Genomic DNA, 57,094 nt, shown 5'->3' on the forward strand with positions numbered 1-57,094 from the left:
ATCCATGCCTCCCATCTGGATGTCGGAGATCACCATGTCGAAACGCTGGCGCGACAGGGCCAGCAGGGCCCGCTCACCGCTGTCCACCTCGCGGCACTCATAGCCACCGAGCAGCAGGGTGTCCACCAGGGCCTCGCGCAGGCCGTTGTCATCTTCCACCACCAGAATACGAGCCTGGGTCATGCTACACCTCCGAGCTGCACCGCTTGCTGATGCAGGGGGAACGACAGGGTAAAGCAGGTGCCCTCACCGGGGACAGAGGCCACGCTGACCTCCCCCTGGTGGGCACGCACCACGGATTGCACCACGGCGAGCCCAAGGCCTGTGCCCTGGGAGCGGGTGGTGAAGAAGGGTTCGAAGATCTGGCCGAGCAAGGCCGCAGGCATCCCCTTGCCGTTGTCGAGCACGCGCATCTCCACCCGGTTGCCGCTGCGCACCGCGCTCACCAGCAGCGAATCGGCGCCGGCCTGGCGCGCGTTGGCGATGAGGTTGTTGATGGCGCCCGCCAGGGCGCTGCTGTTGGCGAGCAGGCAGAGATCCGGCTCCGGCACCTCAAGGTGCAGGGCACAGCCCTGCTGCTGGCAGAAGGCCTCGGCACCGGCCTGCACCTCCGCCAGCAGCCCCTGGACCGAGATGGGGGCCACCACCTGGTTGTCACCGTTGCGGGCAAACAGCAGGATGTCGTTGATCTGCTTCTCGAGATCCTGCAGGCGCGCCATCAGTTTTTGCTGGAACTGGCTGCGGGACTCGGGCTTCAGGGTGCGGTTCGCCAGGTTGGCCGCGTAGAGCATGGCGGCGGAGAGAGGGGTGCGGATCTGGTGCGCCAGGGAGGCGGCCATGTTGCCAAGGGCGGACAGCCGCTTCATGTGGTTGACCCTGTCCTGCAACTGGCGGGTCTCGGTCAGATCGGTGATGAACACCAGCTGGCCGGGCTGATCCGGCAGCGGCTGGGTCGAGAGCTGGACCCGACGCCCGTCTCGCAGGGAGATCTCGTGGCCGTCGTCTTCCCTGGGCTGGAAGCAGCGGGCGATAATATGGCGCCAGAAGAGGCCCTCCAGCGGTTCCCCGAGCAAGGCCTGGGCCGCCGGGTTGGCGCGGGTGATCAGCCCCTCGCCGTCGAGCAGCAGCACGCCGGTCGGCAGTGCCGTGAAGATGGCGTAGAGCTGGCTCACTTCGTGTGACTGGAGGGGGTTGTCCTGCTGCGAGATTGTCATAAAGCTGACCTCAAACTGGCGATTGGGTCAGCTTATTCAATTTCCATGCCAGTGATATATTGCTTCAATATCAATGTGTTGACAGCCAAGCGTCAAAGCATTGACCTCAGTTGTCCTTGCTCATGCCGTACTTCTTCATCTTCTCCACTAGCGTGGTGCGGCGCATGCTGAGCAGGTCGGCGGCGCGGGCCACCACCCCATCCTGGGACTCCAGGGCCTGGCGGATCAGCTCCACTTCGAGGTCGGCCAGCATCTCCTTGAGGTTGACCCCCTCCTGGGGCAGCTGCATGGGCAGGGGCATGGCGATGCTCGGATCCAGCACGGGCGGGGACTGGAACACGGCGGCCAGGGCATCCCGCTCGTCCATCTCGGTGAGACGCTCATCCCTGGGTTCGCTCGGCAACAGCCGGTAGCGGCCGGGCAGGTCCGCCACATCGACGATCTGGTTCGGGTAGAGGATCAGCAGGCGCTCGATGAGATTGGACAGCTCGCGCACGTTGCCGGGCCAGGGGTACTGCATCAGGGATTCCATGGCGCGCTGGGTCAGGCGGATGATGCCCCTGTGCTGCTCGGCATGGCGATTGAGCAGCTCCTGCAACAGCAGGGGAATATCGTCGCAGCGCTCGCGCAGGGGCGGCGTCTCGATGGGGAAGACGTTGAGCCGGTAGTAGAGATCCTCGCGAAACGCCTGGGTGCGGATCATCGCCTCCAGATCCCGGTGGGTCGCGGCGATGACGCGCACGTCCGCCTGCACCGCCTTGCCCCCGCCGACCCGGTCGAACTGGCGCTCCTGCAACACCCGCAGCAGCTTGACCTGCATGGGCAGCGGCATGTCGCCGATCTCGTCGAGGAAGAGGGTCCCCCCCTGGGCCAGCTCGAAGCGGCCGCGACGGGCGGCAATGGCACCGGTGAAGGCCCCCTTCTCGTGACCGAACAGCTCGCTCTCGAGCAGCTCCGCCGGAATGGCGCCGCAGTTGATGGGCACGAAGGGGCCCGCGCTTCGGGCGGACAGCTCGTGGATGGCGCGAGCCACCACCTCCTTGCCGGTCCCGGACTCACCGAGGATCAGTACGTTGGCGTCGGTCTCGGCCACCTGGCCGATGAGACGGCGCACCTCCTGGATGCCCCTCCCCTTGCCCACCAGCAGGCGCAGCAGGGTCTGACCCTTGTCGTGGGTCTGATGACGGGGATGCAGGGAGATGAAGGCTTGGCAGAAGTGCAGATGACGGGTGAGGGACTCATAGGTAAAGGGCGCCTCGGCCACCCCGATGAAGTTGCTGCAGCCATGGCTCGCCGGCATCAGGGAGAGAAAGGGCAGACGAGGATGGGCGGCAAGCAGCTCACTCAGGGCGCGCTCGCGCAGTTCCCCGGCCAGAATCCCCTGCAAGGGCCCGGCAGTCTCGATGGCCACATCGAGATCGCTCTCCACCACCTCCTGCCAGGGGATCCCCATGAAGGAGAGCACAGTCCCCAGTTGTTGGCGCCGCACATCATCGGCATCAACAAGCAGCACACCCATAGCCATCCTATCCATATTTTCACACCTGACGCCAAGTTATTGTTTTTTAAGTGCTTATTAAAACCAATTTCGCACTGTGTCATAAGGGGGACAAAGTGCCAAAATTCTGGCGGATTGTCAAAACTTGTCGCATCCTCCCGGACCCTGGCGGGACGGGGATCACGCTTCCAGCCAGATTGAGTATCGGATGAAAACCAGCGAAGGGGAAAGAATGACGCCGACAGGGTGCGGCGTCAGAGGAGGGATCAGTGTTTCACGCTCTCCTGGGGAGCGGCATAGCGGCACTCGGGAAACCGGCTGCAGGCGAGGAACAGGCGACCGGCATGGGGACCCTTTCGTGCTTCCCGTGCCACCAGGGGCGCGGCACAGCGGGGGCAATGAGGGGTCGTCTCCCGGGGCTCCTCCTCATCCGGATCGAGGAAGGGATTCTCCTCCATCAACGCGGGCATTGCCTCTTCGGCCTGGGGGGGCGGCACCTGGGGCTCCCTGGCAGCCCCCGGGTGTGACATACCCAGATCGACACCATCGAGCAGCAGCGGGCTGAAGGTCGGTTCGCGGCGCTCGCCGGGCAGCAGGTCATCCACCGGCGCCATCGTTCTCGCCAGCAGGGGCAGCAGTTGCTCCCGCAACTCGTCGACCTGGTAGTGGCTGCTGGCCGGGATCTGCAACAGCGGCAGGCCGGCGCCATCGCAGGCCGCCTTCAGGAAGAGATCCCGCACCTTGCGCTTCTGGTGGCGGTGCCCCTCGTCATCCAGCTCCACGGCACACAGGAAAGAGAGATCCGCCGGGTGGCAGAGCAGAAAATCGAAGTGCTTCTCCCCTATCTTGCCGAGCGCCTGCTGGCGCTTGCCCTTGCCAAGGTGCGCGTCGGGCGTCAGTACATAGGAGGCTCGTACCTTGGCAAACACACGGGCCTTGTCCCCCACCGCCTGATCAAGCACCCCGAAGAAGGTGCGCTCGGCTGGGCTCATCAAGGTTTCCTGCAGATCATAGGGCTCGGCCTTGCCCCCTTTCTCCCTGCGCCAGACGATCACCAGCAGGAGCAACCCCAGCAACACAGCTCCCGATACGACAAGGCTATTCATACACGCACATCCCGTTTACAAGACAAATTCAGTTCACACCAGAGGAAGGGGCACACTCTACCACGGGGAAAGCGACTCAGGCAGCGCAGAAATCAAGCCCGTCCCGGCATTCGCGTTTTTTCACTGAATTTGCGCAAGGCGGGCTTCATATGGCCTGTCACAGCAGGCACAATGCTAGAGCCCATGGACGTTCTGGCGCGCACCCCGTCGCCGCCAGGTGTCAACGGACCCCACGCAGCCCCATTCAAGGAGAGCAGGATGCAAAAGCAATTGGTCGTCACCGTGATCGGCGCAGACAAACCCGGGATCGTCGAGAGCCTGGCCGATACCATCACCCGGCAGCAGGGCAACTGGCTGGCCAGCTCCATGAGCGAGCTGGCGGGGCAATTTGCCGGCATTTTGCACGTCGCCGTGCCTGACGAGCATTACCGCAGCCTGTGCGAGGCCCTGGTGATGCTGCCTGGCCTCACCGTGAGCTTCGCCGAAGGGCAGCTGAGCCCGCAACCGGCCCATCAGGTGATGCTGAGCGTCACCGGCAACGACAGACCGGGCATCGTCCACGAAGTGGCCAGCATCCTGCGACAGCTCAACATCAACGTCGCCGACCTCACCACAGGTTGCGAACCTGCGCCCCACTCAGGCGCCCCCCTCTTCTATGCCCACGCCCTGGTGGCCCTGCCGCCGCAGCTCGAACTGGACGATCTCGTCACGGCCCTGGAGTCCCTCTCCGACGACCTCGTCGTCGACATCGATCAGGATCTGAGCGAATAGTGTCGCCTGTCATAAATTTGTCATGGTTTGACGCCATAACTTCCGCGCAGACGCAACCAGAGCAAAGAGGCACCAGATGAGCACCGACAAGCAGTATGAAGAGAAAGAGCTTAGCTGGCTCTCATTCAATGAACGGGTGTTGCAAGAGGCGATGGACAAGACGGTACCCCTCATCGAGCGGGTCCGCTTCCTCGGGATTTTCTCCTCCAATCAGGACGAGTTCTTCAAGGTTCGGGTGTCGGACGTCAAGCGCCGCATCCTCATCAACGAAGTCCACGGCGGCGACGACGAGGCCAAGGTGCTGCTGCGCGCCATCCAGCAGAAGGTGATGGCGCTCGGCGAGGCGTTCGACAACACCTACAAGGAGCTGCTGATCGCGCTGGCCCGCCACAACATTTTCCTGGTGAACGAAAGCCAGCTCTCCGAGTCCATCCAGCAGTGGCTGCGGATCTTCTTTCGGGAAAAGGTGCTGCGCCACATCATCCCCATCCTCCTCAACAAGGAGGTCAACCCGGTCAAGTTCCTGAAAGACGAGCACACCTATCTCGCCATCGAGATGAAGAAGAACGGCCAGGTGATCCAGTACGCCCTGGTGGAAGTGCCCACCGACGATCTGCCCCGCTTCTTCCAGCTACCGCCGGAGGGCACCCGTCGCAAGAAGCAGATCATCATCCTGGACAACGTCATCCGCTTCTGTCTGGACGAGATCTTCAAGGGCTTCTTCGACTACGACGAGATTGCCGCCTACGCGGTCAAGCTGACCCGGGATGCCGAATATGACCTCTCCGACCAGCTGGACTTGAGCCTGGTGGACAAGATGAGTGACGGCTTGAAACAGCGCCTCACCGCCATGCCGGTGCGCTTCGTCTACGAGCGGGAAATGCCGGCGGCCATGATAAGCTTCTTGAAGCTCAAGCTGCAGATCAGCTCCTACGACGCCATCATGCCCGGTGGGCGCTATCACAACTTCAAGGATTTCATCGGCTTCCCCAATGTGGGCCGGGATTATCTGGAAAACCCCAAGCTGCCAGCCCTGGACTGCCGCGACTTTGACGGCTTCGTCAACGCCTTCGACGCCATCGCCAAGCAGGACATCCTGCTCTACTACCCGTACCACAAGTTCCACCACTTCACCGAGCTGGTGCGCCAGGCGGCCTTCGACCCGGCGGTCAGCGCCATTCGCATCAACATCTACCGGGTGGCCAAGAAGTCGCGGATCATCCACTCCCTCATCGACGCCGCCAACAACGGCAAGAAGGTGACCGTGGTGGTGGAGCTGCGCGCCCGCTTCGACGAGGCAGCCAACATCGACTGGGCCAACATCCTGACCGACGCAGGCGTCAAGGTGGTGTTCGGGGTGCCCAGCCTCAAGATCCACTCCAAGCTCTGCCTCATCACCCGCCACGAGAACGGCGAGGCGGTGCGCTACGCCCATATCGGGACCGGCAACTTCAACGAGAAGACCGCCAAGATCTACACCGACTTCTCCCTGCTGACCCGCCATCCGGACATCACCGCCGAGGTGGAGAGCGTGTTCGAGTACATCGAGTACCCGTACCGGCGCTACAAGTTCAACCACCTGCTGGTCTCCCCCATCAACAGCCGCCGCCAGCTCTATCGCCTCATCGACAACGAGCTGACCAATGCCAAGGCGGGGCAACCCAGCGGTATCACCCTCAAGATCAACAACCTGGTAGACAGAGACCTAATCAACCGGCTCTATGCCGCCGGCCAGGCCGGGGTGCCCATCCAGATGATCATCCGGGGCATGTGCGCCCTGCGCCCGGGGGTGCCGGGTCTGAGCGACAACATCCGGGTCATCAGCATCATCGACCGTTTCCTCGAACATCCGCGGGTGATGGTGTTCCACAACAAGGGCAATCCCCAGCTCTATATCTCCAGTGCCGACTGGATGAGCCGCAACATCGACGGTCGCATCGAGGTGGGCACCCCCATCTATGACGAGCGGCTCAAGCAGCGCATCCTCGACATTCTCGAGCTACAACTGAGTGATACCTGCAAGGCGCGGGTGATCGATGCCGACCAGAAGAACGAGTACGTGAAGCGGGGCAACCGCCGCAAGGTCCGTTCCCAGGTGGCGATTTACGACTACCTCAAACGCATAGAGTCAAACCATGGACAATAGTCTGTACGCCGCTGTCGATCTGGGCTCGAACAGCTTCCATATGGTCATTGCCCGCCTCACCGAGGGGCGGATGCAAATCATCGATCGCATCAAGGAGCGAGTGCGCCTCGCCGAAGGGATGGATGAGCAGCGCCGCATGTCCCAGGAGGCCATGGCGCGCGGGCTGGACTGCCTCGCCCTGTTCGCCGAGCGGCTCACCAACATCAAGCCGGATCAGATCCGCATCGCCGGCACCTACACATTGCGCCGCGCCAGCAACGCCCGCGACTTCGTGCGCGAGGCGGCCAAGGTGCTCAACCACCCCATCGAGATCATCAGCGGCCAGGAAGAGGCCCGCCTCATCTATCAGGGGGTCGCTCATACCCAGCACATCGAGGGCCAGGTGCTGGTGGTGGACATCGGCGGCGGCAGCACCGAGCTCATCATTGGCGAAGGGTTTGAGCACAAGGCGCTCACCAGCCGCAAGATGGGCTGCGTCAGCTTCACCCAGAGCTTCTTTGGCAACGGCAAGCTCGGCGAGAAGGCCTTCAACGCCGCCGTGTTGGAAGCCCAGCATCAGCTCGCCCCCATCATCAACCAGTACCGCAAGCTGGGCTGGCAGAGCTGCCTCGGCAGCTCGGGCTCCATCCGCACCGTGCGCGACGTGTTGCAGGGGGAAGAGTGGACCGATGGTGCCATCACCCTGGCGGGACTCGAGCGGCTGAAAGAAGAGATGCTCAAGCACAAGCGGGTCGACCAGCTCAAGCTGGCGGGCCTCACCGAGGAGCGTCAGGGAGTGTTCGCCGCCGCGGTGGCCATCCTGCTCGGGCTCTTCACCTCCCTGCCCATCGAACGGATGGAGTACTCCGACGGCGCCCTGCGCGAAGGGTTGCTCTACGAGTTCGAGGAGCGCCTGCAGCATCACGACATTCGCGAACGCACCGCGCTTGCACTCAGCACCCACTATCGCATCGACAAGCGCCAGGCCACCCGGGTGGAGCGCAGCGTCCTCTCCCTGTTCGACGCCCTGAGCGGCCCCTGGGAGATGCCGGAAGAGCCCTATCGCGCTATCCTCGGCTGGGCGGCGCGGCTGCACGAAATCGGCCTTGCCATCAACTACAGCGGCATCCACAAACACTCCGCCTATATCTTGCAAAACACCGATCTGCCCGGCTTCAACCAGGACGATCAGGCCCTGCTGGCTGCCCTGGTGCGCTTTCATCGCAAGGGGCTCAAGCTCTCCGAGCTGCCGGCCCTGCCCAACCACGACGAGCAGACGGTGCTGCGCTGCATCCGCATCCTGCGCCTCGCGGTGGCGGCCCACCACAGGCGTCAGGACAACCTGCTGCCCGAGTGGAACGTGCAGGCCGCCGGGGATCAGCTGGTGGTCACCCTGCCGCTCGACTGGTGCGACGAGAACAAGTTGCTGATGCAGAACCTGGAAAAGGAGCACCGCTACTGCCACGAGCAGGGCTGGCCCCTGCTGTTCCAGCTCGGGTGATCCGCTCCTCTGTGCAAAAAGGCAGCCGATGGCTGCCTTTTTTTGTCTCTTGTCTTTTCCTACTGCAGATCCGGCAGGATCAGCTTGGCTATCTCGAAGTAGATGATGAGGCCGGTACCGTCCACCAGGGTGGCGATGAAGGGGGCGGAGACCACCGCCGGGTCGATGCGAAAGCGACGCAGCACCATGGGGATCACCGAGGCGACGGTGGCGCTCCAGAGCACGATGGCGACGATGGTCAGGGTCACCACCATGCCGATCTCGGGCCCCACCCCCAGGCTCCAGGCCCGCACCCAGGCCGCCAGTGCGATGGCGGCCGAGATGAGCAGACCGGTGGAGATCTCCTTTTTCAGCACGGTGCCGAGGTTTTTCAGGCTCACCTCCCCCACCGCCATGGCACGCACTATGGTGGTGGTGATCTGGGTACCGCTGTTGCCACCGGTACCGATGAGGAGCGGGATGAAGAAGGCCAGGGCGATGGCCGCCTCCAGCTGCTCTTCAAAGGCTCGCAGCACGGTGCCTGTGTAGGCTTCCGCCACGAACAGGATCAGCAACCAGCCCACCCGCTTGCGCCACAACTGCCAGGGGGTGGCCTGCAAATAGGGGGTATCCAGCGGCGAGGAGCCCCCTTGCAGCTCCGCATCCTCGGTGGACTCCAGCTCCAGGATGTCGGCGGCATCGTCCACGTGGAAGACCCCCACCAGACGCCCCTGATCTTCCACCGGCAGGAGCGAGAGGTCACGGTCAATGAGCAGGCGGGCCGCCAGCTCCTGATCCGCCCGGGCGTTGATGCGCACCGCCTCCCCCTCCATCAGGTCCCCTACCGGCAGCAGCGGATCGGCGATCAGCAGCGACTTGAGGGAGACGCTGCCAAGGAGGCGCTGCTCGCCGTCAACCACATAGAGATGACCGAACAGCCTGGCCTGATCCCAGGCCCCGTGGATCAGCTGCTTGGCGCTTTCCACCGTTGCATCGGCCTCCACTGCCAGGTATTCGTGGCGCATGTTGGCCCCCACCGACTCGTTCGGCCAGGCCAGCAGGGACTGGAAGGCTTTACGGGCGGGGTCTGGCAGCCGGGCGAGCAGAGTCTTGCGATCGTGCTCGTCGAGCCTGCGCAGGATGGCCAGCAGGTCCCGACGGGCCAGGGTGCCCTGCAGTATTCCCACGATGCTGCCATGCAGCCTGAGCAGCAGATGGCCGGCACACTCCGCCGGGAGGGAGGCGAGCAAGGACGCCCCTTCCGGCATGGAGAGGGTATCGAAGATGCAGTTGAGCTCTTCCGGGCGCAGGGTCAGAAGCTGATCGGCACGGGCCACCGGATCCAGGTTGTGCGCCAGCCAGTTGCGCAGGGCGACCGGGTCGAGCAGTTGATGACGATTGAGCAGGGTGTGTGTTTTCTTCATCACAGATGTCCTCATGTGATTTCAGGCGAACCTGAACGCCTCCGGCACCTGGCCGGATGCAACGGCAAGAAAACAGCAATTTGATTGACGAGTAACAGGCAGGAAATGACGCCGTCCGGCGTGTTTTCATCCCCACGTACCAGCTTTAGCACTGCATAACGTATCCGGCATGCCGGAAGCCACTTGGGTTGACACCTTAATCCGATGAAAACTGTCCTGATCTTGGGCGTCTCTGGACGTCGTGAGATCAGTGGCCTGTGTTTATGCAGGAGCCTCGCCTAACGAGATGCTGCGAACATTGATTGCACGGCGCTACCGTGCGGGCGGCATCATCTGCCCAGGCGCAGGTCGAGTCAAGGCAAACGGGCCCCTGGCAACGGGTTGTTACAAATTGGCCGGACGGCGGGCCTTTCATGAAACGAGGCTCCCCCGTGCGTGGCACGGGGGAGCCTGCGGTCAACGGATGAACGTCAGCGGATATAGTCGAAGAGGGTCAGCTTGCTTATCTTGCTGAAGGCGAGCTGGGAGGCGCTCATGGCTGCATCCTCCTTGGAGAGGGCCGCGATCACCTCGTACATGTCCGCCTCGGACACCTTGGCCCGCGCCTGCTGGTTCAGGGTGCTGAGTCCGTCGTTGGAGCTCATCACCTGCTCCAGGCTGTTCATCCTTCCCCCCAGCTCCCCCAGTCCCCGGTCTATCTTGGTTCTGGCGTTGCTCATGTGGGCGGTGGCATCGGAGACCGCCAGCTGGAAATCGCTCTCGGACAGGGTCGGATCGCGCATGGCGGAGATGAAATCGGACATGCCATTGAGGATGCTGTCGTTTTTCGGGGTATCCAGCACGAAGTTCTGGGTCGCCGATCCCGCAGGGAGGTCGAGGGTGAGCGCCAGGCCGTTGAAGGGGATCTTGTTGCCCGCCACATAGTCGCCGCTTTGCAGCAGGGTACCACCGCTGTCACGGATCTCGTAGGTGTCCGGCGGCCCGGCCAGGGTGCTGACCGCATACTGGTTGCTCGGCAGGGAAGCATCATAGTTGTTGCGATAGAAGCTCTCGAAGTTCCCCTGATCCGCCACCGACACCTGGATGTTGCCACTGGCGGCGCTGGCGGTGCGCCGGGTCGCCACCATCTCGAACAGATCGAAACCGGAGTCGTTGGCCGGGATCTGCACCGTGGGAGAGACCTGGATGTTGCGCTGCCCCGTGTCCCCCTGAAACACATAGTTGCCGCTGGCATCCTTGACGAAGGGCTGGGTCTTGCTCTGATTGCCGCCGAAGATGTACTCCCCCTGGGAGTTCTTGCTGTTCATCAGGTCGAACATCTGCTTTTGCAGCCCCTCCAGTTCGCTCGCGATGGCGTTGCGCTCCTCGGAGCCCATGGCGGAGTTGTTCGCCTTCTGGATCAGGGTCTGGGCACTCAGCATGGCGTTGTTGAGGGAGGTGAGCACCGTCTCCTCGTGGCCCAGGCTGTTCTCCAGCAGGCTGCCGTTGACGCCGTACTGCTTGAAGAGATCGATCTCCTTGGTCAGCGCCATCTTCTGGCTCATGCCGGCGGGGTCCTCCCCGGAACGGGAGAATTTATCCCCCGTCATCAACTGGTTGTAGGCGGTGTTCTGGCGCTCGCTCACCTTGCTCATGGAGGCAAGGTTGCGGTCATAGATCATGTTGGTGGTGATGCGCATGACTTACCTCACGGAGGAGAGCAGGGTGTCGAAGATGGTCTTGGCGGTGTTCACTATCTGGGCCGAGGCCGCATAGGACTGCTGGAAGCGGATGAGGTTGGCCGCCTCCTCCTCCAGATTGACGCCGGAGACACTCTCGAAGATGGCGGTACTTTGGGTCAGCTTCGCCTCGTTGGCCTGCAGCAGGGTCTTGGCCTGGCTGGTCTTGTTGCCAATGCCGCTCACCAGACCCGAGTAGGCATCGTTGAAGGTCATCTTGTCGTTGCTGGTGGCGGCGTTGTTGTTCTTGCGCACCAGCTCCTTGTTCTGCAGCTCCGCCAGCGCCAGGCCGTTGGCGTTGTCCGCGAAGCCGTCCTTGTTGTAGCTGAGCGTGAAGCTGTCGTTGGCCTCCACCTTGCCGGTGATGCTGAACTCATAGCCCGGGCTCTGGGTCGGATCGGCGTAGACCTTGGGCCCCCCCAGGGGGCTCTCGAGGGCGGCCATCAGGTTCTTTCCCTTGCTGGAGGCGGGGGCGACACCGAGCAGGTTGTTGTTCTTGTCATAGACCTCGTAGTTGCCGCTGCCGTCGATCTTGATGACCTGGGGGGCACTCGGGTCCAGAGTGTTGGTGCCAAAACCCGAGCCCGTGCCGGTGTTGTAGACACCGCCCAGCGTTATCTCGCCCGAGCCCAGGTTCTGGGATCCCTTGTCCGCCTTCAGGGGGGATGCCAGCGCGATATCCTCGGGACGGGTGATCGCCTGCTCCAGGTTGGCAGCCGCATTCCGGGTGGGTTGCAACAAGATCTTGTCACCCGCGACCGGAGTGCCGGAGAGATCGATTTCGATGCCGTGCCCCGCCACCTCGAAGGTGGCTGGCGGCGTGGTCCCCGTGGCGAGCGAGGTACGCTGCCCGCTGCCGTCGATGGAGAATACCTCGTAACCGGTGGCGCTGTTGAACCGCACCTCGTAGTCGAAGGTGGTGACCTCGCTCCCCTTGCCGGGGACGAAGTTGACGCTGGCCGCCCCGTTACCCTGGTTGCTGGCGTAGGGCAGCCCCTGGCTTCCCTTGAGGGTGAAGAGATCCCCCCCAAGCTCGTTGTCGAGATCCATCCCCAGCCGGTTCTGCTGGTTCATGGCATCCCCCAGGGCGACGGCCAGCTGCCCCAGCTCCCGCTTGGCGGGCTCCAGATCCCGGCGCGCGGTGAAGAGGCCACCGATGGCACCGCCAATATCCTGGTCGTTGATGCTGGCCTGGTTCTTGCCCAGGGTCAGCTGCAGGGAAGGCTCACGGGAATCCGGGTCCCCCGGCACCACCTTGAACTGGGCCACGCCGCCATCGAGCACCAGGGAGTGCCCTGTGCTCATGTTGACCAGCATGCTGCCATTGGGCTGGGTCACGGTGCGGATCTCCATCTTCTCGGAGAGCTGGCGAATGGCCTCATCCCGCTGATCGAACAGCATCAGGTTCTCTTCAGGGGAGCCCTGGGTGCGGACGATGGCCTGGTTCAGATCGTTGATGCTGTTCAGCAGGCTGTTCACCCTGTCCGTCTCGTCCCCTATGGTGGCGTTGATGGTATCGGACTGCTTGTCGAGCTGTGCGGAGAGGGTATGGAATCTGTCCACCATGCCGCTCAGTTCACTCAGGGTCGTCTTGCGCCCCCCGATCTCGGACGGTGACTCGTTGGCGGTGTGGAAAGCCTTGAAGTAGGAGGTGATGGTGGTCCCCACGCTGTTGCTGGCATCACCAAGCAGGCTGTCGAGCCGGAACAGTTGATCGTAGCGGGTGTTGGCCGCCTGATAGGCGGACGTATCCCGGCGCACCTCGGCCTGGGCATAAGCGTTGATGATGCGCTCGCTCACCATGTCGCCCGTCCCCAATCCGACGGAATTGGTGTAGATCAGGGTGCGTTCACGTACATAGCCCTGGCTATTGACGTTCACTATGTTGTTGCTGGTGGTCTGCAGCAATCGCTGCTGGGCCAGCACACCCGAGGTCCCAATTCCAAGCAGATCGCTTGCCATAGCTTACAGCTCCATCTCTGTGTTCCTGTCTGCAATGTTGCCGGGCGTCGAGTAACCGGCGATGGCATCACTGCGCAACACTTGTTTAAGTTTCCTGGCGTACTGGGGATCGGTGGCATAACCGGCCTGCTGCAACGCCTCGAAGTAACGTTCCGGGCTGTCCACCTTGGCCAGCGCCCCCTTGTAGCGACTCCCAGAGGTCAGGAAATCCACGTAGTCGTTGAAGCTCTCTTCAAACGACTCGTAGGAGCGAAACGCCGCCTTCTGGCGCGAGGCCACCCCTTGCTCGTATTCCAGGGTGCTCACCACCGCCTTGGGGCCTTCCCAACGCGGATCGGCCTTGATGCCGAACAGGTTGTGCGTCACGTTTCCGTCTGCATCCTTGATCACCCGCTTGCCCCAGCCACTCTCAAGGGCGGCCTGGGCCACCAGCACCGCCGGACTCAACCCCAGCTTGTCCGCCGCCTTCTTGGCCAGCGGCATCAGCCTGTCGACGAACTCTTCCGGGCTGTCAAACACCTTGGCGCTGCCATCCAGGGCCGAAGGCCTATGGCTGCTGCCCATGGGCGGCACGGTGCGGTGGGGGCGTCTTGGCAGGGCCAGCGTACGCTCGGCCCCATTCAGCTCACCCTTCATTTCGTTATCAGCAAAATCTTTGCCAACTTTGGAGGCAGCAATCAGATCGTTGGAGGCACTGGGGGGTTGATAGGGCTTGTAGACCCGCTCGGTACGCTGGGGCAGCTTGAGTACCCGGCCATCCTGATGGGTGAAGGTCTGCTCGGGTGAGAGCTGCCTGGCCACCATCTCGGCGATGCCCAGCCCCCCCTTGCTCGACATGTCGGCCACCCGCTGCTCGTCCAGCATCCCTTCATAGAACTGGGTGTAGCTGCTGTTCATCGGGTTGCCCTCGGTGAGCACCGAGTTGGCCTGGCGCATCCCCTTGAACAGGGTCTGGGTGAAGATGGATTCGAACTGGCGGGCGGCCGCCATCAGGGCCCCTTGCTTCCCCTCCTTGCTCAGGCTCATCTGGCGCAGTTTGTCCAGGTTCTGGACGTCCTGCACCATGCCAATATTGATACCGCTCTGGGTGTCGAACTCTGCCATAACCTACCTCTTTGCCGCCCGTGGCAACCGCTTGCCGCTCACGAAATTACAGAATGACCAGTTGGCCCTGGATCGCGCCCGCCTGCTGCAGCGCCTCCAGGATCGCCATCAGATCCCCGGGGGCGACCCCCACCTGGTTCACCGCCCGCACCAGGTCGTCCAGGGTCGCGCCGGTATCGAGCTTGAACATCCGACCGGGATCCTGCTGCACGTTGATGGTGGAGTTGTTGGTGACCGCCGTCTGCCCGCCAGCGAGCGGATTGGGTTGGGAGACCTGCTGGTTCTCGGCGATGGTGACTGTCAGCCCACCGTGGCTGATGGCCGCCGGGCGCAGCTTGACCTCGCTGCCGATGACGATGGTCCCGGTGCGCGAATTCACGATGATCTTGGCGGACTCGCTCGCCGGGTCCACTTCCAGGTTCTCGATGGTGGAGAGGTAGGAGACCCGCTGGGCCGGATCCCGCGGTGCGAATACCTTGATGGAGGTGGCGTCCATCGCCTGGGCGGTGTTCGGACCCACCAGATCGTTGACCACGTCCGCCAGACGGCGGGCGGTGGTGAAGTCCGGCCGGTTCAGGTTGAAGGTGATGGTGTCGCCCTGGCTGAAGGAGTTGGGAACCTCCCGCTCCACAGTCGCCCCATTGGCGATGCGCCCCACTGTGGGCGTGTTCACCACCACCTTGGAGCCGTCCGCCCCTTCGGCCCCGAGGCCACCGACCACCAGGCTGCCCTGGGCCACCGCATAGACGCGGCCATCCAGCCCTTTCAGGAAGGTCTGGAGCAGGGTGCCGCCACGCAGGCTCTTCGCCTCGCCGATGGCGGAGACGGTGACGTCTATGGTCTGACCCGGCTTGGAGAAGGGGGGCAGATCCGCGTGGATGGCTACCGGTGCCACGTCCTTGATCTTGGGCTTGATGTTGTCAGGCACCTTGATGCCGAAGTTGTTGAGCATGGTCCTGAAGGTCTGCTCCGTGAAGGCGTTGTTCTTCTCCCCCGTGCCGGGCAGGCCCACCACCAGACCGTAACCGATCAGCTGGTTGCTGCGCACCCCTTCCACCGAGGCGAGGTCCTTGATGCGGGATGCGTGCGCCAGCCCGAAGGGCAGCAGGCAGCACAGCAGAGCAAGCAGACGGAATCGGTTCATGACATCTCCTAACAAAACCTTCCTGATCCAGGGCCCGTGAACGCCCCGGACTCTTGAGTCTTAAATGGGCCACCAGGGGCCGTTGAAGAAGCTGGTGAGCCAGCCCTGCTCCTGGGTGTTCGCCAGATCCCCGGTACCGCCGTAATAGATACGCGCATTGGCCACCCGCTGGGAGGAGACGCTGTTTTCCGAGCTCACGTCCTCCGGGCGCACCAGACCGGTGATGCGGATGTATTCGTTGCCATTGTTGAGCATGATCCACTTCTCGCCGCGCACCAGCAGGTTCCCGTTTGGCAGTACCTTGACCACGCTGACCGAGATGTTGCCCTGCAGGCTGTTGCTCTGATCCGCTTTGGCCTGCCCCTTGAAGGCACTGTTCTGGCCGATGGAGGCCGACAGATCGTAGGGCCCCGCCGTGACCGGCACGCCACCCAGGGTGACGGGGTCGAGCGCCAGCTTGTTGTCCTTGCCGCTCTGGGTGTTGGCCTTTTTCGACGCCGAGGTCGACTCCGCCAACTGGATGGTGATGATGTCACCCACCCGGTGCGCCTTGATGTCCGAGTAGATGCCGTTGACCTGCTCGGGCTGGAAGATGGCGCCGGTCGGGCGCACCGACACCGGCTCAGACTCCCCGTAGACGGGGGCGAAATCCGGGTCATCCGGTTTGGCGGTATTGGGGGTACTGGTGCAACCCGCCAGCGTCAGCAGTCCCAGCATCCATATGGCTTTCATCATGACACTCCTTTCATCAGGTCCGCTGGGTCAGGAAGGACATCATGGAGTCGACGGCGGAGATGACCTTGGAGTTCATCTCGTAGACCCGCTGAGCCTGGATGAGATTCACCAGCTCCTCGGTCACGTTGACGTTGGAGGTCTCCAGCATCCCCTGCTTGATCACCCCCAGCCCGTCCGCGCCGGCAGTCCCCTGAATGGGGGCGCCGCTGGACTGGGTCTCGAGGAAGAGGTTCTCCCCCATGGGCTGCAGGCCGGTGGGGTTGACGAAGTCCGTGGTGTTGATCTGGCCCACCACCTGGGATTGGCCATCCCCCTTGAGCTGGACGGAGACCTGGCCATCCTCCCCCACGGTGACGCTCTGGGCGTTCTCGGGGATCTGGATCTCCGGTTGCAGCGGGTAACCGTTGCCCGGGGTGACGATGGTCCCCTCGTCGTTCAGGGTGAACTGGCCGTTACGGGTATAGGCGGCGCTGCCATCGGGCAGCTGGATTTCGAAGTAGCCGCGGCCGCTGATCATCAGATCAAGGGAGTTATCCGTGGTCTGGACGTTGCCCTGACTGTGGTTTTTCTGGGTGGCGACCACCTTGGCCCCCGCCCCCAGCATCAGGCCGGAAGGGAGCTCGGTGTCCGCCGAGGAGCGACCGCCAGGCTGGTTGATGTTCTGATACAGCAGATCCTCGAAGATGGCCCGCGCCTTCTTGTAGCCCACGGTGCTGGCGTTCGCCAGGTTGTTCGAGGTGACCGAGATGTTGGTCTGCTGGGCATCGAGGCCGGTCTTGCTGATCCAGAGTGCAGGATTCATGGGGTGCTCCTTGATTAGCTGATACGCAGCAGCTGGGTTTGTGCCTCGTCGTTCTCCTCGGCGGTCTTCATGATCTTGACCTGAGTTTCAAACTGACGTTGCAAGCGAATAAGGTTGGTCATCTCGTCGACCACGTTGACGTTGCTCCCCTCAAGGGAGCCGGCGATCAGGCCCACATCCGCAGACGCGGCCTCACTCTGGCCATCCTTGCGGCGAAACAGACCGTCCTGGCCTTTCTCCACCGCATCTGCCGCCGGGTTGACCAGCTTGATACGCTGGAAATCTTCCGGCAGGTTGGCGGCTGCCCCCTCGGGACGGCCGCTGATGGTACCGTCACGATTGATCTCAATTTTCTCCATGGGCAGGGGCAGCACGATGGGCTGACCGGCATCATCCACCACATTCAGACCGGTGGAAGTCTGCAGATTGCCGGTGGCATTGAGCTGCAGGTTGCCCATGCGGGTATAGGCTTCCGCACCGTTGGGATCCTGCACCGCAATCCAGCCCGGCCCATCGACGGCAACGTCAAGATCCCGACCCGTGGTCATCAGCATGCCGTGCTGCAGGTTCTGGCCCGGCCGCTCGGTCATGGCGAACACCCGCGTGGGCAGCCCTTCGCCAAACGCCTGCATGCTGCGCGCCTGCTCGAAGTCAGACTTGAAGCCAATGGTGTTGGCGTTGGCAAGGTTGTTGCCACGAACAGCCAGGCTGTTCATGTTCTCCTTGGCCCCGGACATGGCGATGTAAAGCAGGTGATCCATGGGATCCTCCGTCAAACAGATGACTCTCACAGCTCAACTGCAAGTTGAATGCCAAGAGAGATGACGAAGACGGAATGAAAGGAGGAAATGAGGCGGGACGGAAATGACAAGGGGCGCCGAAGCGCCCCTGCCAACTACCCGTCGTCTTAGCGGATCTGCAGTATGTTCTGCTGCAGGGAGCTGTTCACTTCCAGGGAACGGGAGTTCGCCTGGAAGTTGCGCTGGGCAGTGATGAGGTCGACCAGCTCGGTGGTGAGATCCACGTTGGACTGCTCCAGTGCCGACGACTTGATGGAGCCGAACGTGCCGGAGTTCGGGGTGCCGGGCAAGGCATCGCCAGAGAGCAGGGACTGGCGCCAGGAGGTGTCGCCGACCTGGGTGAGCCCCTGGGCATTGGCAAACTTCGCCATGGCCACCATGGCCACCTTGACGGTGGTGGCGTTGCTGTAAGTGGCGGAGACTATGCCATCCGCCCCGATCTCCACCTTGGTCAGGCGACCGACGGTGGAGCCGTCCTGGGTCAGCTTGCTCACTTCAAAGGGGGAGGCGTACTGGGTCACGGTACCAAGCTTGAACTCAATCTCCTGGGTGCCATCGGCGCCATTGGTGATGATACCAGCCCCTGTCGCCCCCAGGGGTTCCGTCTTGATGACCGCCGGGGTGGTGGGTGTGACCATCTTGCCGGAGGCATCGAAGGTCACCCGGGCGCTCAGGGGGGCCTGGCTCAAACCGGTCGCCATGGTGGTGGCCGTACCGCCTACGATGTCGATGGGCTTGTCCCCTTCATAGAGGTACATGCGCCAGGCAGTCGGCACCGCCGCTTGGGTAGGATCGGCCGGATCCGCTTCCTTGGTGAAGTACTGGGTGATGGTGTGTGGCTCGCCCAGGGAGTCATAGACCACCACGGAAGTGGAGGAGGAGTAGGTGGTCGAGTCCGTGGGATCGAATTTGGAGGCATTGACATCCATCAGCGTTTTCGTGCTGGAAGGCAGGTTGAAACCAGCCTCGACCGTCGTGGTCTGCACCGGCTCACCGGCCTTGTCCGGGATCTGGATGGGCTTGGTAGCGTTGATGCTCACCGCCTTGGGGGTGCCATCAGAGTTGATCTCGTACCCTTGCAGATAACCGCCGGAGTTGCTGACCATGTAGCTGCTTTCATTGAGCTTGAAGGCGCCCGCACGGGTGTAGGTGCGATCCAGGTTGGTCAGGCCGTCCGAGGTCACGAAGAAGCCGTTGCCCTGGATGGCGAGATCCAGCGCGTTGTTGGTGAATTGCAGCGCGCCCTGGTGGAACTGCTGGGCCACAGCGCCAGTCGCCACCCCGTTGCCGACCTGGGTCTTGGCGTTGACGAAGATGGAGTTGGCATAGACGTCGGCAAACTCGGCACGGGACTCCTTGAAGCCGGTGGTATTGACGTTGGCAATGTTGTTCGCGGTGACGTTCAGGTCTTTTTGAGCCGCATTGATGCCGCTGAGGGCATTGTTGAATGACATGTCTTTCTCCTTAGATCACTGCGTTAGAGGACGAAGCCGACTGGGTGGTGGTCTTGCCGGTCGTCGCGCCAATTTCCAATACATCGGTCAGGTAGATGCCGCCCAGTCCCTTGAGTTTGAGGGTGCTGGGGTTGGTGCTCGTTCCCAGGGTGACGCTCTCCACCTTGGCGTAAGTCAGGGCGGGGACGCTCTCCGACTTGCCGTCGACGGTGGCATGCGCCTCTATCGAATACTTGCCGCTCTTGGCCTGGTTGCCGGACTTGTCCTTGCCATCCCATTCAAAGGCCACGTTCCCCTTGTGGCTCCCTTCGATGGCGAACTCCCTGATGACCTGGCCGCTCTCGTCCTTCACCGTCACCTTGATGTTGCTGCCGCCATCGCCGGTGGCGATGACCCCCGTGAGGGTGCCCCCCTTCTCCACGTAACCCGTGTTGGACGGGATCAGCACGTTTTGCCCCACCAGCGCGGAGGCCTGCAGCGCCTGGCTGGAGGTCATCAGGCTGTTGAGGCTCTCCATCTGGGTGGAGAGGCTGCTGATCCCCTGAGACGTCGACATCAAGGTCATCTGGGAAAGCATCTGGGCGTTGTCCACCGGTTTGAACGGATCCTGATAGGAGAGCTGCATGGTCAGCAGCTTCAGGAAGGACTCCTGATCCAGCTCCTTTTTCTGGGTACTGGTGTTGACCGTACTGGTCTGGGCCGACGTCGTCCGGTTGACGCCCAGCAGGCTGTCATAGGTATCTGCCACTTATGCTCCCCCCTCTAGGGCGTGCCCACTGGGCCGATTGTTGCCGCCTGGCAGGCGATCACGGGTCACTCTCATCCGGGTTCACCTCTGTCAGGACTTGCCCAGACCCAGGGTCTGCTGCAGCATTTTCTTGGCCGCGTCGGCCACCTGGACGTTGGTCTGGTAGCTGCGCGACGCCGCTATCATGTCCGCCATCTCTTCCACCATGTTGACGTTGGGCTTGAAGATGAAGCCATCCTTGTCCGCCATGGGGTGATTCGGGTTGTACTCCTTGAGCAGGGGCGCATCACTCTCGACGATGCCCTTCACATCCACCCCGACCGAGGCCTGCTTGTCGGACATGGCCTGATCCAGCTGGGCGGCAAAGACTGGCCGCCTGGCGTGGTAAGTTTTTTCCACGCTGGAGCTGACGCTGTCAGCGTTGGCCATGTTGCTCGCCACCGTGTTGAGGCGAACGGACTGCGCGCTCATGGCAGAGCCTGCAATGTCAAAGACCTTGTACAAACTCATCCTTGCTCTCCTTTCAGTGCCTTGAGCAGGCCGCTTATCTTGCTGTTCATGAATTCAAGGGAGGCCTGGTATTCGAGGCTGTTGCGCAGGAACTCGCTGCGCTCCTGCTGCACGTCCACCGTGTTGCCATCACCGGTATCCGGTTGCAGGGGATTGCGGTACTGGGTCGTGCCCGGGGTATCCATCTGCAAGGCGAAGTGCTTCTCGCTGGTGGTGCTGAGCCCGAACCCTTGCTGGCCCTGGGCATCCTGCAACGCCTGTGAGAAGTCGATGTCACGGGCCTTGAAGCCCGGCGTGTCCGCATTGGCGATGTTGCTGGACAACACCTCGGCACGCTTGGCGCGCACGCTCAGCGTGTACTGATGAACACCGAATGCCTTGTCGAATGAAATTGCCATAGCACACCTCCTGCTTCATGAATATTTAGCAAGAGGTGTGCCAAGAGGGTATTGAGCGGGGTTATTTGACCTTGTAGACGATGCCGGGGTTGCAGCGGATCATCTCGAACTTGTCGGTGAGGCCGGCCAGAGACTCGGAGGCCCCCAGCATCAGGTAGCCGCCAGGATTGAGGCTGCTGGCGAACTGGTTGAGGATCTTGGATTTCACTTCGGGCGCAAAGTAGATGAGCACGTTGCGGCAGAAGATGATGTCAAACTTGCCGAGCAGGCTGTAGCTCTCCAGCAGGTTGAGGGGACGGAAGCTGGTCAATTTTCTGACACGCTCCACCACCCGCATCTTGTTGTCGCCACAGGGTTCGAAAAAGAGTCGCTTGCGCTCGGGGGAGAGCCCGCGAGCCAGCGCCAGGCTATCGTAGACACCCTCCTTGCACTGGTTGAGCATGGTGCTGGAGATATCGGTCCCCACTATCTGCACCCCGCCCGGCAAGGTACCCGGCCGCTTGACTTGCTGCTCCAGCGCCGTCATGGCGATGGAGTAGGGTTCCTGCCCGGATGAAGAGGCGGCAGACCATATCTTGATGGGACGACCGCTCTTGCCAAGCTCCGGGAAAATCTTGTCGCTCAGCAGCTGGAACGGATAGGTATCGCGAAACCACAGGGTCTCGTTGGTGGTCATGGCATCGACCACCGCCATCTTGAGCTCCCGCTCGCGCACGCTCATCGCCCGGGTGACCAGATCAGACAGACTCTCGATACCAAACTGAGTCATCAAGGGCGACAGGCGGCTCTTGACCAGATACTGTTTGTTGTCACCCAGCACTATGCCGCTCTGTTGCGCCAGAAAATTGCTGAATTGCCTGTATAAGTCGTCCGAAAGTGTCTTCATGCAGTTGTTCTTCTTGATTAGAGAGCGCCTTGTACGGCCTTGGCCAATTCATCCGGCTGGAATTTGGCAATGAAATTGTTCGCTCCGACTTTCTGCACCATGGCCTGATTGAACACCCCACTGAGGGAAGTGTGCAGGATAACATGCAAATCCTTGAGGTTGGGATTGTTGCGGATCTCGGCGGTGAAGGTATACCCGTCCATCTCCGGCATCTCGATGTCCGAAATGACCAGGGCTATCTGATCCTTGATGGGACCGTTCTTGGACATCTCCAGCAACATGTTGAGCGCTTCCCGTCCATCCTTGGCCAGCACGCACTGCACCCCGATAGCCTCCAGTGCCCGTTGAACCTGCTTGCGCGCAACCGAAGAGTCGTCCGCAACCAGCACGGGACGCCCGTGAGGATTGCGCTCTACGCTTGCTTCCACCAGTTCGGTGGACACCTCGGTGGAGACCGGCGAGATCTCGTTGAGAATGCGCTCCACGTCCAGGATCTCCACCAGCTCACCATCTACCTCAGTCACCGCCGTCATGTAGTTGATGCGACCTGCCCCTTTGGGTGGCGGCAGGATGGACTCCCAGTTCATGTTGATGATGCGCTCGACCGAGTGGACCAGGAACCCCTGAATGGAACGGTTGTACTCGGAGATGATGATGAAGCACTTGGAGAGGTCCTGGATGGGGCGCTTGCCCATCGCCATGCTGAGATCGATCACCGAGATGGTCTGGCCACGGATATGTGCCACACCGCGAATACAGGAGTTGAGCTTGGGCATGACGGTCAGAGGTGGGCACTGCAGCACCTCGCGTACCTTGAATACGTTGATGCCAAATCTTTGACGTCCATTGAGACGAAACAACAGCAGCTCCAGCCTGTTTTGTCCCACTAGCTGGGTTCGCTGGTTGACCGAGTCCAGAATACTCGCCATAAACACTCCCTAAAAATGCTTGGCACTGATCGTGCATGTCATTATGCATGCACATTGGCTTGCATCAGATCATCGTTGTTTCAACAACCGAATAATTCTGGAGCAAGCATAGTTAACTACGGTGGTATACGTGAATAACTTATCGACCGGTAAGCAAAAATGATTAGTAGACTTTTCCTTATCTTACTGCCGTTTTGCAGTCTGTCTCACGCCATGGCGTCCGAGGTCACCGACTATCTGCAAGAACAGGCACAGGCGTTCGTGCTCGACCAGCTCGATATTCCCCTCGATGCACAGGCCGACGTCAAGGCCGGTACCATTGACGAACGCCTCCCCCTCACGCGCTGCGAAGATGCCCTCACCATTTCCCTCCCCGCCAGGATGGAGATCCGGCGCAACACCACCGTCTACCTCAAGTGCGAGGGAGAGAAATCCTGGGATCTCTATCTACCGGTCCGGGTCAGCATCCAGAAACCCTATGTCACCGTCGCCGTCCCGGTTGCCAAGGGAGACATTCTGAGTGAACCCATGCTGACCCTGGCATACCAGGACCAGACCCTGATCCGTGGCGACTACCTTACCGACCCGACCGCCCTCATCGGAGTACGCAGCAAGCGTGAGCTCAAACCGGGCCAGCCAATCAGGCTGACCCAGGTATGCGTGGTCTGCAAGGGGGACCAGGTCACCCTGAGCGCCGAAAACAGCAGCATGCAGATCAAAACCATGGCCCGCGCCTTGCAAGATGGCAGCTTCGGAGACATGATCCGGCTTGTCAACACGCGCTCGGGCAGAACGGTGCAAGGCCAGGTCAGTGCAGTGGGCTCCGTGGTCGTGACATTCTGACACATGAATGCACTGCGCAATTTTTTTCTAAAGTTCTGACCGCCGTCACCGATATACAGGTAAGCGAACAGCAAAGCAGACGAAGGTAAACCTTATGGCTATCAACAATATCAACAACTTGGCTAACAACCGCCTGCAAAACAGCGGCAGCAGCCAAGGTGTAGCCACCAAGTCGGCGACCTCCAGCGAGAGCAGCCGTGCGACGACCGTCAAGAGCGACTCTGTCTCCTTGACCAGTGAGGCGCAGCAATTGCAACAGATGCAGAAGACCCTCAACACCGCCTCCACCGGTAACGAGAGCCGCGTCGAGAGCCTGAAGAAGGCCGTGGCCAGTGGGGAGTACAAGGTCAACAGCGAAGCCGTGGCCAGAAAGATGTTCAGCTTCGAAGCCGATCTGGATAAACGGTTGGGATGATGGACCTCCCTTCGCTGCTGCGCGCTCAGGACGACAACCTCTCCCAGATGCAAGGCTTGCTGGCAGAGGAGTTCGACCTGCTCAAGGCTCACCGGGCCCTTGCCTTGCCGGCACTCGCCGATCGCAAGCAGCAACTGCTGGTGGCCATCGAGACGCTGGACAAGACTCTGGCGGAGCTACCCGACTTGCAGCAACAGCTGGGCGCCTTCCCGACCCAATTGCAGGCCCTTCAAGCCAAGCTGGAAGCCTGTCAGGAGCAGAACAACCTCAATGGACGTCTGCTCGAACTCAGCATTGTCTCCAATCGCCGTCTCGCCAGCTTCCTCAGCAAGCTCAGAGACAGCAGCTCCCTGACCTATGACGCCAAAGGCAATACCCGCTCAGGCACCCGCTCTTTCGGGATCAAGGCCTGATCTCCTCTCCCCCTTCTGATGTTCTCTCCTTGTCAGCTCCTAGTCAGAGCACCAGCTGCATCAGGGTTTCTCCATCCTTGCAGGCATGGATGCTCATGCAGCCCTCGTCATAGCGCCCATAACTGGCCACCCACTCGCCCCTTGGAAAACAGATAGACCCCGGGTTCATCAGGATCATTTCTCCCTCCTGGCGCAGCACAGGCACATGGGTATGACCGCTGATGAACAGGCTCCCTGCTGGCAGGGGCACGTTGCCGGGCTCATAGAGATGACCGTGGCTGACAAACCAGCGCCGCCCATTCACCAGCAGCTGGTTGTAGGGCGCCGTGATGGGGAAATGGAGCAGCATCTGGTCCACCTCCGAATCGCAATTGCCACGCACCGCCATGATGCGGGGGGCCAGCTCGTTGAGCCTTGCCGCCACGGCGACAGGATCATACCCCGCCGGCACCGGATTGCGCGGCCCGTGATTGAGCAGATCCCCGAGCAGCAAATAGTGATCAGGCTGCCAGGGAGCGAGTTGCGCCAGCACCTGCTCGAGGGCAGTCAGACTGCCATGCAGATCCGAGATAATGGCAATCTTCATTCCACTCTCCTCATGGCTGGCTGAAATAGAGATCCTTGGTGGCGATGGCGCCCTTGAGGTTGCGGCTCGGCAAGCCGCGCAGTGCCGGGTCCACCAGTCGCATCTGGTTGTAGTGATAGACGGGGATGACGGGCACCTCCTCCATCAGCAGTTGCTCGGCCTGATGATAGATCCCGGACCGGGCGTTGGCATCCAGGGTCTCGGAGGCCTGCTGCAGCAGACCATCGAAGGCGGGGTTGCAGTAGCCGCTCTCGTTCTGGGGATCCTGGCAGCGGAAACTGCCAAGCATGGAAGACGGCTCGACATAATCACCAAACAAAAATGAACGAGCCAGCATGAAATCACCACTGTCCTTGGCGACCTGATAGGCATTCCACTCCATGTTGTTGAGGGAGACCTCGACCCCCAGCGGTTTCCACATGGCCGCCACCGCCAGGGCCAGCTTCTTGTGGTTCTCCGACGTGTTGTAGGTCAGCGTCAGCCTGAGGGGATGGGCGCTGTTGTAGCCCGCCTGGGCCAACAGTGCGGCGGCCCGGGCCAACCGGGTCGGCTGGTCTTCCCGGGAGAGGGGGATATCCAGCTCGTCATAACCCGGCATGGCGGGCAGCAGTGACCAGGCAGAGCGCTCCCCCTGGCCGCTCACCTTCTCGGTCAGCAGGTGGCGATCGATAGCCATGGAGAGCGCCTGACGCACCCGCACATCCTGCAACTCGGGGCGATTGAGATTGAAAGTGTAAAGATAGGTGCCAAGCAGCGGCAGACCCCAGATCCGCTCCGGTGCCTCCTGCATGGTCTTCTGGTAGTACTCCAGCGCCACCTTGTTGGTAAGCTGGATCTCCCCCGCTTCATAACGCAGCCGCTCCCCATGCTGGGAAGCGAGCGGCAGGTAGGTCACCCGCTGGATCCGGGTATGGGCGTCATCCCAGTACTGGGGGTTGCGTTCGGCTTCGATGCGCTCGTTCACCACCCAGCTCGCCAGCTTGTAGGGGCCATTGCTCACCATCTTGCCTGGCTGGGTCCACTGCTTGCCAAACTGGGCGATGACCCGCTCGTTGACCGGCACGAAGGGGCGCTGGCTGACCAGTTGCAGGAAATAGGGAACAGGGCGCTCCAGGGTCACTTTCAGGATCTGGTCGCTTTCTGCCTCCACCCCCAGGGCATCGAGGTCGAGCGCCCCGGCATAGATGGACTGGGCATTGTTGATGCCGGTCGCCAGCAGCAGGCCGGCGGAGGGGGAAGCCTGCGCCGGGTTCAGCAGCCGCCGCCAGGCGTAGACGAAATCCCGGGCGGTGAGGGGCTCGCCGTTGGACCATTTGAGCTGGGGACGCAGGAAGAAGCGCCACACCAGCCCATCCTCGCTGGTCTCCCAGCGCTGGGCCTGGGCGGGCACTATCTTGCCCTGACCATCCTCGCTCACCAGCCCCTCGAACAGGTCCACCAGCACCACCTCCCCCGGGAAACCGGAGCGGATCAGGGCCGGATCGAGGGACTCGGGTTCGGCGCCATTGCCCTTGACCAGGGTCTGCCTGTCCGACAGCACGGGCTGCTGCACCACGGTAGTGGCCTGAAGCGGCGGCACCGCCATCAACCCGAACAGCAAGGGAGAGAGCCAGCGGCGGGCTGGCCTGGCGGCGAAACGGTAAAACATGACATCAACCTCGTTCAATTCTTTTGACTGCAATGGGGGGAAGGCCGGCGGCGCGCCTGGAATCGAATGCATCATGCCGCGCTTGTTATCCCCGAAGACGACCCGTATTGTATCGGGCCTGCCCGATAGAGGGAGTCTTTCGGGCTATTTTTTTCAAGGTTTTATGACGACACGGCCGCCACGGGTGGGCGCAATTGCCAGAAGGCGCACTCCCCTGCCCCGTTGGCAATCGGCCCGGGGCGATGTGTCGCCTGCAAGTCCGGTTGTCGTCTACCGTTTCAGGGGTCTTTATGGGTTACGAATGGCTGGCGCTGGCTGCCGCCAGTTTATGGGCGATCGCCGCCCTCATCTCCGTCAAACCGGCTCGCCATCTGGGGGCCTTTGCCTACAGCCGCTGGCGGATGTTCCTGGTCAGCCTGATGCTGGCCAGCGCAAGTCTGGTGACGGGAGGCTGGCAGACCCTCACCGAGAGCGCCCTTCCCCTGCTGGCCCTCTCCGGCCTCATCGGCATCTTCGTCGGCGACACCGCCCTCTTTGCCTGCATGAACCGACTCGGCCCCAGGCGCAGCGGTCTGCTCTTCTCCTGCCACGCCCTCTTCTCCGCCCTGCTTGGGCTCTGGCTCTTTGGCGAGCGGCTCGATGGTTGGCGCCTGCCAGGCGCCTTGCTGGTCCTGGCCGGGGTCATGCTCGCCATTCTGTTTGGTCGTCGTGGCGACAACCAGCAGAACGAATGGGAGCAGGTGCGCGGCCGCCTCGTGGTCGGCATAGCCCTTGGCCTCACCGCAGCCCTGTGCCAGAGCCTCGGAGCCATCATCGCCAAGCCGGTGATGATGAGCGGCACCGTGGACGCGGTGAGCGCTTCCGGCGTGCGCATGGCCAGCGCCCTCTTGGCACACTGCGTCTTGCGGGCGCTGCGCCTGCCGCTCGCCATGCCGCACAACCCCATCAACCGGCAGGTGCTCGGCATGATAGGCATCAACGGATTTCTGGCGATGACGCTGGGAATGACCCTGATCCTGGTGGCCCTGCGTCAGGGAGATGTGGGCATGGTGGCCATCTTGTCTTCCACCACACCGGTCATTCTGCTGCCCTTGCTGTGGTGGCACTCGGGGATGCGTCCCTCGCTCCCCGCCTGGGCCGGAGCCCTGCTGGCCACCCTGGGCACGGCCCTGGTGCTGGGAATGGGGAACTGAGCCCCGTCTATCCTGCAGGAAGGACCAACACGCCCATCGGCGACACTGAGCCGCCGATGCTCCCCCTTGCCGGACAGGGAGAGAGGCGATCGCGCCCCTAGAACAGAGCCACTTCCTCTTCGGTCAGCTCCCGGTATTCCCCCGGTGCCAGCTCATCGTCCAGAGCCAGATCGCCGATGCGTTCCCGATGCAGCCCGACCACCTTGTTGCCGATGGCGGCGAACATCCGCTTCACCTGGTGATACTTGCCCTCGTGGATGGTCAGGCGTGCTTCCCGCTCGTCCAGGATTTCCAGCTCCGCAGGGCGGGTCTTGTCGTTCTCGTTGCGCAGGTAGATACCGTCGGCAAAGAGCGAGATGGCCTCTTCACTCACGGGATCAGCCAGCCAGACGTGGTAGGTCTTCGCACACTCGTGCCGGGGCGACGTGATGCGATGGGACCACTGGCCGTCATCGGTGATCAGCACCAGCCCGGTGGTATCGAGATCGAGGCGCCCCACCACGTGCAGTTTACCCATGGCCGGCTCGTCGAGCAGGTGGAACACGGTGGCGTGATCCGGGTCCTCGTTGGAGCAGACATATCCTTCCGGCTTGTGCAGCATGAAGTAGCGATTCTGCAGGTTCAGGGTCAAGGTCACACCGTCAAACTCGATCTGGTGTTGCTCATTGATGTGAAAGGCGGGCTGCTTGACCAGCACGCCGTCTACCAGCACTTCCCCCTGACGGATCAGCTTGCCCGCCTGGGAACGGGTCAAATCGGAGCAATCGCAAAGAAATTTGTCGAGCCGCATGCAAAAACCTCGGAATCCATCATGATTGGGGGCGACATTATATCGGTCAGACCCGACAACACCAGTACTAAGCGACAGGGACTCAAGATGGCGCCTGACGCCATGATGTGCCAGTGATAGACTGCCGTCAGCAGACCGACATCACACATAATAATAAGCCCAGGATGTACCCATGAAGCCGACGAAGTCTCACCCCGTCATCCCCGTCAGCCAGCTAAAACCTGGCATGTACGTCATTGCCATTGCCAGCCAGACCGGCGCCATGGAGATTGCCCAGACCGGCATGGTGACCAACCCCCAGCAGGTGGAGGCGCTGATCCGGCGCGGCGTGCTGACGGTGCGGGTGGATCTTGCCCGCAGCAAGCTGCCGGGAGGGGGCACGGCAAGCCCGGCGGATGTGGTGACAAACGGGGCGGGCTCCTCTCGTCAAATCGGCAGTGGTGAAGGGCGCGAGCTCAAGATCCGTCGGCTCTATCAGGAGGCGCGTGAACTCCAGGGCAAGTTCATTCGCCATCTCAAGGCCGGAGAGCCCATCGACATCACGCCCCTTGCCGCCGTGGCCGAAGAGATGGTCGATACCATGTTCACCCACGGCGATGCCATGCTCTGTCTGGCGCGGATCCGTGCCAAGGATGCCTACCTGATGGAGCACTCCATGAATGTCGCCATCCTCCTGGCGAACTTCGGCCGCTACCTGGGGCTGGATCGCAGCGTGCTCAAGGAGCTGACCCTCGGTGGCCTGCTCCACGACGTGGGCAAGATCATGACCCCGGACGAGGTGCTCAACAAACCGGGCAAGCTCACCGATAAGGAGCTGGAGGTGATGCGCGAGCACGTGGTCCACAGCCACGACATCCTGGCCGCCACCGCCGGCATCACCCCCATCATGCTGGAGGTGGCCGCCAACCATCACGAGCGGATCGATGGCACCGGCTACCCGCGGCGCCTCAAGGGGGATCAGCTCTCCCTCTACACCCGCATGAGCGGCATCGTCGATGTCTACGATGCGGTGACGGCAGACAGGGTATACAAACAGGGCATGCAGCCAACCCAGGCGTTTCGCATTCTGCTCAAGGGGGTTGATCTGCATTTTGATGCCGACCTGGTAACCAGGTTCATCAAGTGCATGGGGGTCTATCCGGTGGGTACCCTGGTGCAGCTCTCCAACCAGCGCCTGGCCATCGTGATGCAGCGCAACGAACAGCAACCGCTCAAGCCCGTGGTCAAGGTGATCTATCACGCAGGCCATCGCCATTATCTCGAGGTGCAGTGGCTGGATCTCGCCAAAAACGGGGTTCAGGAGACCATAGAGAGCACGGTGGACCCCAAGGAGTTTGGCATCAACCTGGCCAACTTCGTCTAACCTGTCCGGCTTGTTGGCGGCTGCTCACGGCAATGGCGAATCAGGAACTCCTCATCCAGCGGGGAGAGATCGAAGCGCAGGCAGGCCTCTTCGATGGCCCGGATGTCGTGTTGATGGTGTTCGCTGAGCCAGCGCACCGCGCGGCGCAAGTCTTCACCATGGGGCAGCAGGGTATGGTCGCTCATGGAACACCTCCGGTCAGCCATCGACGCCAGCCCGTCAATCCGGGCTATCACTTTTAGCTTAGCCCGCCCTCACTCGCCCGGCAGACACCTGCGCCCTTGACGGTGCCCACCCTGTAGCAGGTATGCTCGACCCCTTCGGCGCCCTGCCGTGCCGGCGCCGCTCAAACAAGGATGCTGCATGCAAACCAAGGACAAGTGTCTGGCCGCCCTGGTCATTCTCTGCTGGGGACTCAACTTCGTTGCCATCAAGTGGGGGCTGGAAGGCATCCCCCCACTGCTGCTGGGAGCACTGCGTTTCGTCGGAGTCGTCTTCCCCGCCATTCTGCTGGTCCCCAGGCCTGCCATGCCCTGGCGCTGGCTGCTGGCCTATGGCGGTGCCATCAGCCTGGGCCAGTTTGCCTTCCTGTTCTGCGCCATGAAATTCGGCATGCCCGCTGGCATGGCCTCCCTGGTGCTGCAATCCCAGGTGGTCTTCACCCTGCTGTTCGCCATGATCTGGCTGGGAGAGCGCTGGCAGCCCCACCACTGGGTGGCACTGCCGCTGGCGGGAGCAGGTCTTTATCTCATCGCCACCCATGGCGAGGGCAACCTCACCCTCATCGGGTTTGTGCTGACGCTGTGCGCAGCCGCCTGCTGGGGCCTTGGCAACGTCATCAATCGCCAGATAGGTCTGCGCTATCGCACCTCTCTGCCAAGCCTGGTCGCCTGGGGCGGGCTGGTGCCCATCCTGCCCTTCTTCGCGCTCTCCTGGTTGTTCGAGGGGCCCGAACTCATCGCGAGCAGCCTGCTCAACATCCGTTGGCAGGGCGTCTTGTGCGTGCTCTATCTCTCGTTTATCGCCACCTGGCTCGGTTATGGCCTGTGGGGGAGGCTGCTGATGCGCTATCCGGTGGCCCAGGTTGCCCCCCTCTCCCTGCTGGTGCCCTGTGTCGGCATGGTGGCCGCCGCCCTGCTGCTTGATGAACACCCCACTCCCCTGCAATGGCTGGGCTCGGGTCTGGTGCTGCTCGGCTTCGTGGTGCATCTGCTGGGGGGCAAGATGCGCTTCTTGAAGACCCAAACCGAGGATTGACCTCGCCCAGGAAACTTCCCATCATGGGTCAGGCCCTCTTGGGCCCACCCCGTTATTTCGGCAGGACGCCATCATCAGGAGAGCAAGGACATGCGTCATCCGTCATTTTCGATCATCCCCTCTTTACCAGGCATCATGCGGGTCACGGCCATGCTGCTCCCCTTCTGCTGGAGCCCGTTCGGCTGGAGTGCCACCCTGCCGGCAGATCTCAAATGGGAGAGCAACGACACCGACCCCGTCTATGCAGACCCCGAGGCCAAGCGAGGCGGCACCTTCCGGGATTTCATGTCGAGCTTTCCGCTCACCTTGCGCAAATACGGGCCGGATTCCAACGGCGGTTTTGCAGCCTACGTGCGCGAGACCAACCTGCCGCTCCTGAGCACCCATCCCGTGACGCGCAATCCCATCCCCATGCTGGCCAACCAGTGGGCTTTCGGCGCGGATAACAAGACGCTCTATTTTCGCATCAACCCCAAGGCCCGCTGGTCGGACGGCCAGCCCGTCACTGCGGACGACTGGGTCTTCACCCTCAAGATGATGCGCAGCAAGGAGATCAACGACCCCTGGTACAACAACTACTACAGCACCCAGATAAGCGAAGTGACCAAGTTTGACGATCACACCCTCGCCATCACCAGCGGCACCGAGAAGAGCCGGGAAGATCTGCTCGAAGCTCTCCCCTTCACCCCGGAGCCCAGCCACGCCATCAAGCTGACCGCCAACTGGGTCAAGGAGTACAACTGGAAGGTGCTGCCGGTCACCGGCCCCTACCAGATTGGCGAGCTCAAGAAGGGCAAGTCGGTTACCTTCGACCGGGTCAAGGATTGGTGGGGGAACGACGAGCGCTACTTCCAGCACCGCTTCAATCCGGATCGCATCGAGATCAAGGTGCTCAGGGATCAGAACATCGCCTGGCAGCACTTCCTGCGCGGTGAGCTCGATACCTTCCCCCTCGTGATGCCCAACTGGTGGCACGACAAGAGCAAGACCGCCGAATTCGAGAAGGGCTATATCGAGCGGCTCTGGTTCTACAACCAGACGCCTCAGCCCCCCATGGGGCTCTATCTCAACACCGCCGATCCCTTGCTGAGCAATCTCGACGTCAGACTCGGCATCCAGCACGCCCTCGCCCTGGACAAGATGATCGCAACCCTGCTGCGGGGGGACTACCAGCGTCTCAACACCTATGGCTCGGGCCAGGGAGATTTCACCAATACCGACCTCAAGGCGCGCCCCTTCGATCCCGCCCTTGCTCGCGAATTCTTTGCCAAGGCCGGCTTTACCAAGACCGGGCCGGATGGCATCTTGCGAAACGACAAGGGCCAGCCCCTCTCCCTCAGCATCACCTACACCACGGCGGAGCATGCCCAGCGCCTCACCCTGCTGCGGGAAGAGGCAAAAAAGGCGGGGCTCAACCTCGAGCTCAATCTGATGGATGCGTCTGCCGGCTTCAAATCCATGCTGGAGAAAAAACACCAGAGTGCCTGGATGGCCTGGAGCGGCGGTCGCTATCCCGCCTATTGGGAACACTTCCACAGGGTCAATGCCAACAAGCCCCAGACCAACAACATCATGAACATCGATGACGACAGGATCTCGGCCCTGGTGGAGCAATACGACAAGGCGTTCGATTTCGGCAAGAAGGCCGACCTCTCCCGCCAGATCCAGCAGCGACTCTATGAGCTCGCCAGCTTCGTCCCCGCCTATCAGGTGCCCTATACCCGGGCCGGCGCCTGGCGCTGGGTACGCCTGCCCAAGGTGCCGGCAACCCCCCAGAGCGACTTGCTCTACTGGCCCCTTGACGGCTCCAACTCGGGTTACAGCTTCGGCGGCCTGCTCTGGATTGACGAAGCGGCAAAGGCGCAGACCCGGGCCGCCATCAAAGGGGGGCAGACCTTCCCGCCGGTGACCATCACGGATACCACCTACCAGCAAAAATAGGGCAGCTGGCACCGTCATCCCCAAAACAAAAGACCCCGCACATTGGCGGGGTCTTTGTTACAACCGGGATGGCGCCAGGCAAAGGGCATTCAGCTGCGTTTGGCCTGCTTTTGCGCAATGGCGTCGGCGACGTCGGCCGGGTCCAGCACAATCCCTTCCTGATCCGGCGTCGGGAACACGGCCACGCAGAGATCATCCTGCTCCATGCCGTCCACCCAGCGATCCAGCCACACCTTGAGGGTGATGGATTGCGGCTTGCACTCGGCCCACTCCCCTTCGGCCCAGGCCTTGGCGTAGTCGGGATGCGGCCATACCGGGATGCAGTCTTCCTCTTCGGTCGTCAGCATCATGACGCCGTGTTCGTCGGTCAGGACAAACAGCTCTTCGTGCTCGACCAGCTTGCTGATGAAGTGATCAAAGCGGTAATCGGCGTTCAGTTGCAGCGCGGCATTGCGCTCGGTGTCGCTAAGTTCATAGCTCATCGGTCAAGTCTCTCGTTCATTAAAGGGCGACATGTTCACATCTTGCCGACCCCTTGTCCAGCAGGAGTAATGGGTCATCCGTCTTTCCATCGCCTCACCCCAGCTCGGGGGTCAACAGCCGGAGTCCCGCGGTCTCACCCAGTCGCTCCCTCAGCCAATAGGCGGACTCCACTTCCACAAAGCAGAGCTGATCCCGCCCCGCAGCGACCCCCACCATGATCTGCTCAAGCCGTGCTTGCTGGGCGGTACTCCAGGCAGCAACCAGCTTGCCGCCATGGGCCTCGTCCACCACCTCGCGGCGCAGCTCGAACAGGTTATCGGTGATCGGGCTGTTTATCTTGCTCGGGTGGCGCCAGTACATCTGCAGGTTGTCCAGCATCTCCTCATCGTAGCTTGCCAGCGCATCGAGCTCCGGCGTCTCTTTGCTCTGGGCCGCGAACTCGCACCAGCCTGCCGACAAGGTAGCCAGACTCTGGACATCCTTGCCATGCTGGCGCAGGGTTGTCACGTCTTCCCCACGAATGGCCGGCAGCCAGAGATCTCCTTGATGTTGCGCCAGGAGAGGGAGCAGCAAGGAGGGAGCATAAACAGGAAAACGGGGACCCAGAGAGTGCAGCAGAGAGACCAGAGTAACAGTGATCATGAGACGCGCCTTGAACAAGATGACCTGGCATCACGCCTGGTCATGAGGGTGAACGAGGGTGCCATTCTAGCATGTTTGCCTTGCTGGGGCGTTTGCGTCCAGCCGGGCCGGTGATAGATAGCGTCCAAAAAAGCAGCGTTTGAACCAGAGCGGCCCCGATAAAGGCCAATTGTTTGAGCCAGCGCCCACTAAAGAGGCACCGGGGATGCTAGGTTGCATACATCTTTAGCGTAAGGAGTGCATCCATGAGTGGGATCAACCAGGTTTCTGACGATTTTGTGAATGAGCTGAAAATACTGGCGTGTTTTGATCCGGCCAACATGAGCCTGGGGATCAAGCTGCGCAGCGACATGTCGGAAGCGCTTTGCCAGGCGGCAGCGCGCCTGCACAGCCAGGGCCTGATCACCGCGGTAGATGGCGGCTATCTGACCCCTTTCGGCATGACCATGCTGGAGCATCTCCAACACCTGCTGGTTGCACTCAAGCCGAATTGAGCGGTTGTGGTGCCCAGAGCGAGAAGTTGAGCAACTCCCAGCGCTCTCCTTGCCGCAGCAGACAAGCAAACAGCAAAGGACCTTCGGGTCCTTTTATCTTGCCATCGACCAGCCACTCTCCCGCCCGTTTTGGCACCGGCTGTACCCTGATCTCATCGGGTTTCACCGCGTTTCCCAGACGAACATGTACAAACTGTTGACACACGGACACGGCATCATTCACCGCAGGATCCGGCGTTGGCGTGCTGGCCTGACCGGTCAACGCCACGGTCAGCAAGAGGGAGGAGATCAGGGTCATGACGCGTATTGAGAAGCCATGAAAACAAAAAGCCGTGGCACCAGAGGTACCACGGCTTTCTTAAATTCTGCAAGAATTACAGAGCAGTTACGTTCTCAGCCTGCGGGCCTTTTTGACCTTGGGTCACAGAGAACTGTACGCGCTGACCTTCAGCCAGGGTACGGAAGCCGTTACCTTGGATGGCGCTGAAGTGAACGAAAACGTCCGGGCCGTTTTCTTGCTGGATGAAGCCAAAACCTTTGGTTTCGTTGAAAAACTTAACGGTACCGGTGATCATGTTAGACATATCTTTAAACCTGTATTCAAAATAATTACTTATGCTTTTCAGCGGGTAAAGCTCAAAAAACGGGATTACTTATGAACAACAGGAAAAGATGTAAAACATCATATTCATTGACATAACTATCGCCCTTTCAAGCTGGTTGAGATTATACGTGCCTTTGTCGATTACGCAAACAAATTTGTACCCCGCCAGCAGCGGGGTACGGCGGTTTAGACTTGTGCCGACTCCAGTGCCTGGACCAGGGCTTTGAGGAAGCGAGCCGCCTCTCCACCGGTGCAGGCTCTGTGGTCAAACGTCATCGACAGGGGAAGTGCACGCACCGGGCGCGCCTCGCCGTGGATGAACACCACCTTCTCGAACAACTTGCCCGCTCCTATGATGGCCACCTGGGGTGGCGTGACGATGGGGCTGGCGTAACGGCCAGCGATGGCGCCAAAGTTGGTGAGGGTGATGGTTGCCCCCTGCAGCATTTCCCGCGGCACGGCACGGGCCTTCACATCGGCGATCATCCGATCCAGCCCCTGCCGTATGTCAGCCGGGTCCCGCTCTGCCACGTTCTCCATCACGGGCACATAGAGCCCATGCTTGGAGTCGACCGCGATGGCCACATTGACCTCCCTGAACAGACGCCGCGACAGGGTCTCTCCGTCAAACCACGCATTCATGGAGGGTTCGGCCCGACACGCCACGCCGATCGCCTTGATGAGGCGCACCGTCACATCTTCATCCGGGCGCCAGTGGCGCAAGTCCACTTCGTCGGTGATGCTCACCGGCACCACAGTCCGGTGCGAGAGCTCCATCGCCTTGGCCATGGCCCGGCGCGAGCCTTTCAGGAATTCGTTGCCGCTCTCCTGCTGGGCCTCGAACGCCTGTTGCACATCCTGCTCGGTCACCATGCCAGCACTGCCGGTTCCCTTGACCTTGTCGATGTCCAGTCCCAGTTTTTGCGCCAGCAGACGTACCGCTGGCATGGCTTGCACCAGCGTGCCGCCGGGCGCCATGGCCCCCACCACGAAATGATCCTCGATATGCTGCTGATGGGCGCTGACCTTGCCAACGACGGTGCCGTCATCCTCGCCCCCTTCAAACTCCACCAGCGGTGCCCCGATGTGGAGGATGTCCCCCTCCTGCCCGCACAATCTGGCGATGACCCCGGCCACCGGTGAGGGCACATCCACCAGCGCCTTGGCTGTCTCCACCGACAGCAGTACCTGATCTACCTGCACCGTATCACCGGCGCTCACCTTCCACTCGACGATCTCGGCCTCGGCCAGTCCTTCGCCCAGATCCGGCAATTTGAAAAATTTCATGACCTGCTCTCCCTCTGCTGGGACATCACCAAACATTGACAGACACCATGGAGCCCTGTGGCCCAGGCACTTGCGCATCCGTACCTGTCGCGCGTCATAGCCACTGGTTCTCCATCAGTTGCCGAGCCGCCTGCGCGATCTCCTGCTCGGTGATGAGGTAATACTCCTCGTTGCGATAGTAGGGGACGGCGGCATCCACGCCGGTGAGGCGTCTTGGCGGCGCCTTGAGGGCAGTCATCGCCTCTTCGGTCACCTGGGACACGATTTCGGCACCCACCCCGAAACTGCCACAGGCTTCGTGTACCACCAGCAGCCTCCCGGTCTTGCGTACCGAGGTCAGGATGCTCTCCATATCCAGGGGTTTGATGGTGGCAAGATCCAGCACCTCGCACTGGATGTCCTGCTCCGCCAGCAGGTGCGCCGCGCGCATGACTTCCTGGATGCAGGCTCCCCAGGCCACCACAGTGATGTCCCGGCCGGGACGCAGGGTGAAGCAGACATCCAGCGGCAGGCCGATGCCGTCATCCACCACATCCGACTTCATCGAGCGATAGATGCGATCCGGCTCGAAGAACATCACGGGATCCGGGTCCCGAATGGCCGACAGCAGCAGGCCGTAAGCCCGCTTCGGGCTCGAAGGGATCACGACCCGCAGCCCGGGGATATGGGCAAACAGGGCCTCGACGCTCTCGCTGTGGTGCTCGGGTGAATGGATGCCGGCACCATAGGGGGAGCGGTAGACGATAGGACAGGTGACGCGGCCACGGGTCCGGTTTCGCATCCGCGCCGCCTGGCAGATGATCTGCTCCATGCCCGGGAAGATGAAGCCCTGGAACTGGAATTCGGCCACGGGTTTGAGCCCCTGGGTCGCCATGCCCACCGCCACCCCGGCGATGAGCCCTTCGGCCAGCGGCGTATCGATGACCCGCTTGAACCCGAATTTATCGCGAAGCCCCACGGTGGCGCGAAACACACCGCCGTTGACCCCCACATCCTCCCCCAGTACCACCACATCAGGATCGCGTGCCATCTCGTGGTGCAACGCCAGATTGATCGCTTCGAGCAGCGTGATATCGCTCATAGTCCCTCCCCGCTCTGCTGCATGCCCTTGGCGATGATGCGCTGGCGCTGGGCAAGATAGGCCTTCGGCAGCTCGGCAAACTGGTAATCGAGCAGGGTCTCCGGCGCCTGGGGCGTGATGGCCTCGTAGGCGGCAACGGCGCGTTCCACTTCCCGGCCCGCCTCTGCCAGCAGCGCTTGTTCCTGCTGCTCGTCCCACCAGCCCCGTTCAAACATGAACTGGCGCAGCCGCTTGACCGGTTCCCTGGCCCAGGCCGCTTCCACCTCGGCGCCGTCACGATAGCGAGTCGCATCATCGGCGGTAGTGTGATCCCCGAGCCGGTAGCTGACGGCTTCGATGAGCGTCGGCCCCTTGCCGCTGCGAGCCCGCTCGACGGCGGCGCGGGTCGCCTCATAGACCGCCACCACGTCATTGCCGTCCACCTGAAGGCTGCGCACCCCGGCTCCTATGCCCTTCTGGGCCAGGGTGGGCGCGCTCGACTGCAACTTGCGCGGCACCGAGATGGCCCACTGGTTGTTGTTGATGATCATCACCATGGGGAGATGCCAGACACCGGCACAGTTGAGCCCCTCGAGGAAGTCTCCCTTGGAGGTGCCGCCATCGCCGATGGTCACCACGGCGACCCTGGGCTGGTTGCGCAGCTTGAAGGCGGCCGCGATGCCGGCAGCATGGGTGATCTGGGTGGCGATGGGAACGCAGATGGGCAAGTCTTCCGACAACTCGCCATCGGCCTTGTAGAAGACACTGCCCCGTTCATCGCCGCCCCAATACTGCAGGTTCTGCTCCATGGGCACGCCCCTCACGTAGAGAGTGGGCATGTCCCGGTAGTAGGGCACATAGACATCCTCTGGCTGCATGGCGAGCCCGACCCCGATCCCCACCGCTTCCGCCCCGAGATGGGAGGGAAAAGTGCCGAGTTTGCCGGTTCGCTGCAGTGCTATCGCTTTCTTGTCGTAACTGCGCACCATCACCATGTTGCGGTAGAAGGTGTGCAGCATCGCCTTGTCCAGCCAGGTCGGCAGTGTCGCGACCGGGCGCCCCTCCTCATCGAGGTAACGAAGGAAGGGGATGTCGACATGGGTCATAACTGGCTCCTTGCCGTTGTCAGCGTCACCACCATGAGGTGACATTTAAAATGTAAACAACATGTTAACCAAAGGGCAACGAGATTCATCCAGGTAAGACCAGTAGAAACTTCTTTTATTTTCGAAGGTAATCGGAATTTTCGGCGAGCAGAAACAAAGAAGGGAGCCTGTTCAGGCTCCCTGTCATATCGAGTTCGGGATCATACCCATCACCGCCATGCTGCTTGCCACCGCCCGTGGCGCAGGATCAGCATGACAAAAAGGCGTCAATTCACTCCCACAGACGGGTGGGTACCACCAGCAGCATGGTGCGCTGTCCGATGGCCACGTTGGCGTTGGGGAAGACCACCGCCTCCCGCGGTTTCTCTACCCTGTATTGCCGATCCCCATCTTCTGCCAGCACAAAACCCTGGGGAAATTCGGTGAAATTGTCCACATCGCTGGCAAACAGGAAGCGGAACTGCTCCGACTGCTTGTTGATCACCCGATCTATGGCAAAAAGGGTGAAGTCATCGGCTCGCCATGGCTCGAGGGCCACCTCATCCCGGGTCACCAGCTCCTGCAATGTCTGGCGCACCTCGATGAAGCGGGTCATGTCGTTTTCACCGAAGGGCCGCACCTTGCCCAGCTCCACCGTAAAGGCATGGGCGCCGTGCTGGTGCGAGCTGTAATAGCTGAAGGTGGTGGTCGGGCCGCTCGAGAGCAGTATGGTGCGCACGCCGCAGGCACCGAGGAAACGTACCTGTTCCTTGCAGTGGGGGCGTTCGTGGGGGAAGGGATAGACGGCAAACTTCTCGTGGCGCGAGCCGCGAATGGCGGTATGGAGATCGTAGTGGTAACGGGGCCTGGCCGAGTCGGCAAAGAAGCGGCTCACATACTGCTCCAGACGCATGGCGCGGATGCGCTCCCGGTTGCACAGCCCCTCCCCCTTGCTGTGGGCGCCCGAGAAGAGGCGGTTCATGTTCTCTTCCACCTCCCTCACCCCCTGGTTCATGGCGGCGGGGTTGCCAAAGAGGAAGAGCACCCGGTGACGAACCTTGAGCTCCTCTGCGAGCAACCGGGTCAGCAACTGGTTGCAGATCTCGATGGGGGCGGTCTCGTTGCCGTGGATGCCGCAGGAGAGGACGATGTCCTTGTGCCCGGGTTGCCCCGCCTCGGAAGCGGGTTCCAGGCAGATCACGCCGGTATCCCACACGCTCACCCGGGTACCGTCGGTCAGATTGAAGGCGAAAGGCTCGAGCTGCCACTCATGGCGGCGCGTCAGGGCCAAAAAGTCATGCTGGGGAATCATCCGTCTCACCCTTTAGTCTGGAATGCCATGGCCGGATTATACGCAAGGCAACCGGGCTTAAAATCAGTTTTTAAACAAATTCAAACAGTAAGGATACAAAAGTGGCGAAAATGAGTGACAACTCATGCAACAGGATCAAGCGAGGGGAAACACGGGAGAGGGAAAGTGGTGAACGGGTATCGGCAGGTGAAGACAGCATGCCTTCGGCAGACGGGTGGGCAGAATGCCCCTGGGATCAGCAGAAAAACAAGGCATCCATGCCCGGCTGATCAACCACGCCAGAACGGCTTGGTGGTCTCTTGATAGCGGTCGGCTTCGTTCAGACCGATGTCCTTGAGCAGGTAGGCGGGCAGCTCGGAGAGCTGGCGACGGCTGCGGCTGCGTTCCAGCCAGGTCAGGACGGTCATCTTGACGCGAGCAACCAGATTCGATTCGCTGGAATGCTGGTAACCGGCTTCGGTATAAGTCATGTTGGCCATGATATGGCTCCTCTCTCTCGTTCTGCGCAAGGCTCGGATTTGATGCGCAAAGCTTAGTCAGGGCGGGGAGGTGCCTCAATTGACGAATTTTGATACATGACATTAGTAAAAGTAATGGTTGATATCGCCAGGGCAATAACCATAACCATATGATTTTAAAATGAAATAATGCTGAAACTTTCCCCCTTTCAACCTGGCAGCATTTTCTCCTGCGCCACCCACTTCTAACTATGCACTTTCCCACGCTAGCTATGCACGGCACGACGCCGAGTCAGCAGGGTGCAAACTCTCGGCCACCAGGGTTTGTTAACAAATAGATCGCAACAAGATCGTTATTTAACAAAAAGTTACGAACAGGCAACCTGAACCGGATGCCCCCATGTCACCCCCATCGTCAGGGTGGCACCGGACACTTGGCACCCTGCCATCATACTGGTATGGTTATTTATACAGTGGTTTATCATGCTGCCTCCCCACACTGCCCCAATATCATGCTGAACAGGGGAGCGGCACACACAGGATCTGCCGATGGACACCTTTACCCCCGCCGCCACCCTGCGTCAACAGATGGCCCTGCTGGAGGCGTCGCTGGCACGCCTTGCCCGGCAACTGGGCCAGCTCGACCTGCTGGAGGCTCATGTCTATCCCCTCCCGGCCGTGGCCCAGGGGGAAGAGCATGAGCCCATCGAGGCCATCGAGGTGGGCTATCTCTCGGGCGAGGCGGCCCTTGCCGCCACCCTCGCCGCCTTTCAGGACCACTGCGCCCGCCCCGGCTGCTCCACCAAGGCGACCCACCGTCTGCCCGGCTGGCTGCGCTTTCCTGCCGCCAGCGCCAGGGAGCTGGCCCCCGTCATCGAGGAGATCAACGCGCACAAGCTCGCCTTCAAGGCCATGGTGCAGGCGGCGGGCGGGCGGGACGAGAAGTTCGAGCTGGTGCACGGCGCCCTGCCCGGTGTCATCACCCTGCAGGTCTATCGCAAGCTGACCTGGCTTCAGGGGGATCTCCATTCGCTGGGCTTCACCTGGGCCGACAAGCAGAGCATCAGCCGCCTCAGCCGGGAGCAGGTACTGGAGATGCTGGAGCGCAGCCGCCGATATGTACCGGCGCTCTTTGACAACGAAGAGTGGAGCAAGATGGTGGATCAGGAGGTATACGACATTCGCCGCCTGCCGGCGGATGCCGCCCTGCGGATCCGCAGGCCGGTCAAGACCCACCCCATGATCAACCTGCTCTGGCAGGACCGGGAGCCCCGCAAGCAGCAGATCAAGGCGAGCCTCCCCCTGCTGCTCTGCTCCGATACCCAGCCGGCCGTCACCCATCTGGGCCACTACCCGCCCAAGCTGCGCCAGGCACGCCGGGATCGCAAGATTGGCGGTGACCCCATCATAGAGCGGCTGCACCTCTACCTCTATCAGGGGTAGCGCAGGCTCGGCACCGCCACAAACGACAAGGGGAGCATCACGGATGCTCCCCTTGTCACATCGAGCGACAGCCCGCCGTCAGCTCATCAGCAGTGCCCGCAGGCTCTCCACATCCAGCCCCTTCACCTCGGACTGGCCGCTCAGGAGGCCGTCGGCCAGTGCCCGCTTCTCGTCGTGCAGCGCCACTATCTTCTCCTCCACCGTCTGCTCGCACACCAGGCGATAGACGGTCACCGGCTGGGTCTGGCCCATGCGGTGCGCCCGATCGCTCGCCTGATCCTCCACCGCCGGGTTCCACCAGGGATCGAGGTGCAGCACGGTGTCGGCCTGGGTCAGGTTGAGGCCCGTGCCCCCCGCCTTGAGACTGATGAGGAACAGGGGCACCGCTTCGTGGCGAAAACGCAGGATGGACTCCTGACGGGACTTGGCGGAGCAGCCGCCGTCCAGATAGCAGTAGTCCCACTGCTTCTGCGCGATGCGCGCGCGCAGCAGGCTCAGGAGATCGACGAACTGGCTGAACACCAGCACCCGGTGGCCGCCGTCGATGGCCTCCTCCAGCAGGTTCATCGCCTCGTCCAGTTTGCTGCTGGTCTGGGACCACTCCGGCATCACCAGCTGGGGCGAGCAGCAGAGGCGCCGCAGCCGGGTCAGGCCGCTCAGCACGTGCATCAGGGCGCGGCCATCGGCGCTCTGCACCTGCTGCACCACCTCGCGCCTTGTCGCCTCGTAGAGCTGGCGCTCCTCGGGGGAGAGGCTGATGTGGTGGATGATCTCGGTCTTGTCCGGCAGCTCGGTCAACACCTGCTGCTTGAGGCGGCGCAGGATGAAGGGGCTGATCACCGCCCGCAGCATCGCCATGTGGCGGGGATCCTTCACCGCCTTGCCGAAGCGGCGCTTGAACTCGCCGAGGCTGCCGAGCAGACCCGGGTTGATGAAGGTGAACAGGCTCCACAGCTCGCCGAGGTGGTTCTCGATGGGGGTGCCGGAGAGGGCCAGGCGAAAATCCCCGTCGAGCTGGAACAGCAGTTTGGCACGCTGGGTGCCGGCATTCTTGATCTGCTGCGCCTCGTCCAGCACCATGCTCGCCCAGTGGCGGGACTTGAGCGCCTGGGAGAGGCTGCCGAGCATGCCGTAGTTCACCAGGATGATCTGCCCGGCCCTGGCCTGCTGGATCAGGGTCGCCCGCTCGGCGGGGTGCTCGAACACCACCACCTCCAGCTCGGGGGCGAACCGCGCCACCTCCTCCTGCCAGTTGGTGACCACTGACTTGGGTACCACCACCAGGGCGGGGCCGAGATGCTGGCGCATGCGCAGCACCATGAGCGCCTGCAACGTCTTGCCCAGGCCCATGTCGTCGGCGAGGCAGGCGCCGAAGCCGTGGTGGGCCAGGGTCGCCATCCAGCGCACCCCCTCCTTCTGGTAGTCCCGCAGCGCCGTCAACAGCTCGGGGGCACACTCCACCTCCTGCTGCCACTCCTGCTGCAAGTCGTGCCAGGCGTCATCCCCGGCGGTGGTCACCGCCGACAACAGGCGGGCCAGGGGATAGGCCAGCTTGTTGTTGATGCGCTGCTCGGTGTCCAGCATGGCCCCCAGCATGGTGAGACGCTCCACCAGCTTGTCGCTCAGCATCAGGCTGGTCTTCTCGTCGAGCTGGACGGTGCGCTGCCCCGGGGTCAGCTGGCGCAGGATGAGGCGAAGATCGAGGATCTGGTGCTCGTCCAGCGCCAGCGCCCCCTCCACCTGGAACCAGTCCTGGCGCCGCTCGATGCGCAGGCTCAAGGCCGCCTCGTCGAGGCTCTTGAGGCGGGCGCTGTCCTGGTGCCAGTGCACCACCACGCCGGCATCCACCAGCTCGGGCAGGGCGTTGACCAGGGTCAGCGCCTGCTCGCCATCCAGCTTCCACTCGTTGCCCGGCAGACCGATGGGCAACTGGTTGCGCAGGCGCTGGGCCTCGGCCTTCTCGGCGGCCAGATCCCGCTGCCAGTAGTGGTACTCCCGGATACCCTGGCGCACGATAGCCTCCCCCTTGCCCAGAGGCAAGGGAGGCAGGTCCCCCTCCCGGGTCACCAGCTGGACCACCAGCTGGCCCTCCTGCCAATCCAGCTGGACCGAGGGGATGCCGGGCCAGGGGGCCAGCTCGGCGTTGCCCTTGAGCCCCGCCACCTGGCTGTGCCAGGGGAGATCCGGGATGGCATCCAGGGTGCGCTGGAGCTCGTCGAGCCCGGCGGGCGGCAGCGCAGGGATGGCCTCCAGGGCCGGCAGCCTGTCGAGCAGCGCCTGCGGCGTCAGAATGAGCTGCCACAGATCCTGGGCCAGGGGCACGATGTGCGCGCCACGGGCCGCGGCGGCCGGGCTCAGCAGAGCCCTCATGCCGGCGCCCTGGGCCGCCGGGTCGTGGGCGCCTTCCCCCGGCACTATCTGCAGCAAGGGGGCGCTGATGGCCAGTTGCAGCTTCTGCCCCTTGGCATTGAACAGGCGGGGGTGGTCCGCCAGGGGGCGCCAGGCCTCTCGCGGCAGCTTGCCCATATTGCGCTGCAGGGTGCGCACCAGCGCCCAGTCCGCCTCGTCCAGCAGGTTGGCGTACTGGGTGGAGAGCAAGGCCGGATCGACCCGGCGCCCGGCGGTCCACTCCCCCTTGGTGCTCTGCTTCTGGATCTTGCACTCGAGCTCGGGCCCCTCGGCGTGGAGCAGCCATACCAGCCGCTCCTGAGGCTTGCGCACGCCGCTCGAGCGCCCCAACCCCTGCAACCAGTTGAGCCAGCTCGCCGAGGCGGGCGCCTTGCCCTCCTCGCCCTGTGCCCCCTCCTCGTCCTCATCCAGGGGGGAGGCGCGCAGCGAATGCAGCGGGGCACGCACCGCCCCCTGCCCCAGCAAGAGCCGCAACAGATCCTGGCAGAAGGCCATCAGACGGTGGCGCGGCTCGGCCTCCAGCAGGTGGGAGAGATCCCACTTGTGCAATATGGTCACCTGGGGACTCTGTTCGCCGTGGCGGGCCAGGGCGCAGAGATCGAGCCAGAGATAGCCCCAGTGCAGCTCCTCCAGCGGCAGTTGCAGGGTATCGAACAGCCCCACCGCCTGACCGTGACGATCGCCCGCCCACTGTCCCAGCAGATCCGCCAGCAGGGGGGAGCCATTGCCCAGGCTGCGCTGCCACTTCTTGCGCTGTTCGCTCCCCTGCACGGGATCCGCCTGCTGCAACCAGCCGAGCCAGAGCAGGGCGCTGAACATCCTGGGCCAGGACCCGGCCCCCTCCTGCACCTGCCACTGCCCAAGCGCCCTCTGGAGCCGTTCGGCCAGGGGCTGTTCATCCTCTCGCTCCGCCAGTTGTTGTAGCGACGGCCAGTGAGTGGTCACCTCGCCGGTCAGCGGTCCGCAGAGCCACTCCCACTCGGTGGCCAGCACCTTGACCCGCGCCGCCAGTGCAGGGGCGCAAGGGGTGACCAGGGACGCCAGCGGCCAGCTCGCCTCCGGCTCGGCATCCAGCAGGGTCTGCAGGGCGAAGTGTTCGAGCAGCAGGGTTTGCCAGGCGGGGCTGGAGCCAGGCAGCAGGCGGCGGGCGTCGGGCAGATCCAGCAGGCTCAGGAGCTCGGCACTCTGGTAATAGGCCGGGATCTGCCCCGCCTCCCCCAGACAGAGCTCGCGCACCACCTCCTGTGCCCGCTCCAAGCCCGTGACCGAGGGGATGCGGGACCACTGCGGCATGGGGCACTCCCCCGCACGCACCGCCAGGATCAGGGTCAGGGTTCCCTCTGCCGTCAGACTCCACTGCTGCTCCGTTCGTTGACGGACAAGCCCCCACTGCTGCAACTGTTCGAGGGTGTCGAGCAGCGCACGCCCGGGTGCGCCCGGGGCATAGAGGGTGTCTTGCAGGTAACGAGTGCTGGCGGCGCGCTGCAAATGCAGCTCGCACAGCAGGGCATGGCAATCTGAAGAGAGGGTGAAGGCTGACATCAGAACTCACGGGCAAGTGCAAAGGCGGAATTTTAACGGGAAAGCGGCGGCGGCTCGACCCTTAAGCGCGAAATAGTGCAAAAAAGCTGGCGCCTTTGATGGGTACGCGAGCGACAGGGCTGACAGGGCACTCGCCCCTGCCACCGGGCAACGGGCCGCAGGAGGAGCGCGGTCATCAAAAAAGGCGCCGCAGCGCCTTCTGGAGACAGGTTGTTGGCTCAGCCTTCCAGCCGGGCCAGACGGGCTTCCACCCCCTGCAACTGCCCCTTGAGGTGCTCGACCTCTTCTTCGAGCGCTGCCAGTCTGTCTGCCGCCGATGACACAAGGTTGCCAGCGGGCGCCGCGTCGGCCAGCGCCTGCAGATCCACCTCGCCACTGAACAGGTGCGCGTAGCGGGATTCCCGCTTGCCCGGCTCACGGGGCAGCTTGACCACATAGGGCCCCCGTTCGATGAGGGTGGCCAGCACCGCATCCACTTCGGTCACATCGTCAAAGCTGCACAGCCGGTTGGTGCGCGAACGCAGCTCACCCGGGGTCTGCGGACCACGCAACAAGAGTTCGCAGATAATGCCGAGCTCCTGGGCCGAGAACTTCAGCTCGCCGAACTCGGTATTGCAGAAACGATGCTGATAGCGGGGCACCCTGGCGTTGAAACCGGCGGTATTGACCACCAGACGGCGGCGGATCAGCTCGTCGATCACGGCGCGAATATCCAGCTCGGCGAGCTCCAGCACGGGTTCCCGGTTGCTCTTCTGGTTGCAGGCATTGACCAGTGCATTGAGCGAGAGAGGGTACTGATCCGGCGTGCAGATCTCTTTCTCAATCAGGCAGCCGATCACGCGGGCCTCTAATGGGCCTAGTACTATCTCCATGTCATACTCCCTTGCCAAACAAGACGTTAAGACGGTTATCTTAGCCAAGGCGCTTGCGCCGTCCAGCAGATAACCCCATTTTTGCGAGCCGATGAAACCCTTGCTGCAACCTTGTACAGCAAAACGGCCGCGGTGCGCGGGCGAGGTGAACGGATGGCCGGGAACCTCTTTGGCAAGAAGCCCCTCCCCCTTCAACGAGGCGGGCACAAGAACCATCACGGCCGCAAAGGCGGCCGTGATGGTAGACAGATTGAAACGGCCCTCACGAAGAGGGCTTGCGCTCCAGGGTCGCAGCCACCTTTCTTGCGGCCGACACGGTGAGCAAAGGCTCACCCGGATAGAGCATCAGGGCGCTTGCCCGCAGGTTGTCCGCCTCCGCCGTGCGCCCCAGGGCATTGAGGGCGATCACCATGTTGGCGTAGATGTTGGCCCTCGGGGTATGGCGCACGAAGGCCTGCCCCCAGTCGAGGTAGGCTTCAAGCTCCGCCTGGTTGTTGGCCTGCAGACCGACCATGAGGCGCACCGCATTCACGTCAAACTCCACCCGGGTCAGCCAGGCCATGGGGTTGACGATGTCCAGCAGCAGGGCGGGCTGCTTGTAACCGCCGCGCTCGTACTGGGTCACCACCCAGGCGGTGTGGATGGCCGTCAGCATAAAGGGCACCACGATGAGGGGAATGGCGATGGCCGCGAAACGCAGCAGCAGCCAGGGGCGGTAGGTATACTCCCGCCAGCTGGCCTCGGCCCCCTCCTCCACCTCTGCATCCAGCACATGGACGAGCAGCAGCAAGGCCCACCAGTGGGCGATGGAGTGATAAAACGGGTACTCGGTCTGGGTATGCAGCAGGATGGGGGTCACCAGCGCAAGCAAGGCGGCGCCCTTGACCCAGCCCGCCCGGCTCAGACGCCACAGCAGGGCCCCGCCCATCAGCACCATGCCCAGCATGGGTGCCAGACCCCCTTCCACCGCCCAGTAGAGAAACTCGTTGTGGGGGTGATCCAGGTTGTATTCGATCTGCACCATGGCGGGATGTTGCGCCTTGTCGGCCATATAGTGCTGCAGGAAGACGGACTCGAAACTGCCGTAGCCCCAGCCGGTCCAGGGAGCCTCGGCAATCAGCTTCGCTGCATAGGGCCAATAGATGGAGCGCATGCCGCCGGACTGGTAGATTTCGAGCCCCCGCTTGGCTCCCGCCAACCCATAGAGGGACAGCAAGCCCAGGGCGATGCCGAGTCCGGCCAATCCCAGCATCCGGCCCAGCTGGCGCTGACGATAGAGCTGCGGCACAAGCAGGATCAGAGCCAGCAGCCCGCCCAGTTGCCCTACCCGAGATTGCAATACCACCAGCAGCAAGCTGGTGGACACTATCACCCCATAGCACAGCCCCTTGAGCCAGGGGTTGGCATCACCGCGCAGCTCCAGCCAGATGGCCAGTGACAGGCCGGTCGCCATGAAGCTCGCCATCACGTTGGGTTGCTGGAAGATGCCATAGGGGCGGTTGGTCTGGGTGTCGTACCCAATCAAGTTGCCCGGCACCAGCAGGTAATACTGCACCAGGCCGAGCAGCGCCTCGATGGCGACGGCCCCCAGCAGCAGATAGAGCAGCCTGTCTCGCGCCTCGCGGCCGAATCGCCACTGATAGAGGCTTGCCAGAAACAGCAGGCCGGCAAACAGCCCCAGCAGCCGGGGAATGGCATAGTCCTTGAGCTCGAACCCCGGATAGGCCATGGGCAGCAACAACAAGACCCCCCCCAGCCACTGGGCAGTCAGCAGCGGCGAGACCACCAGTCGCTGGCTGAGGGTCACATGCCACAGCCCCAGGGCCATCACCAGGCTGGCGAAGATCCAGCCCCAGGCATTGAACGGCAGATAGAGCCCTGCCCCGCCCGGGTTGTGCATGAAAAAATGCATGCCAAGCAACCAGTACAAGACTGATGTTCCCCAAAAAACCTTTTGAACCAAACTGCACTCTCTTCCCATTTATGCCTCATCATGCATAAAAAAAAGCCGTGACAGCGAAAACACTATCACGGCTCATTATACTAACGAATCAATACCGAGAAGAGCCTTACAGCGGCAGGCGTTCGGTCATGTCATACAAGGTATGGCTACGGCTGAGCATCTGCCCCCCATCTCTTGTCAGAGGAACCCATCCAATTGTTCCCTTGGATGTTGTGGGACGAATCAACATCAAGTCAAAGGGAATCGTGATGTAGATACCTTTGGTAAAACTGCCTTCCCCATACTCTTCGGCCGACACATCCGTCAAGGTTGCGTATGCCCCCATCACAATCCCGGAGTCAAAGCGCTTGGAGAAATCAAACGTGGCCCCCAGGTCACCAGCCAGATAACGCCCGACAGCTACCTTGGCAGTGACATTGTCCATAAAAGGCAACTGCCAATAGCCAGTCAAGTGACCCGTAGCAACGTCGTAATCAGCCATCTTCAGGGTGTTGTTCCAATCACGCTGCTTGACCCAGTTGGTATCCAGACCCAGAGCCCATGACTGACCGAAAGGACGATAAAGCACCTCTCCCCCGACACCGGCGTACATCATTTCCAGATAGCCGCCGTATGCCTGGCCGTACCACTCCTGACCAAGTTGCTCCATATGTGTTAACTGGAGGTTGTTCAGCAGAATATTGGAAGAGTCGACATACTCTCTCACCCAAGTGCGTACTCTCGGTAACGCATCCGTGTCGGCAGGTGGTGTTTTGTAATTAAATTTGTCGTAATTGTTCGCAATATTGAAGAACAACGTACCCTGTAACCAATCCTTATCGGAAAGACGCAGCTCACTGTTGGCATTAATGCCTATCTGATACATATAAAATGATTCAGGACCACCAAAAGATTGCGTCAGGGCCGGGTCAAATGAATAAGAGAACCACTCTGGTTCAGATTGGTAACGGAGCGTTCCCTGAACAGGAGCAGGTACTTTTTGATGCTCTTCTACCACTGCCTCCTGCCCAAGAACCTGGGGCTGGTTCGCCTTTCGCACAGAGTCGAGATCAATCACCGTCTCTTGCAACTGGAAATCTCGCTGGCGCTCAATGACTCTCAACTCTTCGACAGTGTCAGGCAGATGATTAATCGCAACCAGAGCAGTACGATCGATCGCTTCTTGCTGGTCCCTATATTTGTGCTGTTGACCCAGCAAGGTTACAGTGGACTGGTCACTATAAAGTGATGCTGTATTCCAACCAGCATTGCTTTCAAACTGTCCTGCCATGACAGGCCAATCAACGTGTGACGAGTCTATCGGGGCCTTTTCAGCGATATACACAGGGCGAGGCTCATCTAAATGATTCTGACGTAAATCATTAAAGTTGGTCCGAAGAGTAACACCCCACATCAGAGTATTTCCCCTCTGATAACTAAGATGAGTGTCCATGTAATCAAAAAGACGATAAACAGCACCTATATTGATAGGAGATGAATGATCAATCTTCCCGGCAAATTCATTGCTGTAATCATTGCCATCATATTCCAGCTTCAGGCGAAGTGGCTGCCAAGGTGTCTGGTATTCAACCCCCCCAAACAAGGCAGCATTACCGTGGAACATATTTTTTGTTTCAAATTTGCCACCACCGCTGGAATAACCATTATCTCGTGAACACCAATCATTTTTCCACTCGCAAAAAGGATTGGTAATGTTCCCGCTCTCCCCCATATTTCCCCAGCCCATACCAAGGGTAAAATCAAACGGGCCAACACGCTTGCTGCCGACAATGTACTCACTGTCAAACAGCCCCGTCCCCATCAGGTCACGAAAACCCAGAGAGAGATTCGGGATCCAGGTAGACTCTTCCAGCAACCTGACTTTGACATCCATGCCCTTGTCTTTGTAAGTCTGGTCACCACTGAAGTCGGGATTCGCGTTATAAAGGCGAGTTCTTACGTCGGTATAACGCAAAGTGGCTTCAAGCCAGTCGAACGGCTGCACTGACATAGACCAGCGACGGTACTGATCATCATCAACATAATTGGCACTGAATTCACCCGTCTTGGCCATTCTGGCGGTTGGCATTTGCAGCAAGCCAACGCCGCCGAAGTCACTTTGTGATGGACCCAACGGCTCAAAAATGTCGGCATCAGCGTGTGTTGCAAAGGATACCAGCAGGGCAATCAGTGAGAGTCTTGGATAAGTCATTTGGGCATCCGATTCGCTAACAACGTCAACATGCGTGTATTCAAGTCTGTATATTGCTCAGGCAGCACACTCGGAGCAAAACCGACAAACAGAGTGGCACCAGGCATGGCTTCAACATGGCGTTCATTCCAGATGGCAACGGGGATCCACTCAGATTTGCCACTGGGGGAAATCAGATACGCGCCGGTGTCATCACTTCCGGACAAGCGATCCAGCTTTTTCCAGTACTCTCTCAGCCCTGCCGCAGGCAAAACCGGGGCCTCGCCAGGGCGACCAATCAAGCCGGCCAGATAGATTTGCGAACGGCGAGGGGCAAGATACAGCTGATAATCCCCCTGCAATACGGGGTTGGCACCTGAGGGCGCCAGGCTGATATCCGGATCCACAGGCAATTCGAAACGCCCTGTCAAATGCAACTGCTGTAACTGTTGATTCAACTGTAAAGCGGCATGGGCGAGCTCAGCTTCATCATGCTGCTGCCAGTACGTTGCCAGCAATCTGAGATCCTTCAGCACGGCTTGCTGTTGATACTCAATGTCTTTTTGGCGCGCAGGAGTAGAAATATGAGCGACAGGCCAATAATTATCGTACTGAGAGACTGCCGAGTTTAACAACGCGTCACTCAACAGCATGGACTGGGGATGAGTCATTGTTGCTGTCGGTTGACCTTGCCACCAAACAGATACGGACACATCTGCCATAACAGGGGCAGCCCCCAAGGCTGCGAGCAATAAGCTATATATTATTTTCATGATGAATAGGGCTTAAGGAATGTCATTTCGATCATTGGCAAGGAAGGGCCTAATTGCTGCTGGAATTTACAAACTTGACCTGTCTGCTCATCGATCCAGAAATGATTCAGCCATCGCTCTTCATTCGGGGCGGTAACGACGTGCTCTTCTACAATCGTCGTTTTATAGGGGCGGTCCATAATATTCAGAACCTCATTGCCCGCATGCGTGTAATGCATACTCAAGGGATAGCCACTGGTGTATTTTTTCGACCACTCAGCGACGCTATACCACACCATCGAGGGTGTCTTGTCTAACCGGGAGGTCTTCAGCGGATCCTTCTCCAGGCTTCCCAGATAGCGCAAATCATTTGGCAAACCCACCGTTTTAATCAAGCGCCCATGCTGGGTCACAAACATCACACCATCGGCGCTCATCCATGACATGCGCGAACCATTGACATATGCCAGTACAACCAACGCCTGGGGGAGATCGCCCACCTTGATATAGGCACTCGCATAGGGTAGCGCTCTCAGCTCGGATGAGGTCAGTACAATATCATCAGGCTTGTTGAACACATAACCCAGAGTCTCGATCGTCTGATGGGTCGAGGTGCTGCAGCCAGCCAATAACAATGTGGCTGACCATGCCAATAATCGGGAGGGGAAAGAAGATAAATACTGTGCCACGCGCAATACACCATCCATGAGGGATAAGAAGAAAACAAGGCTGCTCAAACAGAGCAGCCTTGTTGAATATTATCGGGTTGAGGTGGTAGTGCTGGTGTTGTTGTTGTTGCGGCTGTTGGATTCAGACACAGCAACAGCGGTCACCAGTGCAGCAGCAGCACCCACGGCAACGACGGTGGTAGTCACCCCGGCAGCAGCAGCAGCAGCACCAGCACCGGCAGCACCGCCACCCGCGCCAGTACCGGCAGCACCAGCAGCTTCTTCTGCAGCCATGGCATTAGCAGAAACAGCCAGCAGCGCGGCCAAAACAAACGCACTCTTCTTCATGTTATCTTCCTTTTTGTTGACACAGCTAAAACATAATACTGAGAAGGTTAACGCTCTCAGTCTTATCTAGTATTACTCAAAGGAGGCATCGATTGAACCTGCGATTTCGCCTCCCTGAATATTACCAATCCCTTATCGATTGTCTGCAGCAGGATCAGGCTTTGGTTTTATCACCATAGCTATATTGATAATATCCGTAATTGCCGTAATAACTGCTGGCTTTCTTTTCTACCGCGTTGAGCAGAATACCCTTGATGACCACACCATTTTGCTCGAAGCGACGAATCGCCACTTCCACCTCTTTTACAGCCGTCTTGGCAAAACGAGCCACCAACAAGGATGCCCCGACATGCTGACCGACGATGGCCGCATCGGTGACCGCCAGGATCGGCGGGGAGTCGACAATGACAAAGTCGTAATGTTCGGCGGCCCAATCCAGCAGCGCTTTGAAGCGAGGATGCATCAGCAATTCTGAGGGGTTGGGCGGCACGGCGCCACGACAAACAAAATCGAGCCCATCAAAGCTGGTCTTGCTGATCACCTGCATCATCTCGCTTTGACCCGCCAGATAGGCGCTCAAGCCCGCCCCCATCTCTTGCCCCATGGCTTTTTGCATACAGCCCTTGCGCAAGTCCGCGTCGATGACCAGTACCTTCTTGCCCCCCATGGCCAAGGTGGCAGCAAAGTTGGTAGACACGAAGGTTTTACCGAGATCAGAGCCAGGACCCGAGATCATGACGATGTTGTTTTTGGCCTCCATCATGGCGAAATGCAGGCTGGTACGCAGACTGCGCAGCGACTCCATCGCCAGGTCGGCCGGATTACGGGCGGCCAGCAAGGCTTCATTGAGAGCCATCGCTTTTCGACCTTTCTTCTTCTGCTGCTGCTCTATCTTGGCCTGATCTTCGGAATAGGGAATAGTGGCGTAGACGGACAGCCCCATCTCTTCCAACTGTTCGGGGCTCTCGACACCCCGGTGGAATGCAGCGCGCACCAGGATAAGGCCCACTGACAACATGCCTCCAAGCAGCGTCGCCAGCACCACGATCAGCGGCTTCTTCGGCTTGACTGCCCGGGTTTGGACTGCGGCATCATCGATGATACGCACATTACCGATGGTCCCCGCCTTCATGATATTGAGCTCTTGCTGCTTGTTGAGCAGCTGGACGAAGATCTCCTGGCCCACTTGCACATCACGGGTCAATCGCAAGATGTCCTGCTGGGTTTTCGGCAAGCGCTTGATCGACTTGTTGATGTTGTTCTTGGTGTTGATCAGAGTCTGGCGCTTCTCCATCAAGGCGATATAGGCCGGATGCTGACGGGTATAGAGCTGTTGCAGCTCGGCTTCACGGAAGGTCAACTCATTGAGCTGTTTCTCAATCCCGACCATGGTGTCCAGTGCCGCTTTCGCTTCGAGCGACAGATCAACCGACTCGTTCTGTTGACGATACGTATTGAGCAGCTCTTCCGAACGGTTCAAGTCATCTTTGACCTGGGGCAGATGGGTCTGCAGGAAATCCAGGCTCTTCTGGGCTTCTTCGGTCTTGCGCAGCACGTTCTGCTGGAGATAGTTCTGGCTGATGTTATCGAGCACAGCACGAATGCGCCCCTTGTCTTCCCCTTCCAGCGCCAGGGAGATGATCCCGGTATTCTTGCCCTTCTCGCTGACCTGAAGATCCCGCTGCAGCTCGCCAATCACATCCAGCAACGGCTGCTTGACCAGGGTAAATTCCTGGCCATCTTGTGCGGCAACGTCTGCGACAAGCAGGGTCACATCCTCTTTTTCGAGCAGCTTGCCCACCTGTCCTTCGAGCACCCGACCTTCCACCGCCAGGGTAAAACGGTTTTCTCCGGTCAAGGTCAAGGTGAAGGGAGTACCAATCAGCTCGGGTGCCACCTCAAAACGACTAATCGCCATCTTGGGATAGGGCTGACCCATCAGGCGAGACACACCACGGCCAACCAGCGGGAAGAAATCGGGGGTCACCACGGTATCAAGATGGAGCTCTTGCACTGTGCGGCCAAGCACCATGCGCGAGGTCAAGAGTTCTATCTCGGCGGCGGCATCAGCCTGTTCGCCACCCAGCACATCGGCCATGTCACCGAGAAGAGCGGTGCCGCTGGCCTTTTTTTCCACTTGCAGCAGGGCGTTGGCCTTGAAAACTGGTGTCGCCAGCAAGGCGTAAGCAACACCCATCATCATAAAGAAGCCGGTGATACACACAATCCACCAACGGCCATCGATCAGGTAGCCCAGAAGGCGCCCCAGATCGATCTCATCGTTTTCCACCGCAGCACTATTTTGCCGGGACGAAACAGAAGAAGTCGTCATTACACAGAGTCCATTTTTATTGTCAGATAAACCCGAACACAGACACAGGCTGTGGTTACAGTTTTTTCACCCAGCCATCGGCGCCACGCACCAGCAACTGATAAACGTGCTCGTAGGCTTCCCGGCTGAGGCGATAGGGATCTGGCACCTCGCACTCCCCCAGCCAGTGGCCAAAGAGCATGGTCTTGCCGCGGGCGCCAGGATCAATGGCGGTCACGGCGGAAATATGCCCTTTCTCCATGACAAGGATGAGATCGGCCTCCTGGCACAACGCGCGGTTAAGCTGACGCGCAACATGCCCTTCCAGCGAGACCCCATGTTGCAGGGCTACGTCGCTAGCGACCTGATCGGCAGGCTTGTCGACCAGGGCGCTCACTCCGGCAGAACGGATATCACGGCCGGGCAAACGCTCCCGCAGCAGACGCTCACCCGTCGGGGAACGACATATATTGCCCACACACACGACGAGAATTTTCTCAAACATATTACTGTCACTCTTTCATCTTCAACACGATGCCAAGGGCCCCGAGTCAATATCCATTGAGCGTTACCAGTTGCGAACCCGCAACATACCTTCCGTCAACTCGTTAAAGCCATTGATGGAGGGAACCAACTGACTCAACACGCGGTTCCAGCGCGTCACAGGTGCGGTTGTCACATACACAACGTCATAGGGTTGCAACGCAAACTCCGTCCCCATCACCAGCGCAGTGGCGTCACTCAAATCAAGTTGATAGATGGCGGCTTTCTGCTGTGACTTGCCTGCCGGGCGTAATACGAAAATCCCTGTGGCATTGGCAGCATTCTGGTTCAAGCCCTCGGCGCTGCTCAGGGCTTCCGTCAGGCTCATTCCCTCACGACCAATGGTCAAGGTTGAAGCCTTGTTGACTTCCCCCATGACAAACACTTTCTGGGCATCATTGCGCGGCACATAGAGCATGTCGCCATCGCGCATCAGCTGGTTGTGAGAGAGGTCGCCATACTGCAAAAGATCCTGCAGCGACAGCGGGTATTCCTTGCCCTGGCGAGTCAGGACCACATGATGCCAATCCGCCGTCGGGCTCAAGCCCCCGGCCAGATTGAAGGCATCGAGCAGCGTCATCGGCACATTGGTGATGGGCTGCGCGCCAGGTTTGGCTACTTCGCCTGAGATGTAGACCTTCTGGGAGCGGAAAGCGGCAATGCTGACATCGACCTGCGGGCTTTCAATAAACTGAGCCAACCGTTTGGCAATATCCACACGGATTTCAGATACCGTTTTTCCCACCACGGCGACCTTGCCGATATAGGGGTAGAAGATGGAGCCATCTGCGTGTACCCAGTTACCCGCTTCGCTCGCGCTGCGGTAGGAGCCGGCAGGAATGGTCAACTCCGGGTGATCCCACACCGTCACATTGAGGATGTCGCCAACCCCGATACGGTACTCATAACTGCTGATCTGGCGATTGAGCTCAGGGTTGGCCTTGCCCACCACCGGCGCCTTGCGCAATTCGCTGACCAGTGCAGGCGTCACCGGGTAGACATCGGCCAGTTGATCAACATCAACTGAACCTGTAGCCACCTCGGTTTTGCCACTGGTGGAAAGATTGGTACCCGGCACCACAGTACATGCACTGAGCAGAGCCACGGCCGACAACAGAGGGATGAGCTGAATCCTTTTCACTTCCACACCTTATTTAGCTTGCCATCAAAAACTGACTGGAAAAAATCACCGTATGATAGCGGAGTTCAGGAAAAATCATGAGGAATATTTACCAAGAAAAACGGATAGATCGTCTGAAGACGCAAGGCATCAAGCACGAAGTAACCACATGCATAACATGCCCATCAACAACCCCCAACCCAATCGCTTCCTATATCGGGTCATGGCCCTGCCTGGTCCAGTGGCAGGGTCCCATGATGAAAACATGATG

The 57,094-nt window shown here is 60.8% G+C and carries 52 protein-coding genes and 1 riboswitch (1 of these 53 running past the window's edge); of the genes, 12 read left to right on the forward strand and 40 right to left on the reverse strand.

All coding sequences use genetic code 11. The features are described from left to right. The 4 genes from AB5Y68_RS02240 to AB5Y68_RS02255 form a co-directional block, all read right to left on the reverse strand. On the reverse strand, positions 1-183 hold the beginning of the coding sequence (locus AB5Y68_RS02240) for a sigma-54 dependent transcriptional regulator (protein ID WP_039040244.1). It extends 1,152 nt beyond the left edge of the window; the window shows 183 of its 1,335 coding nt (coding positions 1-183); the start codon lies at positions 181-183; its stop codon lies beyond the left edge, outside the window. After that, a complete protein-coding gene (locus tag AB5Y68_RS02245; protein WP_039040243.1) occupies positions 180-1,214 on the reverse strand; it encodes a PAS domain-containing sensor histidine kinase in 1,035 nt (344 codons plus the stop codon). Before AB5Y68_RS02245 ends, AB5Y68_RS02240 begins: the two co-directional genes overlap by 4 nt. Positions 1,215-1,320: 106 nt before the next feature. Further along, positions 1,321-2,739 carry a sigma 54-interacting transcriptional regulator gene (locus tag AB5Y68_RS02250; RefSeq protein WP_039040242.1) on the reverse strand — a complete coding sequence of 473 codons (1,419 nt, stop codon included), beginning with the start codon at positions 2,737-2,739 and terminating at the stop codon, positions 1,321-1,323. Positions 2,740-2,978: 239 nt separating this feature from the next. Further along, on the reverse strand, positions 2,979-3,818 hold the full coding sequence (locus tag AB5Y68_RS02255; RefSeq protein WP_039040241.1) for a DUF2726 domain-containing protein: 840 nt from the start codon (positions 3,816-3,818) through the stop codon (positions 2,979-2,981). A 258-nt stretch (positions 3,819-4,076) separates the two neighbouring features. Between AB5Y68_RS02255 and AB5Y68_RS02260 the strand changes: the two genes are divergently transcribed. The 3 genes from AB5Y68_RS02260 (at position 4,077) to ppx (ending at position 8,215) form a co-directional block, all read left to right on the forward strand. After that, entirely contained in the window at positions 4,077-4,589 is a 513-nt protein-coding gene (locus tag AB5Y68_RS02260) for a glycine cleavage system protein R (protein ID WP_010675281.1), read from the forward strand. 76 nt (positions 4,590-4,665) lie between these two features. Further along, entirely contained in the window at positions 4,666-6,735 is a 2,070-nt protein-coding gene (gene ppk1, locus AB5Y68_RS02265) for a polyphosphate kinase 1 (protein WP_039040240.1), read from the forward strand. Then, a complete protein-coding gene (ppx, locus tag AB5Y68_RS02270) occupies positions 6,725-8,215 on the forward strand; it encodes an exopolyphosphatase (protein WP_039040239.1) in 1,491 nt (496 codons plus the stop codon). The genes ppk1 and ppx overlap by 11 nt, the downstream gene beginning before the upstream one ends. A 59-nt stretch (positions 8,216-8,274) precedes the next feature. Here the strand turns inward: ppx and mgtE are convergent, their stop codons facing one another. The 14 genes from mgtE to AB5Y68_RS02340 all read right to left on the reverse strand — a co-directional run bounded on the left by mgtE (position 8,275) and on the right by AB5Y68_RS02340 (position 22,808). Next, positions 8,275-9,618 (reverse strand): magnesium transporter, encoded by a 1,344-nt coding sequence (gene mgtE, locus AB5Y68_RS02275; protein ID WP_039040238.1) that lies wholly within the window; start codon positions 9,616-9,618, stop codon positions 8,275-8,277. 123 nt (positions 9,619-9,741) lie between these two features. Continuing rightward, a riboswitch (M-box (ykoK) riboswitch) is annotated at positions 9,742-9,911 on the reverse strand. 177 nt (positions 9,912-10,088) lie between these two features. After that, entirely contained in the window at positions 10,089-11,297 is a 1,209-nt protein-coding gene (gene flgL / locus AB5Y68_RS02280; RefSeq protein ID WP_039040237.1) for a flagellar hook-associated protein FlgL, read from the reverse strand. Positions 11,298-11,300: 3 nt separating this feature from the next. Beyond that, positions 11,301-13,298, reverse strand: a complete 1,998-nt coding sequence (flgK, locus tag AB5Y68_RS02285) for a flagellar hook-associated protein FlgK (protein WP_039040236.1) — start codon at positions 13,296-13,298, stop codon at positions 11,301-11,303. A gap of 3 nt (positions 13,299-13,301) precedes the next feature. After that, on the reverse strand, positions 13,302-14,402 hold the full coding sequence (gene flgJ, locus AB5Y68_RS02290; protein WP_039040235.1) for a flagellar assembly peptidoglycan hydrolase FlgJ: 1,101 nt from the start codon (positions 14,400-14,402) through the stop codon (positions 13,302-13,304). Between the two features lie 46 nt (positions 14,403-14,448). Beyond that, positions 14,449-15,546: a flagellar basal body P-ring protein FlgI gene (locus AB5Y68_RS02295; RefSeq protein ID WP_010675288.1), complete on the reverse strand. Its 1,098-nt coding sequence runs from the start codon at positions 15,544-15,546 to the stop codon at positions 14,449-14,451. A 60-nt stretch (positions 15,547-15,606) separates the two neighbouring features. Then, positions 15,607-16,278, reverse strand: a complete 672-nt coding sequence (flgH, locus tag AB5Y68_RS02300; protein ID WP_010675289.1) for a flagellar basal body L-ring protein FlgH — start codon at positions 16,276-16,278, stop codon at positions 15,607-15,609. 16 nt (positions 16,279-16,294) lie between these two features. Further along, on the reverse strand, positions 16,295-17,083 hold the full coding sequence (gene flgG, locus AB5Y68_RS02305; RefSeq protein WP_010675290.1) for a flagellar basal-body rod protein FlgG: 789 nt from the start codon (positions 17,081-17,083) through the stop codon (positions 16,295-16,297). Positions 17,084-17,097: 14 nt separating this feature from the next. Then, complete coding sequence (gene flgF / locus AB5Y68_RS02310; RefSeq protein ID WP_039040234.1) at positions 17,098-17,844, reverse strand: flagellar basal-body rod protein FlgF; 747 nt, start codon at positions 17,842-17,844, stop codon at positions 17,098-17,100. 146 nt (positions 17,845-17,990) lie between these two features. Then, entirely contained in the window at positions 17,991-19,337 is a 1,347-nt protein-coding gene (gene flgE / locus AB5Y68_RS02315) for a flagellar hook protein FlgE (protein WP_039040233.1), read from the reverse strand. A 10-nt stretch (positions 19,338-19,347) separates the two neighbouring features. Further along, the gene (locus tag AB5Y68_RS02320) at positions 19,348-20,085 is read right to left on the reverse strand and encodes a flagellar hook assembly protein FlgD (RefSeq protein ID WP_368206894.1); all 738 of its coding nucleotides are present in this window, start codon (positions 20,083-20,085) and stop codon (positions 19,348-19,350) included. Positions 20,086-20,175: 90 nt separating this feature from the next. Beyond that, on the reverse strand, positions 20,176-20,595 hold the full coding sequence (gene flgC, locus AB5Y68_RS02325; protein WP_368206895.1) for a flagellar basal body rod protein FlgC: 420 nt from the start codon (positions 20,593-20,595) through the stop codon (positions 20,176-20,178). After that, on the reverse strand, positions 20,592-20,993 hold the full coding sequence (gene flgB / locus AB5Y68_RS02330) for a flagellar basal body rod protein FlgB (RefSeq protein ID WP_010675294.1): 402 nt from the start codon (positions 20,991-20,993) through the stop codon (positions 20,592-20,594). The genes flgC and flgB overlap by 4 nt, the downstream gene beginning before the upstream one ends. A 61-nt stretch (positions 20,994-21,054) precedes the next feature. Next, positions 21,055-21,879 carry a protein-glutamate O-methyltransferase CheR gene (locus AB5Y68_RS02335; protein WP_010675295.1) on the reverse strand — a complete coding sequence of 275 codons (825 nt, stop codon included), beginning with the start codon at positions 21,877-21,879 and terminating at the stop codon, positions 21,055-21,057. Between the two features lie 17 nt (positions 21,880-21,896). Then, positions 21,897-22,808, reverse strand: coding sequence for a chemotaxis protein CheV (locus tag AB5Y68_RS02340; RefSeq protein WP_010675296.1), 912 nt, complete (start codon positions 22,806-22,808; stop codon positions 21,897-21,899). Positions 22,809-23,045: 237 nt separating this feature from the next. Here AB5Y68_RS02340 and flgA point away from each other — a divergent pair, with 237 nt between their 5' ends. From flgA to AB5Y68_RS02355, 3 genes are all read left to right on the forward strand, one after another. After that, positions 23,046-23,651: a flagellar basal body P-ring formation chaperone FlgA gene (gene flgA / locus AB5Y68_RS02345; RefSeq protein ID WP_039040281.1), complete on the forward strand. Its 606-nt coding sequence runs from the start codon at positions 23,046-23,048 to the stop codon at positions 23,649-23,651. Between the two features lie 94 nt (positions 23,652-23,745). Further along, entirely contained in the window at positions 23,746-24,066 is a 321-nt protein-coding gene (gene flgM, locus AB5Y68_RS02350; RefSeq protein ID WP_010675298.1) for a flagellar biosynthesis anti-sigma factor FlgM, read from the forward strand. Continuing rightward, positions 24,063-24,479 carry a flagella synthesis protein FlgN gene (locus AB5Y68_RS02355; protein WP_039040232.1) on the forward strand — a complete coding sequence of 139 codons (417 nt, stop codon included), beginning with the start codon at positions 24,063-24,065 and terminating at the stop codon, positions 24,477-24,479. Before flgM ends, AB5Y68_RS02355 begins: the two co-directional genes overlap by 4 nt. A gap of 43 nt (positions 24,480-24,522) precedes the next feature. Here AB5Y68_RS02355 and yfcE read toward each other — a convergent pair whose 3' ends face one another. Together yfcE and AB5Y68_RS02365 are read right to left on the reverse strand one after the other, a co-directional pair. Then, complete coding sequence (yfcE, locus tag AB5Y68_RS02360) at positions 24,523-25,065, reverse strand: phosphodiesterase (protein ID WP_039040231.1); 543 nt, start codon at positions 25,063-25,065, stop codon at positions 24,523-24,525. Positions 25,066-25,075: 10 nt separating this feature from the next. Beyond that, complete coding sequence (locus tag AB5Y68_RS02365) at positions 25,076-26,713, reverse strand: peptide ABC transporter substrate-binding protein (protein WP_039040230.1); 1,638 nt, start codon at positions 26,711-26,713, stop codon at positions 25,076-25,078. 290 nt (positions 26,714-27,003) lie between these two features. Here AB5Y68_RS02365 and AB5Y68_RS02370 point away from each other — a divergent pair, with 290 nt between their 5' ends. Then, positions 27,004-27,906: a DMT family transporter gene (locus AB5Y68_RS02370; protein WP_039040229.1), complete on the forward strand. Its 903-nt coding sequence runs from the start codon at positions 27,004-27,006 to the stop codon at positions 27,904-27,906. 97 nt (positions 27,907-28,003) lie between these two features. Here AB5Y68_RS02370 and rsuA read toward each other — a convergent pair whose 3' ends face one another. Further along, positions 28,004-28,696, reverse strand: coding sequence for a 16S rRNA pseudouridine(516) synthase RsuA (gene rsuA / locus AB5Y68_RS02375; protein ID WP_039040228.1), 693 nt, complete (start codon positions 28,694-28,696; stop codon positions 28,004-28,006). A gap of 172 nt (positions 28,697-28,868) precedes the next feature. On the opposite strand from rsuA, the gene AB5Y68_RS02380 reads away from it, so the two are divergent. Beyond that, complete coding sequence (locus AB5Y68_RS02380) at positions 28,869-30,059, forward strand: HD-GYP domain-containing protein (RefSeq protein ID WP_039040227.1); 1,191 nt, start codon at positions 28,869-28,871, stop codon at positions 30,057-30,059. Here the strand turns inward: AB5Y68_RS02380 and AB5Y68_RS02385 are convergent. After that, positions 30,056-30,244, reverse strand: coding sequence for a hypothetical protein (locus tag AB5Y68_RS02385; protein WP_010675305.1), 189 nt, complete (start codon positions 30,242-30,244; stop codon positions 30,056-30,058). The two genes, AB5Y68_RS02380 and AB5Y68_RS02385, sit on opposite strands and share 4 nt — an antisense overlap. Before the next feature lie 178 nt (positions 30,245-30,422). On the opposite strand from AB5Y68_RS02385, the gene AB5Y68_RS02390 reads away from it, so the two are divergent. Together AB5Y68_RS02390 and AB5Y68_RS02395 are read left to right on the forward strand one after the other, a co-directional pair. Then, positions 30,423-31,316, forward strand: a complete 894-nt coding sequence (locus AB5Y68_RS02390) for an EamA family transporter (protein ID WP_010675306.1) — start codon at positions 30,423-30,425, stop codon at positions 31,314-31,316. 90 nt (positions 31,317-31,406) lie between these two features. Further along, positions 31,407-33,257, forward strand: a complete 1,851-nt coding sequence (locus AB5Y68_RS02395) for an extracellular solute-binding protein (RefSeq protein ID WP_039040226.1) — start codon at positions 31,407-31,409, stop codon at positions 33,255-33,257. 89 nt (positions 33,258-33,346) lie between these two features. Here the strand turns inward: AB5Y68_RS02395 and AB5Y68_RS02400 are convergent, their stop codons facing one another. Then, entirely contained in the window at positions 33,347-33,739 is a 393-nt protein-coding gene (locus tag AB5Y68_RS02400; RefSeq protein ID WP_039040225.1) for a DUF2750 domain-containing protein, read from the reverse strand. Positions 33,740-33,833: 94 nt separating this feature from the next. Beyond that, complete coding sequence (locus tag AB5Y68_RS02405) at positions 33,834-34,382, reverse strand: hypothetical protein (RefSeq protein ID WP_039040224.1); 549 nt, start codon at positions 34,380-34,382, stop codon at positions 33,834-33,836. Positions 34,383-34,627: 245 nt separating this feature from the next. Here AB5Y68_RS02405 and AB5Y68_RS02410 point away from each other — a divergent pair, with 245 nt between their 5' ends. Beyond that, the gene (locus AB5Y68_RS02410; protein ID WP_039040223.1) at positions 34,628-34,876 is read left to right on the forward strand and encodes a TIGR02647 family protein; all 249 of its coding nucleotides are present in this window, start codon (positions 34,628-34,630) and stop codon (positions 34,874-34,876) included. Here AB5Y68_RS02410 and AB5Y68_RS02415 read toward each other — a convergent pair. From AB5Y68_RS02415 to AB5Y68_RS02445, 7 genes are all read right to left on the reverse strand, one after another. Beyond that, entirely contained in the window at positions 34,863-35,174 is a 312-nt protein-coding gene (locus tag AB5Y68_RS02415; protein WP_103254967.1) for a hypothetical protein, read from the reverse strand. The two genes, AB5Y68_RS02410 and AB5Y68_RS02415, sit on opposite strands and share 14 nt — an antisense overlap. A gap of 76 nt (positions 35,175-35,250) precedes the next feature. Continuing rightward, complete coding sequence (locus tag AB5Y68_RS02420) at positions 35,251-35,460, reverse strand: cold-shock protein (RefSeq protein ID WP_005302803.1); 210 nt, start codon at positions 35,458-35,460, stop codon at positions 35,251-35,253. A 206-nt stretch (positions 35,461-35,666) separates the two neighbouring features. Further along, the gene (locus tag AB5Y68_RS02425; protein WP_010675312.1) at positions 35,667-36,767 is read right to left on the reverse strand and encodes a dihydrolipoamide acetyltransferase family protein; all 1,101 of its coding nucleotides are present in this window, start codon (positions 36,765-36,767) and stop codon (positions 35,667-35,669) included. A 94-nt stretch (positions 36,768-36,861) separates the two neighbouring features. Then, entirely contained in the window at positions 36,862-37,848 is a 987-nt protein-coding gene (locus AB5Y68_RS02430; RefSeq protein WP_041214863.1) for an alpha-ketoacid dehydrogenase subunit beta, read from the reverse strand. Then, positions 37,845-38,933, reverse strand: a complete 1,089-nt coding sequence (pdhA, locus tag AB5Y68_RS02435) for a pyruvate dehydrogenase (acetyl-transferring) E1 component subunit alpha (RefSeq protein WP_041214862.1) — start codon at positions 38,931-38,933, stop codon at positions 37,845-37,847. The genes AB5Y68_RS02430 and pdhA overlap by 4 nt, the downstream gene beginning before the upstream one ends. Positions 38,934-39,204: 271 nt before the next feature. Continuing rightward, entirely contained in the window at positions 39,205-40,224 is a 1,020-nt protein-coding gene (gene astE / locus AB5Y68_RS02440) for a succinylglutamate desuccinylase (RefSeq protein WP_010675315.1), read from the reverse strand. A gap of 269 nt (positions 40,225-40,493) precedes the next feature. Further along, the gene (locus AB5Y68_RS02445) at positions 40,494-40,703 is read right to left on the reverse strand and encodes a DUF1127 domain-containing protein (RefSeq protein WP_010675316.1); all 210 of its coding nucleotides are present in this window, start codon (positions 40,701-40,703) and stop codon (positions 40,494-40,496) included. A 528-nt stretch (positions 40,704-41,231) separates the two neighbouring features. Between AB5Y68_RS02445 and AB5Y68_RS02450 the strand changes: the two genes are divergently transcribed. Next, positions 41,232-42,125, forward strand: coding sequence for a DNA replication terminus site-binding protein (locus tag AB5Y68_RS02450; protein WP_043153810.1), 894 nt, complete (start codon positions 41,232-41,234; stop codon positions 42,123-42,125). Between the two features lie 78 nt (positions 42,126-42,203). On the opposite strand, the gene AB5Y68_RS02455 is transcribed toward AB5Y68_RS02450, so the two are convergent. The 9 genes from AB5Y68_RS02455 to AB5Y68_RS02495 form a co-directional block, all read right to left on the reverse strand. After that, positions 42,204-46,076, reverse strand: a complete 3,873-nt coding sequence (locus tag AB5Y68_RS02455; protein WP_368206896.1) for an SNF2-related protein — start codon at positions 46,074-46,076, stop codon at positions 42,204-42,206. Positions 46,077-46,294: 218 nt separating this feature from the next. Next, positions 46,295-46,948 (reverse strand): YceH family protein, encoded by a 654-nt coding sequence (locus tag AB5Y68_RS02460; RefSeq protein WP_368206897.1) that lies wholly within the window; start codon positions 46,946-46,948, stop codon positions 46,295-46,297. 262 nt (positions 46,949-47,210) lie between these two features. Next, a complete protein-coding gene (locus tag AB5Y68_RS02465; RefSeq protein ID WP_368206898.1) occupies positions 47,211-48,860 on the reverse strand; it encodes a Wzy polymerase domain-containing protein in 1,650 nt (549 codons plus the stop codon). 157 nt (positions 48,861-49,017) lie between these two features. Further along, positions 49,018-51,102: a YjbH domain-containing protein gene (locus AB5Y68_RS02470; protein WP_324031658.1), complete on the reverse strand. Its 2,085-nt coding sequence runs from the start codon at positions 51,100-51,102 to the stop codon at positions 49,018-49,020. Continuing rightward, positions 51,099-51,854 carry a capsule biosynthesis GfcC family protein gene (locus tag AB5Y68_RS02475; RefSeq protein WP_307773137.1) on the reverse strand — a complete coding sequence of 252 codons (756 nt, stop codon included), beginning with the start codon at positions 51,852-51,854 and terminating at the stop codon, positions 51,099-51,101. The genes AB5Y68_RS02470 and AB5Y68_RS02475 overlap by 4 nt, the downstream gene beginning before the upstream one ends. Further along, the gene (locus AB5Y68_RS02480; protein ID WP_368206899.1) at positions 51,851-52,570 is read right to left on the reverse strand and encodes a YjbF family lipoprotein; all 720 of its coding nucleotides are present in this window, start codon (positions 52,568-52,570) and stop codon (positions 51,851-51,853) included. Before AB5Y68_RS02480 ends, AB5Y68_RS02475 begins: the two co-directional genes overlap by 4 nt. A gap of 433 nt (positions 52,571-53,003) precedes the next feature. Then, positions 53,004-55,181: a polysaccharide biosynthesis tyrosine autokinase gene (locus tag AB5Y68_RS02485; protein ID WP_368206900.1), complete on the reverse strand. Its 2,178-nt coding sequence runs from the start codon at positions 55,179-55,181 to the stop codon at positions 53,004-53,006. A gap of 55 nt (positions 55,182-55,236) precedes the next feature. Continuing rightward, a complete protein-coding gene (locus AB5Y68_RS02490) occupies positions 55,237-55,665 on the reverse strand; it encodes a protein tyrosine phosphatase (protein WP_119197514.1) in 429 nt (142 codons plus the stop codon). A gap of 63 nt (positions 55,666-55,728) precedes the next feature. Then, positions 55,729-56,844, reverse strand: a complete 1,116-nt coding sequence (locus AB5Y68_RS02495; protein ID WP_113979180.1) for a polysaccharide export protein — start codon at positions 56,842-56,844, stop codon at positions 55,729-55,731. Positions 56,845-57,094 lie beyond the last annotated feature (250 nt).

The organism is Aeromonas sp. R6-1 (assembly GCF_040908165.1).
Lineage (GTDB): Bacteria > Pseudomonadota > Gammaproteobacteria > Enterobacterales > Aeromonadaceae > Aeromonas > Aeromonas caviae.

Excerpts from the sequence above, each read along its gene's own strand:
- AB5Y68_RS02245 (WP_039040243.1), bottom strand. The coding sequence starts at position 1,214 with ATGACAATCTCGCAGCAGGACAACCCCCTCCAGTCACACGAAGTGAGC.
- AB5Y68_RS02250 (WP_039040242.1), bottom strand. The coding sequence starts at position 2,739 with ATGGCTATGGGTGTGCTGCTTGTTGATGCCGATGATGTGCGGCGCCAA.
- AB5Y68_RS02255 (WP_039040241.1), bottom strand. The coding sequence starts at position 3,818 with ATGAATAGCCTTGTCGTATCGGGAGCTGTGTTGCTGGGGTTGCTCCTG.
- AB5Y68_RS02260 (WP_010675281.1), top strand. The coding sequence starts at position 4,077 with ATGCAAAAGCAATTGGTCGTCACCGTGATCGGCGCAGACAAACCCGGG.
- ppk1 (WP_039040240.1), top strand. The coding sequence starts at position 4,666 with ATGAGCACCGACAAGCAGTATGAAGAGAAAGAGCTTAGCTGGCTCTCA.
- ppx (WP_039040239.1), top strand. The coding sequence starts at position 6,725 with ATGGACAATAGTCTGTACGCCGCTGTCGATCTGGGCTCGAACAGCTTC.
- mgtE (WP_039040238.1), bottom strand. The coding sequence starts at position 9,618 with ATGAAGAAAACACACACCCTGCTCAATCGTCATCAACTGCTCGACCCG.
- flgL (WP_039040237.1), bottom strand. The coding sequence starts at position 11,297 with ATGCGCATCACCACCAACATGATCTATGACCGCAACCTTGCCTCCATG.
- flgK (WP_039040236.1), bottom strand. The coding sequence starts at position 13,298 with ATGGCAAGCGATCTGCTTGGAATTGGGACCTCGGGTGTGCTGGCCCAG.
- flgJ (WP_039040235.1), bottom strand. The coding sequence starts at position 14,402 with ATGGCAGAGTTCGACACCCAGAGCGGTATCAATATTGGCATGGTGCAG.
- AB5Y68_RS02295 (WP_010675288.1), bottom strand. The coding sequence starts at position 15,546 with ATGAACCGATTCCGTCTGCTTGCTCTGCTGTGCTGCCTGCTGCCCTTC.
- flgH (WP_010675289.1), bottom strand. The coding sequence starts at position 16,278 with ATGAAAGCCATATGGATGCTGGGACTGCTGACGCTGGCGGGTTGCACC.
- flgG (WP_010675290.1), bottom strand. The coding sequence starts at position 17,083 with ATGAATCCTGCACTCTGGATCAGCAAGACCGGCCTCGATGCCCAGCAG.
- flgF (WP_039040234.1), bottom strand. The coding sequence starts at position 17,844 with ATGGATCACCTGCTTTACATCGCCATGTCCGGGGCCAAGGAGAACATG.
- flgE (WP_039040233.1), bottom strand. The coding sequence starts at position 19,337 with ATGTCATTCAACAATGCCCTCAGCGGCATCAATGCGGCTCAAAAAGAC.
- flgC (WP_368206895.1), bottom strand. The coding sequence starts at position 20,595 with ATGAGTTTGTACAAGGTCTTTGACATTGCAGGCTCTGCCATGAGCGCG.
- flgB (WP_010675294.1), bottom strand. The coding sequence starts at position 20,993 with ATGGCAATTTCATTCGACAAGGCATTCGGTGTTCATCAGTACACGCTG.
- AB5Y68_RS02335 (WP_010675295.1), bottom strand. The coding sequence starts at position 21,879 with ATGAAGACACTTTCGGACGACTTATACAGGCAATTCAGCAATTTTCTG.
- AB5Y68_RS02340 (WP_010675296.1), bottom strand. The coding sequence starts at position 22,808 with ATGGCGAGTATTCTGGACTCGGTCAACCAGCGAACCCAGCTAGTGGGA.
- flgM (WP_010675298.1), top strand. The coding sequence starts at position 23,746 with ATGGCTATCAACAATATCAACAACTTGGCTAACAACCGCCTGCAAAAC.
- AB5Y68_RS02355 (WP_039040232.1), top strand. The coding sequence starts at position 24,063 with ATGATGGACCTCCCTTCGCTGCTGCGCGCTCAGGACGACAACCTCTCC.
- yfcE (WP_039040231.1), bottom strand. The coding sequence starts at position 25,065 with ATGAAGATTGCCATTATCTCGGATCTGCATGGCAGTCTGACTGCCCTC.
- AB5Y68_RS02365 (WP_039040230.1), bottom strand. The coding sequence starts at position 26,713 with ATGTTTTACCGTTTCGCCGCCAGGCCAGCCCGCCGCTGGCTCTCTCCC.
- AB5Y68_RS02370 (WP_039040229.1), top strand. The coding sequence starts at position 27,004 with ATGGGTTACGAATGGCTGGCGCTGGCTGCCGCCAGTTTATGGGCGATC.
- rsuA (WP_039040228.1), bottom strand. The coding sequence starts at position 28,696 with ATGCGGCTCGACAAATTTCTTTGCGATTGCTCCGATTTGACCCGTTCC.
- AB5Y68_RS02380 (WP_039040227.1), top strand. The coding sequence starts at position 28,869 with ATGAAGCCGACGAAGTCTCACCCCGTCATCCCCGTCAGCCAGCTAAAA.
- AB5Y68_RS02385 (WP_010675305.1), bottom strand. The coding sequence starts at position 30,244 with ATGAGCGACCATACCCTGCTGCCCCATGGTGAAGACTTGCGCCGCGCG.
- AB5Y68_RS02390 (WP_010675306.1), top strand. The coding sequence starts at position 30,423 with ATGCAAACCAAGGACAAGTGTCTGGCCGCCCTGGTCATTCTCTGCTGG.
- AB5Y68_RS02395 (WP_039040226.1), top strand. The coding sequence starts at position 31,407 with ATGCGTCATCCGTCATTTTCGATCATCCCCTCTTTACCAGGCATCATG.
- AB5Y68_RS02400 (WP_039040225.1), bottom strand. The coding sequence starts at position 33,739 with ATGAGCTATGAACTTAGCGACACCGAGCGCAATGCCGCGCTGCAACTG.
- AB5Y68_RS02405 (WP_039040224.1), bottom strand. The coding sequence starts at position 34,382 with ATGATCACTGTTACTCTGGTCTCTCTGCTGCACTCTCTGGGTCCCCGT.
- AB5Y68_RS02410 (WP_039040223.1), top strand. The coding sequence starts at position 34,628 with ATGAGTGGGATCAACCAGGTTTCTGACGATTTTGTGAATGAGCTGAAA.
- AB5Y68_RS02415 (WP_103254967.1), bottom strand. The coding sequence starts at position 35,174 with ATGACCCTGATCTCCTCCCTCTTGCTGACCGTGGCGTTGACCGGTCAG.
- AB5Y68_RS02420 (WP_005302803.1), bottom strand. The coding sequence starts at position 35,460 with ATGTCTAACATGATCACCGGTACCGTTAAGTTTTTCAACGAAACCAAA.
- AB5Y68_RS02425 (WP_010675312.1), bottom strand. The coding sequence starts at position 36,767 with ATGAAATTTTTCAAATTGCCGGATCTGGGCGAAGGACTGGCCGAGGCC.
- AB5Y68_RS02430 (WP_041214863.1), bottom strand. The coding sequence starts at position 37,848 with ATGAGCGATATCACGCTGCTCGAAGCGATCAATCTGGCGTTGCACCAC.
- pdhA (WP_041214862.1), bottom strand. The coding sequence starts at position 38,933 with ATGACCCATGTCGACATCCCCTTCCTTCGTTACCTCGATGAGGAGGGG.
- astE (WP_010675315.1), bottom strand. The coding sequence starts at position 40,224 with ATGATTCCCCAGCATGACTTTTTGGCCCTGACGCGCCGCCATGAGTGG.
- AB5Y68_RS02445 (WP_010675316.1), bottom strand. The coding sequence starts at position 40,703 with ATGGCCAACATGACTTATACCGAAGCCGGTTACCAGCATTCCAGCGAA.
- AB5Y68_RS02450 (WP_043153810.1), top strand. The coding sequence starts at position 41,232 with ATGGACACCTTTACCCCCGCCGCCACCCTGCGTCAACAGATGGCCCTG.
- AB5Y68_RS02455 (WP_368206896.1), bottom strand. The coding sequence starts at position 46,076 with ATGTCAGCCTTCACCCTCTCTTCAGATTGCCATGCCCTGCTGTGCGAG.
- AB5Y68_RS02460 (WP_368206897.1), bottom strand. The coding sequence starts at position 46,948 with ATGGAGATAGTACTAGGCCCATTAGAGGCCCGCGTGATCGGCTGCCTG.
- AB5Y68_RS02465 (WP_368206898.1), bottom strand. The coding sequence starts at position 48,860 with ATGCATTTTTTCATGCACAACCCGGGCGGGGCAGGGCTCTATCTGCCG.
- AB5Y68_RS02470 (WP_324031658.1), bottom strand. The coding sequence starts at position 51,102 with ATGACTTATCCAAGACTCTCACTGATTGCCCTGCTGGTATCCTTTGCA.
- AB5Y68_RS02475 (WP_307773137.1), bottom strand. The coding sequence starts at position 51,854 with ATGAAAATAATATATAGCTTATTGCTCGCAGCCTTGGGGGCTGCCCCT.
- AB5Y68_RS02485 (WP_368206900.1), bottom strand. The coding sequence starts at position 55,181 with ATGACGACTTCTTCTGTTTCGTCCCGGCAAAATAGTGCTGCGGTGGAA.
- AB5Y68_RS02490 (WP_119197514.1), bottom strand. The coding sequence starts at position 55,665 with ATGTTTGAGAAAATTCTCGTCGTGTGTGTGGGCAATATATGTCGTTCC.